Origin of the sequence: Methanovulcanius yangii (assembly GCF_018687785.1) — an archaeon.
In the GTDB taxonomy this organism is placed as follows: Archaea; Halobacteriota; Methanomicrobia; order Methanomicrobiales; family Methanomicrobiaceae; genus Methanovulcanius; species Methanovulcanius yangii.
The window spans coordinates 1,493,345-1,549,743 of the sequence record NZ_LTBL01000001.1 but is presented as its reverse complement, the minus strand read 5'-3'; the positions used below and the strand labels follow the sequence as shown (position 1 = coordinate 1,549,743).

The following is a 56,399-nucleotide window of genomic DNA, read 5'->3' as shown; positions in this document are numbered from 1 at the left end:
GTGGGAAGGCAACTTTGCCGACCCCGGCGCAGCGGGCTTTGGCGTGGGGGCATCATCGGCGATCACGGGCGGCACCATACAGCGTGCCGCAGGAGAATACTGCTACGCCCTCATCTATTCGGATGCCTTTGGGAACTATACCGTGTATCTTCCCTTTGACGCCATCACCTATGCGGAGGGCGGATATGATTTGCCAAAAGTGATCGCCGAGCCGGCCCCCGTCGATTATGTCAAGATATACAGCTCCACCCTGCTCATTTTTGGGTACCAGGGCGTCTATTATACGGCTGACTATTCCTCATCGCCCCCGTACACGCCTCCTGTTATGACGGTTTCGGGAAGTTATTCGCCATATCGTGAGTGGAATAGTGAATGGGGTTGGTATGACTGGTATTGGAATCTCAACTACCATGCAACATATGATGCGAGCCATCTCCCGCCCGGAGTTGTATTGCAAAGAGTTTCATGGTCCATAATCGGCATGTATGATGACTGGCACACCCCTTGGGAAGACAACATACCTCATACCTGTCTGAGCCAATACACGCAACGTACTGACGCATGGCTTGGCTTCCCGGCTATTGAACTCCCCGTGACCAACTCATACTCCATAAATGCCAACTGGGAATCGATAGGGTGTACCACCTGTGCATTGTGCGGTGATGAAGTCTGTCCGGAAGAAGAATGGGATTTAGGACCTCCATTTACAGCCATCATCACCATAACAACCACTGACGGCAACTCGTATACCACGACGGCTACGATGACTGCTGCGTTTTGAAGGGAGCGTTCGACGCCGGTGGCGAAACGGGGAGCGGCCATGCTCCCCGTTCCTTCTTATCCCACATGGGGAATGCCACCTGCGACGGATCCCTCCTCAATAAATAGCCAATTTAGCGAACGTCCCGTCACATTCATACGGCGTGCATTCATCTCTTCCTCCCCGTATGCCGCTCTCCACATCGACTGCATTGCACGCCAATCTTTATTGCCACCGTTCGCCATCTGGGATTCATTTAGCAGGCGGCCTACACACCATGCCGGAACAGCCGCCGGCTGAACCATGAGATGATGAACATGAAACGAACGAGAATTATAGCGATAACCCTCTGCATCCTGCTGCTTGCGGCCGCAGGAGTGGGCGTCGCTGCTGCAAAGCAGGACGAGAACCCTCGTCAGGCGGGAGCGTCGTCGGTCTACTTCTATGACGTCGCGGCGACCGACACGCACGGGTCGGGCAAGCTGATGATCAATCCGGGCCAGAAGAAGTTCACCTTCAACGGGGTGGACTTTGAGCCCGGTACCCGGTATGTTCTACACTACGAAACGGCGGGCGGTGCGGATCTCCGTGTGTTTGCCATGGGGAAGGTTACCCCCTCCGGGAACCTGCATATAGAGGGTAGATGGGATGGGGACTTTGCCGACCCGGACGAAGCGGGCTTTGGCGTGGGGGCATCATTAGCGATGACAGGCACGATACAACGTGTCGCAGGAGAATACTGCTATGCCCTCATATATTCGGACGCCTATGGCGACTACACCGTGTATCTTCCCTTTGACGCCATCACCTATGCGGAGGGTGGATATGATTTGCCGACCGTGATCGCCGAGCCGGCCCCCGTCGACTATGTCAAGATATACAGCGCCACCATGCTCATGTTTGGGTACCAGGGCGTCTATTATACGGCCGACTATTCCTCATCGTGCCCGTACACGCCCCCTGTTATGACGGTTTCAGGAACCTATTCTCCGTATAGGGTTGGGGATGGCTACTTTGAGTCATATAACTGGTACTGGAACCTGCACTACGATTCAACCTGGGATGCGAGCCACCTCCCGCCCGGGGTTGTATTGCAAAGAATTGACTGGTATATCGACGGATCGTGGTGGATGGGGGGAACCTACCAGGCATTACATGTATACGAGGTGCGTTCCCCGGGATACCCAGGCCTCCCACCCCAGGAACTCCCTCTGGTCTCGACGTTCTCATGGGATGACGGGTACTCCTGGATTGGGTGTCATGAGGAGGACCTGGACCTGTGCCCAACCACTGAATGGGCTCGGAGCCCCCCCTTTACGGCCCGCATCATCTTAACAACCATTGACGGCAACACGTATACCACAACGGCTGCGATGACCGCTGTGTAGGAAAGAGGTGTACTCCGATAGAGAACAGGGAGCGTTCATGCTCCCCTTCCTTTTTTTCCTCAACGGGAATGCTACCTGGATGGATTTTGCTGCATGCCTGCATAGGTGAACTGCGAATAATGAATACAAAATTCCAGTTTGTCCAAGATTATAAAAAATATATATTCCGAGAGTCCATCGGACTCTTTTCCCTTCTCGCGAGATAGCTATCAGATTCTGCTCTCAATCAATCCTCGAAATCCGCACCAGTGCATGCACCGGCACCCCGTCCACTTCTTTTACGCCCCGCTTGTCGAAGAGGACACAGATACCCGCCGGGACGGCCCCGTGGCTTCTGAGGTAGTCGACGACTTCGCGGACGGTGTTGCCGGAGGTGATGACGTCGTCGATGATCAGGCAGCGGGCGCCTGCCACCTTCGCAAACGAACCGGAGAGGGAGCCCTTCGGCTTCTCACCCGCGGCGTGCTTTTTGGGGTAGTACATCGTGAAGTTGCAGCCCTCCTCGGCGGCGATGAGGGTTGCAAGGGGGATGCCGGACTGGCCGATGCCCACTACGACGTCGGGGGTGGGCTCGGTCGCGGCCGTCTCCGAGCGGGACTCGTCATGGTAGTACTGGGAGATCATCATGCACGCCGCCGCCTGCAGGAGGTCGGCGTGGCCTGCAATAGCCGTCCAGTCGATATGGACGTCCTTGGGGGCCTCGGTGTCCTTCTGCTGGGTGAGCAGCCAGGTCACCGTCTCCATCGAAAGCGAGAGCTCATCAGCAATCTGCGACGGGCTGTGGCCCTCTGAGTGGAGCATCTTTGCCTTTGCAATCAGTTCGTCGAGGGATGACATAGTACGTAGAGAGTCGGCACAGGAAGGACTAAAACTTTCGTCTGATCTCGGCGCCGCAGACCTCGCATTCGCCCGGGTGGGACCAGTAGCGGCCGCATCCGCTGCACCGGTACTTCCATTTCCGCTTTCGTGCCGCCCGCATCTGGACCGGGACGACCCCGACCGAAAGGCGCATCGCGGTGTTCTGGACGGCATAGTCGTCGGTCATCACGGCGGCCCCCGTCTCGAGGGCGAGGGCGAGCACCTCGACGTCGGTCGGGGAAAGCACGGTCACGTCCCCGGACTTCGCGGCCGCGGCCCGCACCTCCGCACAGCGGAGGGGGGCCGGGGTGAGGACGACGAGCCCCTGCGCCCGGAGCAGCTCGAGACGGGCCTGTGAGGTGACGTCATGCAGTTCGGCGACGACCGAGTGGGTGGTATAGAGTTCCCCGTCCACGGGAATCTGAACAAAAAAGGCGGAGGAGTCGAGGACGAGCCTTCGCGGCGGAGTGTCGGTCATGTATATAGTACGGTTCGTTATCTCAACGCACGGGCGATCGCGTCCGCGGCGGTGTAGGCCGAGGCCGCCGACTCGATGGTGTCGGAGGCCATGACCGCCTCGAGCCCCGCCGCCGCAAGCCGGGCGTAGCCCGCCGAGGCGAAGACCCCGTGGACGCAGGCCGCCCGGACCGAGGCCGCCCCCTGCTCCCGGAGCATCCCGGCGGCGGTCGCAAGCGTGCCGCCCGTGGAGATGATGTCGTCGACAATCACGACGTCGCGGTCCTGCACGGCGACCTCCTTCGGGGCGATCCTGACCTCCTCGCCCGAGAGACGGGTCTTTGTGAGGTGGTCGGCCTCCCATCCGCCGGCGGCGGCGACGTCGCGGGCGAAGGTGGCCGCTCCCCCGTCCGGCCCGAGGATGAGCGGGTTCTCGAGGCCGAGGGTCGCGATGTGGGCCCCTATCTCCGGGGCAAGCGTCACATCCGTCGCCGGCACGGTAAAGTGGCCAAGGACGGTCGACTCGTGGATATTGACGGTGAGGACCCGGGAGACGCCCCGCGAGAGGGCGGCCGCCATGGCACGGGCGCTGACGGGTTCGCCGGGATTGAACTTTTTGTCCTGCCGGGCATAGCCCATGTAGGGCAGGACGAGGGTGACATCCGAGCCCTCGCATGCATCGATGAGAAGCAGCGTCTGCACCAGCGAATCGCTGCCCGCAAAGCCCGCCACAATCACCGTTTCCTCGTCGGGGTCACCATTGCGGAGATATATCTCCCCATCCGGAAAGGATTTGAATTGGGTATGAATTAATGGGATTTCAAGCGCTTTTGCAAGTTTTGAGGCCAAAACCTGCGATTTTTCCGTACATGCGACCTTCATTGCCATTACCTGTTCTGGAAAGTACTTAAAGTATCAGGAGAGAACTACTAAAGCACTACCGGTTAGTGAGGTCACTCTTGTTTATGGACAATACTAACGATACCAGAATATCCGATGATATGATACCCGCAAAAGACGGGGTTCTGCAGGACGATGCCCCAACCGGCACCGATGCTGCCGCCGTACCGGAGGCACCCGCAGACGGCCCCGCACCGACCGACGGACCGGAGACGGACGGGGAGGTGGCAGCAGACGCTGCGGTTCCCGCCCCTGAAGAGGACGCTCCCCTCACCGAGGTGAAGAGCTCGTCCGACATCGAGGTCCCTGAACAGCTCATCGACCAGGTGATAGGGCAGGAGCACGCCGTCGAGGTGGTGCGAAAGGCCGCCATCCAGCGCCGCCACGTCCTCATGATAGGGACGCCCGGTACCGGCAAGTCGATGCTTGCAAAGGCGATGGCGGAACTCCTCCCCAAGGAGGAGATGCAGGACATCCTCATCTACCCCAACTCGGAGGACTCGAACACCCCCATCGTCCGGACCGTCCCCTCGGGACGGGGCAAGGAGATCGTCGGCGCCCACAAGGCCGAGGCCCGCAAGCGTGCCCAGACGAGAAGCACCCTCATCATGCTCCTCATCTTCGGCATCATGGGCTACGCCCTGATTGCCGGCCAGCTCCTCTTCGGCATCATCGCCTCCGCCTTCATCTTCATGGCGCTCCAGTACTCCCGCCCGAAGGACGAGGCGATGGTCCCGAAGCTCCTCGTCTCGACGAAGCCGGACTCCACCGCACCCTTCATCGACGCGACCGGGTCGCACGCAGGTGCGCTCCTCGGCGATGTCCGCCACGACCCGTTCCAGTCCGGCGGCCTCGAGACGCCCGCCCACGACCGTGTCGAGGCGGGGGCCATCCACAAGGCCCACAAGGGGGTCCTCTTCATCGACGAGATCAACACGCTCACCCCGCACTCCCAGCAGAGCCTTCTGACCGCCCTGCAGGAGGGGCAGTTTGCGATCACCGGCCAGTCCGAGCGCTCGTCCGGTGCGATGGTCCGGACCGAGGACGTCCCGTGCCGGTTCGTGATGATCGCGGCAGGAAACATGGACGCCATCCAGGGCATGCACCCGGCGCTCCGGTCCCGTATCCGCGGGTACGGCTACGAGGTCTACATGCAGGAGACGATGCCCGACACCCCGGAGAACCGGAACAAGTTCGTCCGCTTCATCGCACAGGAGATCAAAAACGACGGCAAGATTCCGCCGTTCGACCAGTCCGCCATCGCGGAGATGATCCTCGAGGCCCGGCGGCGGTCGAATCGCAAGGACCACCTCACCCTCAAGCTCCGTGACATGGGCGGTCTCATCCGTGTGGCGGGCGACATGGCCCGACAGGAAGGGGCGGAGATTGCGACATCCCGCCACGTGCTCGCCGCAAAGAGCATGGCCCGCTCCATCGAGGAGCAGGTCTCTGACGAGTACATCACCCGCAGCCGGGACTACGACCTCACGGTCGTCGACGGCTCCCTCGTAGGCAGGGTCAACGGGCTTGCGGTGATGGGCAGCGACTCCGGGTCGGTGCTTCCGATCATGGCCGAGGTGACCCCCACCCAGGGGGCGACCGGCAGCGTGATCGCGACCGGCCTCTTGAAGGAGATTGCACAGGAATCGATCAAGAACGTGAGCGCAATTATCAAGAAGTTCACCGGCAAGGACATCAAAAACATGGACGTCCACGTCCAGTTCATCGGGACCTACAGCGGCGTCGAGGGCGACTCCGCGTCGGTGACGGTCGCAACCGCGGTCATCAGCGCCATAGAAAACATCCCCGTCCGGCAGGACGTCGCGATGACCGGGTCGCTCTCGGTCCGGGGTGACGTCCTCCCCATCGGGGGGGTCACCTACAAGATCGAGGCCGCCGCAAAGGCGGGCATAAAAAAGGTCATCATCCCGCAGTCGAACCTCGACGACGTCGTCATCGAGGACCGGTATGCGAAGATGATCGAGATCATCCCCGTCACGAAGATCGAGGAGGTCCTCGAACACGCGCTCGTGCCCGAAAAGAAGGAAGACTTCCTTGCAAAAATCCGCGACCTCTCCAGCCGGCGACCCAAGTTATTTGGGGATACAGCCGAAATAGCACCGACAGGTGCTTGACTACATGGGGTTTGCAGAACCACGATATTACGATATCCGCGCCCTCGAAGGCTCCGGGACCCATATCGACATCGATAACGGGGTCATCGAGTCCGCGGGAACCGCTTTTTCCGACACCGCCGTCATCCGTGCCCTCGGCGAGAAGGGCTGGGGAACGGTGGTCGTCGACAACTTCTCCGCACTGGGAGATGCCGGCATCCGCCGCAAAGTGGACGAGGCGCTCACCCTCGCCCGTGCGACGGGCGAGGACGTCGCCCTTGCGGACGTGACCTCCTCCATCCTTCCGGTTCCCGGCGTCGCCGAGGACCCGAGAAACGTCTCTTTGGAGGAGAAGACCGAGATCCTCCTCGGCATCGAGCGGGCCGCCGCTCTTACGGGCATCGTCAACACGCGGACCCGCTACGTCGAGACCGCCGCCACGGTGCGGTTCGAAAACTCCGAAGGGGCATCCTACGCCTACGAGATCGTCCGCTCGGGCTACTCCATCCTCGCCGTCGCCGGCAGGGACGGGCAGATGCAGATGGGCCGGGAGAGCGAACACGGCATCACGGGCCTCAACATCCGCCACAAGGAGGCGAAGGGACGCGAGGCCGCCGAACGGGCCCTCTCGCTCCTCGACGCCCGGCCGGCAAAGGGTGGGAAGATGACCGCCATCCTCGACCCCGAACTCGGCGGCGTCTTCGCCCACGAGGCGATCGGGCACGCAAGCGAGGGTGACCTCGTCAAGGAGGGCGCCTCGGTCGTCAAGGACAAACGCGGGGTCGCCATCGCAAGCCCCGTCGTCAACGTGACCGACGATCCCACGATGCCCGAATTCGGGTTCATGCCGGTCGATGACGAGGGCACCGCCGTTCAGCGGACCCCCATCATCCGAAACGGCGTCCTCGAAAACTTCCTCCACGACCGGCAGACGCTTGCGGCCGTCGGCGGCGGCATCGCGGGCCACGCCCGTGCGCAGGGCGGTTCGCCCCCGGTCGTCCGGATGTCGAACACCTTCATCGAAAACGGCGATGCGACGCTGGAGGAGCTGCTGGAGGCGTGCGGCGACGGTATCCTTTTGAAGGGCTCCCGCGGCGGGCAGGTGGACCCGGGGAGAGGCGTCTTCCAGTTCAACGCGGAGTACGGCTACCTCGTCGAGGGCGGGGAGATGACCGCGATGGTCCGCGACGTCTCCCTCTCGGGCGACATCCTCACGACGCTCCACACCATCACGATGGTCGCAGGCGACCGGACGATGAGCCAGGGCTACTGCGGCAAGGCGGGCCAGAGCGTGCCGGTGAGCGACGGGTCGCCCCACATCCTCCTCGAAGACGCCGTCATCGGGGGTGGGCAGGCATGAGCCCAATCATCCCGCCGGAGATCGCCCCCTTCGAGTCCCTCATCGATGACATCCTCCGGGCGGGCGAGAAGATGGCCGACGAGGTGGAGGTCTCCCTCGAGGCGGGACGCTCGCTCTCCCTCGAGCTCAAACAGCGGGTCGTGGGGGAGGCATCCCTCGCAGAGGTCTGGGGCGTCGGCATCCGGGTGATCACGGATGGCCGGATCGGCTCCTCCTCGACGACGTCCCCCGGCCGCTGGGAGGCCTGCCTCGATGCCGCCGTCGCCAGCGCCCGCCTCGCCGACAAACAGGACTGGGGCGGACTTCCCGCACCGGCGCCCCTTTCGGCCTGCGACGAGCCGTGGGACCCGGCAGTCGTCCCCGACGTCGCGCTCGCAGGTGATCTCATCGAACGGACGCTCGCCGCGGCCGAGGGGGCAAAGGCCGTCGTCATCGGCGGGTCGGCCTCGCTTTCGACCGGGTCGGCGGCGATCGCAAACTCCCACGGCGTCTTCTACACCCACCGGGGAAGCCATGCCGGCGTCTCGCTCGAGATGATCAACGGCACCTCCACCGGCTACGAGTATGACAGCAAGGCCCGCCTCGCTGACCTCGACCCGGAGTTCGTCGGGGAGAAGGCGGCCTTCTATGCAGACTTCTGGGCGGGGGCGGGCGATGTGCCCTCGGGAGAGGCGGACGTGGTCTTTGCCCCGACGGCCCTTGCCTCCCTCCTCTCGGCGATCTTCTTCCCGGCCCTCTCGGGGAAGAATGTCCATGCGGGCCGCTCCCACTTTGCGGGCAGACTCGGCGAGGCCTGCCTCGATGCCGCCCTGCAGGTGACGGACGACCCCCTCCACGGCGATCACGCCACCCCGTGGGACGACGACGGCGTCGCAACCCGGCCGCTGGAGCTCGTCCGCGACGGGACGGTGGCGGCCTTTGCCTATGACCTGAAGACCGCCTACCGCTACGGGGCGGTGACGACGGGGAGTGCCGTCCGCGGCGGTGCGGGCGGGGCGCCGGGCATCGGGTTCCACAACCTGACGGTCGAGGGGCCGGCGGGCGGTGCGGACGAGGGTCGTGCCGTCGTCTGCCACGGCCTCATCGGGGCCCACACGGCAAATACGATCACGGGCGACTTCTCGGTGGAGCTCTCGAACGCCGCCTTCGTCGAGGACGGGGAGTATGCAACCCCCATCCGCTCGGCGATGCTCGGCGGAAATCTCTTCGCGATGCTCGCCGATATTGCCGGAACAGGCGAGGATACCCGTACCGTCGGGAGAATCGAGCTTCCGTCAGTAAGATTCAATAATCTGCATATCATTGGTAAGTAGTAGCATGATCGACACCATCATCACCGTCATCATCGCGATCCTCATCGCGGTGGTGATCTGGTTCTTCCTCAAAAACATCACCAATCTCCTCATCAACTCGGTGATAGGCATAGTGCTCCTGCTTGCCTTCAACTTCTTCAATATCCTCGGGATGGGCGATATCCCGCTCAGCATCGGCTCCGTCCTCGTCTGTGCCTTCGGCGGGCTGCCGGGATTCGTCCTCCTCGTCATCCTGAATGCGTTCGGGATCACCATCTGAACCCCACTTTTTTCCCGCTCTCACCGGCGGCGTATTTCCCGTATTCACTCTCGTGGGTCGTTGCATGCGATTCGGATGGCGATCGCCGTCGATGATGGAAAAAAAGGACACCGGACGGGTATGTCCGGTCAGGCGGACGGCTCTTCCATCCCCTTATCGCTCGTCCAGGAATGCCTCGAAGCGGGCAAGCGCTGCGGGCATGTCCGTCCTACCGTAGCCCACCCGGAAGTGGGCGTCGCCGAACTCGTAGACTGCCGAGGGGAGGAGGAGGACGCCCGCCGCCTCGATCGCCTCGCGGCAGAAGGCCTCCGCACCGCCCTCGCGGAGACGGACGAAGCCGGTGGAGGACGCCTTCGGGCGGCTCCAGGCGAAGAGGTCCGCATGGCGGGCGAAGAAGTCGTCGAGGAGGGCGAGGTTCTCCCGGACGATCGCCCGGTTGCGGGCCAGCAGGAGGTCGCGGTGTTCGAGGGCGACGGTCGCGAGGAACTCCGAGGGGGCGCTGTTGCAGATCGTCGTGTAGTCCTTGAAGGCGGCGAGGCGTGCGAGGAAGTCCCGGTCGCGGGCGGCTACCCAGCCGATCCGAAGGCCTGCAAGCCCGAACGCCTTGGACATCACCCCGAGGGAGATGCCCTTGTCGTAACAGTCGGCGACGGCGGGGAGGAGGTCGGCCGGGTCGTGTTCGAGGCCGCGATAGACCTCGTCCGAGAAGAGCCAGAGGTTGCTTTTGCGGGCGATATCGACGATGGCGTCCAGTTCCCCCGTGGTGAAGAGGTGGCCGGTCGGGTTGTGGGGGGAGTTGATGATGATCGCCTTCGTCTCCGGGCGGACGAGCGATGCGAGCTCCTCCGTATCGGCGACCCACTCCCCGGTCGCATCCGACATCTCCCAGAACGTGATGTCGCATCCGAGGGCCCATGCGACGGCGTAGAGCGACTGGTAGGCGGGGAACTGGACGATCACGTGGTCGCCCGGCCGGAGGAGGACGTTCATGCAGGCGAAGATCCCCTCCTGCGCCCCGGTGAAGACGAGGAGGTCCTCCGGGGTGACGGTCTCGTAGAGGGCGGCCACCGCCCGGCGCAGGCGAAGGCTGCCCGGGGCCTCGGTGTACCCGAGCCAGACATCGCCGAACTCCTCCGGCGACACGGAGCAGAGGGCGAGGAGGGCCCTTGCCGTCATCGCCTCGCAGTCGGAGGTGCAGAGGAGATGGGGGGCGGAAAATTCGTGCTGTGCAAGGTAACGCTCCAAAAGAAAGTCATCGGGCTGCATGGTTCATCATTAGTATGAGTGTGATGCCGGTTATCCCTTATGCCGGGGCGGGGGCCTTTTTTGCGACCCCCGGTTTTAATGCCTGACGGGCGCTACCTCTATGCATCAGGCAGAGGTGAGGTGGCGGATGCGAAATCTGTGGGGAGAACGGCGAAGCAGGTCTGACCGGGAGGAAGGGCTCTCGGGTATCGAGGCCGCAATCCTCCTCATCGTGGGGGTCGTCGTCGCATCGTTTCTCTCCTTTGCCGTCCTCTCGATGAGTTACGACACCTCGGAGACCGCCGGGGGTGTGCCGGGACAGATGCCATTCATTTATACCTCTTCAGGTGCTACCACCCTTTGGTGAGAAACCATGTGTTCCGTCGGCGGACCAATGGATGTTGAACTCAACGAACGCGTCAAGGGAAAGAAGTACCGATGTAACGACTGCGGATCTGTCTTCGAGGCGATCGGACGGCACCCCGTCTGCCCCTCCTGCCAGTCGGAGAATGTAACCGAGATATGAACATCCCCCTCGAATCCGGGCTCCTGCTCATACGGGGGACCTCCTCCTTTTTTCTGATCGGACGGGCGATGGAACGGTTCGCCCTCCCCATCGAAACCACCGATGCCGAGGTATTCCAGGGCGTACGGGAAGGGGATCTTATCGTCGTCTCCGCCCCCGAAGGTGGTGACGTCGAACAGGCACGGATGCTTCTCGAACTGGTGCGGACCTACCATGCTCCGCTGGTGGTGCTCCCGAAGGATCATCCCGGCACCCGACGCCTGCGGATGGTCGTCTCGGCGGGCCCCGTCATCCGCCCCCACAGCACCATCGTACGGGGGACGCATCCCGAACAGGACGTGATCTGCTCCTCGCCCGAGTTCGACGGCGTCGTCCTCCGGTCGGCCGGGGACGGGGTTGCGGTCGAGGGACTTGTCAGCCACGCACAGATCATCTCTCTGTGACCGGCGGCAGACGCCCGGCATGCGGGAACGGGAGCGGTTGTTCGTTTCCGTTTCCGGCCACAGCCGGGTGCCGGGAGGCATACTTTTTTGCCGGACTGGAAATGCTTCTTTTTCAGGAGAGCGGGTACGGTGTCCGGCATATGTCGCATTCGGGGGAGAATCAGGGGAAAAGCGTCATTTCCCTGAGTGTCAAATACGTGCAAATCGTATCTGTTTTGGAAAAATACCGATATATTGTATTTGGTTTACCCTGCCGATCCGGATCACGCATCCCCTTCGGCAACCGACGAAATATTACGCTCCGTGCCGGAAATAAGAAGAGTTAATACCGATCCTCTTCATGAGTTATTGTATTGCCGTGAGAAGGAGGACTGGATGAAGACTGAGGTCTTAAAGAGCATCAAACAGACTGAAGAAGAACGGCGTACCATGATCGCCGCGGCATACGATGCGAAGGCAAAGATGATTGCCGACGCCCGTGTGGAAGCAGAGAACATGGTGGCCAAAGAAACAGAAGGTGCGAAAGAGTACAAAGCCAAGCGGATTGCGGATGCCGAGGCGATTGCGGCACAGAAGAGTGCCGAAACCCGTGAAGAGGGCAAACGCCAGGCAGAAGCTGTCAGAGCAGCATCAAACAAAAACCTTGACAAAGCGGTTGCACTGCTCGTTGACCAGTTCAAGGTGAAGCTCAATGTTTAAAACACAGACAATGAGCCGGCTGCTGATTGCAGCGTCCAAAGATCAGCTTGACACTATCGTACGTGAGCTATACCGCCACAATCTCTTCCATATCGAAGATTTTGTGGAATCAGATGAGGAAGGGTATGAAGGGTGCAAGATCGGCATGCCACTTCCCGGTGCAGGCGATGTATCGAGTGATCTCATCAGGATCCGTTCCATTGAGAACACCTTCGGTGTCTCCGCAGCTGAGGTCGAAACCGCCGTCCGGTCGGGGTCGAAGGAACTGACACGCAAGATCGAGTCAGAACTTCCCGCGATCGAGAAGGAGGCAATGGCGCTCATCGAGGAGAAGAACTCGCTTGAGAACACCGTACGGGAATACGAGGCAAAGATTGCCGAGCTGAAGCCGTTTACCGGCTATCCGGGCAATCTTGCGGACCTGAAGGGATTTGACTACTTCGTCGTCCTTGCAGGGTACGTTCCGGCCCATGTCGGAATTGCCGTCCCGAACGAGACGTTCTACACCACTGTCGACAAGACACAATTTCTGATCACTGTCGTCCCGCTGGAAAACGCCGAGGAGGCTGAACGTTCGCTTCTCGATGCCGGATTCCAGGCCGTTGCCATCCCCGATGAAGAGGGTATGGCACAGTCGCGGATCGACTGGTATACTCAGGAGATCTCCCGCCTCAACACTGACATTGAGGGGGTCAAAGGGCGGATTTCCGCTCAGAAAGAAAAACACGCAGCGTTTCTGGTGGCATGCGATGAGCTGCTCACGGCAGAAGTGGAGCGCAAGGAAGCACCGCTTCGATTCGCCACCACTGAAGAGACGTTCGTGGCAGAGGGCTGGGTGCCCGTCGACAAGAAAGACGCGCTCATCTCTGACATTACGTCGGCAACCGACGGAAAGGTGTACATTACCGAAATCGAGTACGATCCCGTCGAGGATGCGGTACCGGTGCAGTACAACAACCCCGATTTCTCCAAGCCGACAGAACTCTTAATCGACATTTATTCCCGTCCCCAGTACACGGAATTTGATCCCACGCTACTGGTGGCAATCGTCTTTCCCATCTTCTTTGGATTTATCCTCGGAGATGTGGGATACGGTCTGATTCTTCTCGCCCTGAGTTTCTATCTTCGAAAGATGCTCAAGGGAGAGGCAGGTCAGCAACTCCTTGACGTGCTGAGAAACGCGTCAGTGTCGAGTATCATCTTTGGTGTGATATTCAGCGAATTCCTCGGATTCGCGTTGCCGTGGGACCCCATCGGTATCAACCGGCACCTGAATATCGGCAGCCATGCAAGCGGCCACGGGCCGGATGCAGTCCTGATGCTCGTCCTTACCGCATGGATAGGAATCCTGCACATCACGCTCGGGCGTTCGCTTCACATCTACAACGCGATGAAGATGCACCACCCCGGCAAGCACCGCAACAAGGTCGTCTTCGGCCAGGCGGGATGGATTCTTACGATGTGGGGTATTCTCTTCGTTCTCTGGTCAATGTTTGCAATACCGCTCATGCCGGACCTGTCCGGACTTGCGCCGGTTGCAGCAGGATTCAATGTCTTTGGCATTCTCGGCGCACTGTTGATCGTCGTCGGTGTCATCGGTGTCGGCCAGGAGAATGCACTCGAGCTCATGGAGCTCCCTACCATCATCAGTCACGTGCTCTCCTATGCACGTCTTGCAGCGGTCGGTCTTTCGTCTGTTGCAATCGCGATGGTGACCAACTACATTGCAATCGAGCTCATCATCGACCCGCAGCTGGAAAGCCTGTCGATCGTCGGTGTCGTGCTCATCATCGTGGGAATCTTCGTGTTCCTGCTCGGCCACACGCTCAACACCGCTCTGGGTGTTCTGGGTGGCGGATTACATTCCATTCGTTTACACTATGTCGAATTCTTCACCAAATTCTACCAGGGTGGAGGCAAAAAATACCAGCCGTTTGGTAAAAAACGAAAATTTACGGAGGATTAGATTATGGCAGTAGAAGTTATGACAGTTGAAGTTGCAGAGGCAACCGCAGTCGGATTTAAAGCAATTGGTGCCGGCCTTGCCGTCGGTCTCGCCGGTATGGGTACCGGTCTCGCACAGCTCGGTATCGGTGGCGCCGCCGTCGGTGCAACCGCAGAGAACAAGGATATGTTCGGTCTCGCACTGCTGTTTACTGTGATTCCCGAGACAGTCGTCATCTTTGGTCTTGTTGTCGCACTCCTGCTCTTATTCTGAGGAACTGACAATGGCACTGGATGCTGTAGTCAGTGAGATCAGGAACAAGGGCATTAAAGAGGCAGAGGCTGTCAAAGCCGAAGGCAAAGCCGAAGCAGACGTAATCCTTGCCGAGGCACAGGAGACCGTCATCGCCATCAAGACCGCAGCGGAGGAGGAGGCAAACCGCCAGGCTGACTATATCGTCAACCAGGAGGTCGCCGCCGCAAACCTTGCGGTCAAGCGCGAAGTCCTCAATGCACAGAAGGCCGTCCTCGACGAGGTCTATGCAGAGGTCGTCGCCGCCATCGCGGCGCTTCCGGCAGACTTCCACAAGAAGGCGGTCCGCGAACTGTGCAAGGCCGCGGCAAAAGAGCTTGGCGAAGGCGTCTTCTACTGCAACGAGCGTGACGTCCCGGCTCTCGAGGATGCACTCTCGAGCCTCAAGACCCTCTCCGGGTTCTCACTGGCAGGAACAAAGGATATCTCCGGCGGCATCATCGCTGAGAGCGGTGACGGGACACTGCAGCTCGACTTCAGTTACCCGACATTCATCGCCGAGGTCTGGGAAACCGGCCTGAAGGATGCATCCGAGGTCCTCTTCGGGTAGGGGGATGGGAGTCAGATGACATCGGTGAGTACAACCGGCCCGGCTCCTTACATCTACGCGAGCACGCGCATGCGTGTGCGCAAATCAAAGCTCCTGGCCCGGGAGGACTACATGAGGCTCCTCAATATGAGCCTTCCCGAGATTACCCGTTTCATCGAGGAGACGGAGTACAAGGCGGAGATCGACGAACTCGCCTCTGCCTTCTCGGGTATCGACCTCATTGAGGTTGGCCTCTCGTGGAATCTTGCAAACGAGTACCAGCGGGTGCTCGGCATCCTCCCCGGAGTGATGAAGAACTTTACCCGGAGCTACCTCAGTCACTGGGACATCTTCAATGTCCTGACAATCCTCAGGGGGAAATCCCAAGGTGTGAAGACGGGAAAGATCAAGGAGATCCTCATCCCGGCAGGCACCCTTGATGTTGCGACCCTGGACCGCCTCCTCGCAGAGGACTCTCCCGAGCGTATCGTCGAAAACCTTGCGGTATGGAAACTCCACCCGGTGCTCGAACGCGAGTTCGCGGCGGCACAGGAGTCCGGAAGCTATGCCGACATGGAAAATGAGCTCTATAAGGCATTTTACCGATACGTGCTCAAACAGACGACCTCGGGGGTCAAAGGCGGCAAACCGTTCCGCGACTACCTCAAGCTCGAAATCGACCTGACCAACATCAAGACGGTCATCCGCCTCTACCAGGGCGGCGTCCGCGAAGATGTGCGGGATCTCATGATCGGTGGCGGCAGCTTCTCGATCGATGAGCTGGCACGCCTCGCGGGGTCGGAGAGCATCGAGGAGATCATGGACGGCGTCAAGAAGTACTATCCCTCCGGTCCGGTCGCAGACCTGCTGGAGGAACGGGGCGGCGAAGGCTTCGCCCTCCATGAGATGGAGAATGCCCTGACGCAGGTAATGCTCGAACAGATGGACAGAATCTCGAAACGCTACCCGTTCTCGATCTGCTCGACGATGGTGTACCTCAAGCGCAAGCGCTACGAGGTGGCAAACCTTCGGGCACTCGCACGCGGGAAGGAATCCGGTCTCTCCGGGGAGCAGATTCAGGGATACCTGGTGATGTGATATGGAGATAGCAGTTATCGGAAACAGTGACTTTATCCTCGGGTTCCGGCTCGCGGGGGTCGAAATGACCATCGCGGCGGATTCCGACGAAAAACTTGCAGAAGCGGTCACCGGGGTCCTGGACGACAGTTCTGTCGGGATACTTGTGTTAAAAGGAAGCGATATGGAACGCCTCCCTGAGCGGATCAGAACGACGCTCTCAGAATCGGTCCAGCCGACGGTCATCACCATCGGCGGCGAAGAGGGCGGCGTCTCGATGCGCGAGAAGATCAAAAGAGCAGTGGGTGTTGATCTGTGGAAGTGAAAGGAGAATCTAAAGGAATACTTAAGCGCATCTCCGGTCCGGTTGTAACAGCAGTCGGCCTCGATGCACACATGTATGATGTGGTGCAGGTCGGAGACGAGCAGCTTATGGGTGAGGTCATCAGGATTGAGGGCGAGAAAACCATCATCCAGGTGTACGAGAACACCTCCGGCATCAGACCGGGCGAACCCGTCTCGAACACCGGCCTCTCCCTTGCTGTCGAACTCGGTCCCGGCCTTCTCACCAGTATCTATGATGGTATCCAGCGCCCGCTCGAGGTGCTCGTCGACAAGATGGGCAACTTCATCGAGCGTGGTGTCTCGGCACCGGGGCTGTCCCACGAGACGAAGTGGGACTTCAAGCCGCTCGTCAAAGCAGGCGATGCGGTGGCACCCGGCGCCATCATAGGTGAGGTACAGGAAACGAACATTGTCACCAAGATCATGGTGCCCCCGAACTTCAAGGGCGGCGTGGTCAAGGAGATCAAGTCCGGCGCATTCACCGTCGACGAGGTCGTCTGTACCCTCGACTCCGGTGAAGACGTGAAGATGATGCAGGTCTGGCCGGTCCGTGTTCCGCGGCCCGTGACCGAGAAGAAGAACCCCGACATCCCCCTCGTCACCGGTCAGCGTATCCTTGACGGTCTCTTCCCGGTGGCAAAGGGCGGAACGGCAGCCATTCCGGGTCCGTTCGGCAGTGGCAAGACGGTTACCCAGCAGGCGCTTGCAAAGTGGTCCGATGCACAGATCGTGGTCTACATCGGCTGCGGTGAGCGCGGCAACGAGATGACCGAGGTTCTGACCGAGTTCCCCGAGCTCGAGGACCCGAAGTCCGGCAAGCCGCTCATGGAGCGTACCGTTCTTATCGCAAACACCTCCAACATGCCGGTCGCGGCACGTGAGGCAAGTGTGTACACCGGTATTACGATCGCCGAGTACTTCCGTGACATGGGCTACGACGTCTCGCTGATGGCGGACTCGACGTCCCGCTGGGCAGAGGCAATGCGTGAAATCTCCTCGCGTCTCGAAGAGATGCCCGGTGAAGAGGGATACCCTGCATATCTTGCAGCCCGTCTCTCCGAGTTCTACGAGCGTGCCGGCCGTGTCGATACCCTCGCAGGCGACTCGGGGTCCGTTACCGTTATCGGTGCGGTCTCCCCGCCCGGTGGTGACTTCTCCGAGCCGGTTACGCAGAACACGCTGCGTATCGTCAAGTGCTTCTGGGCACTGGACGCCAAGCTCTCGCAGCGCCGCCACTTCCCGGCCATCAACTGGCTCAACTCGTACTCGCTCTACCTGGACACCCTGTCCAAGTGGTACGACGAGAACGTCTCCCCCGAGTGGAACGGTCTGCGTACCTGGGCAATGGAAGTCCTCCAGAAGGAAGCCGAACTCCAGGAGATCGTGCAGCTCGTCGGTTCCGACGCACTGCCCGACGAGGAGCAGGTGACCATCGAGGTCGCCCGTATGCTTCGTGAGATCTTCCTCCAGCAGAACGCGTTCGACCCCGTCGATACCTACTGTTCGATGGAGAAGCAGTACGACATCATGCTCTCGATCAAGCTCTACGCCGACCTCGCCTACGCCGCACTGAAGGCAGGCGTCACGCCGGCAAAGATCGTGACCATCACCGCCAAGAACGATCTCCCGCAGATCAAGTTCACGCAGGACTACAAGGCCGACATCGCTGCAATCAACAAGGCGATGGAAGCTGAATTTGCGAAACTCAGGGAGGCGCTCTGATGAAAGAATACCGAACAATCAACCAGATCGCAGGTCCGCTCGTCTTCGTCGAGAAGACCGAGCCCGTCGGATACGAGGAACTGGTGAACATTGTCCAGGCAGACGGCACCGTCAAGCGCGGTCAGGTGCTCGACACCTCCGATGAGATCGTGGTCGTTCAGGTCTTCGAGTCCACCGCCGGTATCGGCCGTGACTCGGGTGTCCGCTTCACCGGCGAGACGATCAAGATGCCGGTGTCCAAGGACATGCTCGGCCGTATCCTCTCCGGCGGCGGTAAGCCCAAGGACGGCGGTCCCGAGATCGTCGCCGAGAAGCGCCTGGACATCGGCGGTGCGGCTATCAACCCGTACGCACGCCAGTCCCCTGCGGACTTCATCCAGACCGGTATCTCGACGATCGACGCAACGAACACCCTCGTCCGTGGACAGAAGCTCCCGATCTTCTCGGGGTCCGGTCTGCCCCACAACGAGATCGCACTCCAGATCGCCCGCCAGGCCAAGGTGCCCGGCTCGACCGAGGAGTTTGCGGTGGTGTTCGCGGCAATGGGTATCACCAAGGAAGAAGAGAACCAGTTCATGGCCGACTTCGAGCGCACGGGTGCTCTCGAACACGCCGTGGTGTTCCTGAACCTGGCAGACGACCCGGCCGTCGAGCGTATCATCACCCCGCGTCTTGCACTTACGACCGCGGAGTACCTGGCATTCGAGCTCGGGTACCACGTGCTCGTTATCCTCACCGATATGACCAACTACTGTGAGGCGCTTCGCCAGATCGGTGCGGCCCGTGAGGAAGTGCCCGGACGTCGTGGATATCCGGGATACATGTACACCGATCTTGCATCGCTCTACGAGCGTGCAGGCCTCATCAAGGGCGAGAAGGGGTCCGTGACCCAGCTCTCCATCCTGACGATGCCCGGTGACGATATCACTCACCCGATCCCCGACCTGTCCGGATACATTACGGAAGGCCAGATCGTGGTCAACCGTGAACTGCACCGCAAGGGTATCTACCCGCCGATCAACGTTCTTCCGTCCCTCTCACGGCTGATGAACGCGGGTATCGGTGAAGGCAAGACCCGTGAGGACCACAAGAAGGTCTCCGACCAGATGTACGCAGGCTATGCGGAAGGAAACGATCTCCGCGGTCTCGTGGCCATCGTCGGAAAAGACGCACTCTCCGAGCGTGATCAGCTCCTGCTCGAGTTCGCCGACCACTTCGAGAACCGCTTCGTCAGGCAGGGCCACGACGAGGACCGGTCCATCGAGGACTCGCTCGATCTCGGTTGGGAACTGCTGTCGACGCTGCCCGAGGAGCTCCTCGTGCGTATCGACCGTGACCTCATCCGCAAGTACCACCCGAAGTACCGCTCGAAGGAGGCATAGACGCCCATGGCGCTGAAAGATGTGAAGCCGACCCGCTCGGAGCTGATCAACCTGAAAAAGAGGATCAAGCTCTCCGAACGCGGCTACAACATTCTGAAAATGAAGCGCGACGGGCTGATCCTTGAGTTCTTCAAGGTGCTCGAGGAGGCAAAGGGCAGCCGGGACGCGATTGGCGACAAGTACGCCCGCGCCCAGGCGATGATCGCCCTTGCCAACACGGTGGAGGGTGCCATCGGCGTGAAGGCGGCCGCAATGTCGGTCCGCGAGAAGCCCGAGCTCACCCTGAAGCAGAAGAACATCATGGGCGTCGTGGTCCCCGAGATCGAGGCGACGAAAGTGAAGAAGGACCTTGCCGAGCGTGGCTATGGCGTGCTCGGCACCACCGCGGTCATTGATGAGACCGCGGCTGCCTTCGAGGAACTGGTCGACGAGATCATCCGGGCAGCAGAAATTGAGACGACGATGAAGAGGCTCCTCGACGAGATCGAGAGCACGAAGCGCCGTGTCAACGCCCTGGAGTTCAAGGTCATCCCCGAACTCAAGGAGGCCTCCGCCTTCATCAAAATGCGGCTTGACGAAATGGAACGGGACGAACTCGTCCGCCTTAAGAAGATTAAGGCGAAGAGTAACGCCTGATTCCTTTTTTTTTATTTAGCAAGGTTTATCGAAGGGTGGGTATTTCATTCTTCAATGACTCACAGAAAATTATTGCTTCTCGTTCTGTCGTTTTTTGTTCTTGGAATTGTCGTTTCAACGAGTTGTGGGTGTAGTGAAACGAGTTCGACGCCAATTCAGAATGAAAATTTAGAATTTGGCCCTCCAGGTATGGAAATAGCAGGGGATGTGTATGGACTGGATGGCAACAATGACGGCACGATATCGACAATTCGCTTCAATGTGTTGATGAATTCGGAAGGACAGTCGATTGATTTCCGTACTGTGGATGTCGAATTTGCTACCGTACATTCGTATGGGACTCTCAGCAAATCATCGCCGCTGCTGGTCTCATCAGACTCAATGATATCTTCAGGAGAATGGGCAATACTCAATTCGACCTCGTCTGCGGATTATTCTCTCACGTCGGGGGAGGTATTTACCATATTTGCAAAACCGTCCAGTCCCCTCGATGCAAATACGCAGTTCAATCTTTTTCTGGAGCCATCGGAAGACTATCGGGTGGCACTCATACGAACAACTCCTCCAACAATTGACAGTGTGAATCTTCTCAGTTAATTCTAACTACAATTTTTTGTTGTTCAACCGCGGCCGCCTTCGGGGAACTGGTCGACGAGATCATCCGGGCCGCCGAGATTGAGACGACGATGAAGCGGCTCCTCGACGAGATCGAGAGCACGAAGCGCCGTGTCAATGCCCTGGAGTTCAAGGTCATCCCCGAACGCGGGGGAGGCCTTTGCTTTCATCAAAATGCGATCACTCAAAATGGGGGGGTGAACTTGTCCGCCTTAAGGAAATTAAGGCGAAGATTTCTTCCTGAATTCTTTTTTTAGAATTTCAGAGATTTCCTTTGACTGATGGTACGGGTAATTAATATCATCGCACAATTATATTTAATTGTATTTTTGTCAAAGGATTTATATCAGATTATGTATAACCTTATCGATGTTAGGGGTTTAGACATGTCGCTCAATCATGAAGAATTAATACAAAAAGGCTTAGCGCAACCTGGAATTAAAGAAATCATGGACATTTTTAAAGAATCGAGTGATATTATTGAATCAGGTCAGACGGATTTGGATCATGTATATTCCTCATTGGTGATTATTTCAAGCAATAATTCTTCGTGAGTGGTAGCGATGCCTTCTTGGAGCGAAATACTGGGTCAATTAAACAGTCAGAAGGAAGAACAAGATGGAAAAGTAATCATTCCTTATGATGGCGTAAGAAGATCATATTTAAAGGAATTATCTGATTATACCGGTAGAAACACAATTTTATACGCAACAAAATGGACTCAACCATCTCCAAATGCTGACCCTGCAAATATTAGCATAAATGAAGAAGATATTCAGGGGTTAATGGCAGTTATTCATGGCCTTGAAAGCAGAGGTTTGGATATAATTCTACACAGCCCAGGTGGTTCTGCTGAGGCTACAGCTGCAATGGTTTCATATTTACGGTCCAAATTCAATGACATTAGAGTTATCATTCCTCATGCTGCTATGTCTGCTGCTACTATGCTAGCTTGTGCTTCAAATAAAATCATGATGGGAAAGCATTCATTTCTAGGTCCAACCGATCCCCAAATGATATTGTTTTCAAATGGGAATTCTAGAGCAGTACCTGCTCAAGCCCTAATGGACGAGTTTGAAAAAGCAAAAACAGAATGTGCTGATCCCTCCAAATTATCCGCTTGGTTACCAATTCTCCAGCAGTATGCACCGGGTATCCTTATTCAATGCGAGGAACACTTAGATTTATCAAAAAAGCTTGTTTGCAGCTGGCTCTCAGAATATATGTTTTCTGAAATCCCCGATAGGCCCGAGGCAATACAAAAGGCTCAGAATGTGGCCAATAATTTATCTGATCATACCAAATTTAAAAGTCATTCTTATCACATAGACAGGAATGAAGCAGAAGAAATTGGTTTAATTATTGAATATTTGGAATCAGATCAGAGATTACAGGATTTGGTTTTATCCATATATCACTCGACAACACATACGTTCTCTGGAACGACAGCAGTAAAAATTATTGAAAATCAAAATGGACGGTCATTTGTTAAGCAAGTAGGGATTAAACCCATCAAAATTGCTCCGAATCCTGCTGAATGAGTTGTTGATATAATATATACATTTTTAGAATAATGCTCGAAAATTATAGAATCATCTTGGCCCAAATACTAAATGCGGTTAATTAAATATTGGATTTTGTATTTAAATCTGATCGATCTCTATGCAACTTTATCAGTGCCATGCCTTTTTCATAGGGTTTCGTACTCTCTCGTGGTAATCCCGTATAATTCTCGAGATTAATTAAACCTCATCTCGAAATTGTCCTGAGGAAGCATTATTTCCCACCAAACCGATACCCGATCAGTATCTTCATCGTACTGACCTCTAACCCTATCAGTTGGATAAGTCCCACCAAGAAGATCCTATATGCGGTGCGTCCCACAGAGAGGAGAGAAAAAATGACCATAACCACCATCTACTATTCCTACTCCGGCGTCACCCGCGGGGTGGCGGAGAAGGTCCATGCCGCCTGCGGCGGCGAGCTCGTCGAGGTCCGGCCCGTTGCGCCGTATTCGCAGCTGTCCGTGTTCCTGTCGGGGGCCAGGCGGGCCCGGAAGGGGAGGGCTGACGTGATCGAGCCTGCAACTATTGATGTCGCGGGGTCGGACGTGATCGTGCTGGGGACGCCGGTCTGGGCCTCGCACCCGGCGCCGCCCGTGAACGCCGCCGTGCAGGCGCTTGCCGGGTGCAGCGGGAAGACCGCGATTCTCTTTGCGACCTGCGTCGGGCAGGCGAGGGATACGCTCCCGATTCTTGCTCGGGCGCTTTCGGCAAAGCAGGTGCGGGTCGCAGGCGAATTCGTCTTCACCAAGAGTAATGTCTCCGACCCGGCGTGGATCGATGCCCTCGTTGCGGCGGTCAGGGCCGCCGACGGGAGCACCTGCTAAATCCCCGCCGTCCCCGGCCGGGAGATGCCCTGCGGAGGAGGGTGACCTCTGCAGGGGCATATTGCCGGGAAGGTCAGCCATTGTATGGTGGTGACGGCCCCTGTTCGTTGTCGAAATAGGGCCGATTTGGGCGTATTTTGGCCGATTTTCGGGTGTATTTCCGGCGCTCAAAAAAGAACCATTCTTATCCCATCTCATGGGAAACGGGCGGTTTTCCAAGGGGTATACCTGCCCGGTACAGGCGGGTGATTTCCCGAGGTGCCAGTGGTCGGGGGCGGGTGTGATCCGCCCGCATTTCGCGTCTGTGTCGATCGGATATATGGCGTTTTTTCAGCAAAAATTGGCATATTTAAGCGTTTCTTATGCGGCCCGCCCGTTTCGAGCCCCCAGTAGTGGACGCTGGAATCATTCGTCTCACCAAACAATCATTTATTCTATCGAATAACTATTTATCTTATCAAACGATAGTTCACTACATCGAATGATATCTGAATTCAGCATCTTTGTCGGCAACCGGGTACTTGCCTGGCTGCTGTCGCATCCCTCGTCTGCACCGGGGATCAATGAACTGGGCCGGGAGGTCGGCGTCTCACCTGCCAGTGCGAAGCAGTATGTGGATATTCTCCTGCGGGACGGCATTGTCCGGAAACAAAAGGCCGGCACCGCCCACCTCATCTCCCTCAATAACGAATATGTGCTCGTCAGGGAGATGAAACGGACCCTCCTCGTTGCCCGCCTGCTGGAGGCCGGAGTGGCAGAGGGCATTGGTGAGCATGATGAAACCGATACAATGACCGAGACCGGCATGATCGACGTGTCCGGTGTATCAGAATGCCCGCATCAGTATCCGTCCTCACGCGGCATTGCGCCGGGGTGCACCTCATTGGCTCTCTATGGGAGCGGAGCCCGTGGGACGTATGATGAACAGAGCGACATTGATCTTCTGGTGATCGGCGAGGAATCGTGCGTGCGCTACGATGCAGTGCAGGCCATTGAAGAGGAACTCGGTTTTGAACTGCAGGTGACCGCCATCCCCTACTATCGCTGGGAACCGATGAAGGAATCGGGGGACGCCTTTGCACGAAGTGTCATGCGGGATCATATCCTGCTTGCGGGTGTGAGCCTCTGATGAAATGGAATGGTGGGGTGGAAAGATCTCAGAATCTGCTCCGGGCACAATGATCCCGATATCATAAAATATCGAGCCCGACCTGCCCTGTATCACCTTCACTCTTCTTGTATTTTTATCAGGCTCCAAAAAGGAAAGTGTATGAACTGCGGGACGTGAAGTACATAGAACGGATACGTGTGGGTGCACCATGGAAACATCAGAGATAACCAGCGCAGACGATTGTATTGCCGAAGGAATGGCGCTTGCAGAACAGGGGAACTACGAGGAGGCGATTGCGGCATATGACCGGGCGATAGCGGCGGACGAACAGAGCGCCGCTGCCTGGTACGGGAAAGGCTGTGCCCAGTATGAACTGCACCAGTACGGGGAGGCCGTCCTGGCCTTTGGCCTCTCACTCGAATGTGACCCGGACAACATCCCCGTATGGGACTCCCTTGGCATCGCTCTCATCAATCTGAACCAGTTTGAAGAGGCAATCGAGGCCATTGACCTGGCCCTCGCCATCGATGCGGAGAATGCCTCCCTCTGGTATCACAAAGGATGGGCCTTCGCGAGAATTCAGGAACACGACGAGGCCGTCCGGGCCTTCTGCCTGTCGCTCGAATATGACCCCGACTCCCTCCCTGCATGGGTCAATCTGGGCACCTCGCTCAATATTCTGGGACGCTTCGAGGAGGCACTCGACGCAGGCGACCTCGCTCTCGCTCTGGATTCAGAGGATGCACACGCCTGGAACATGAAAGGAGACGCCCTGATGGGTATGCTGAGATTCAAGGAGGCGCTTGAGGCGTACAACAAGGCGCTCTCAGTCGATCCCGAACACGCCAGTGCATGGTTCAGCAAAGGAGTTGCGCTGAGAAAGCTTCGTCCGGGCGACACCCCCTAACCCCGACCGGCCCTGCGCCGCCGGTGGAGGTGCAGGTCCCGTGGTTTCGCGGAGCATTTATATCCCGTCAAACAGTACTCCCGTTACCGAATGGTGCGGCCCCGCTCCACTGCGGCAGGTATCCTGCAGAAAAATATGCTTCTGAGAGCCATTTTGCCGGGAACGTGGGAGGAAACGCAAAAAAGGGGATATGAGACCATGACCATAACCACCATCTACTATTCCTATACCGGCGTCACCCGCGGCGTAGCGCAGAAAGTACAGGCTGCCTGTGGCGGGGAGATCATTGAGGTGAAGTCGGTAAAGCCCTACTCGAAGCTGACTGCGTACACGACGGGGTGCTACAGGGCGGCGAGGGGGGAGGCCGACGAAATCGAGCCCGCGACGATCGATGTCGCCGCGTCGGATGTGATCGTCATCGGAACGCCGGTATGGATGCTGCGGGCGGCACCAGCCATCAACGGCGCCGTGGAGGCCCTTGCCGGCTGCGAAGGAAAGACCGCCGTCCTCTTTGCGACCTGCGGCGGGGCCGCGAAGGACACGCTCCCCCACCTCGCAGAAGCTCTCGCGGCAAAGGGTGTGACGACCGCGGCGATGGTCGTTTTGACCACCGAGGATGTGCAGGATGCGGAAAAGATCGACGCACTGATCGAAGCGGTCAAATCCGCCGGGAACTGATCCTCGTTCACGTTCCTGCGTCCCCCTCTCCACCGCTCCGGGGGCTTCCTTCGAGCCGAGGGGGACCATCCAAACATCTATGACGTATGCACATGCAGTCGTGTGTATGCATTCCACCTCGATCCGGATCCGGAAGGAGACCCGCGATCACCTGCAGCGGCTCAAGAAGCATCCCCGTGAATCGTTCGACGATGTCATCTCCCGCCTCATCGACGCAGGCGTCGACACCGAACCTCTCAGTGAAGAGACGCTTGCGACGATCGAGCAGTCGCTGAAGGAATACCGGGAGGGCGTCTACCATACCCATGAGGAGATCCTCGCGGACCTCGGTGTTGCCGAGGAACCGAAAATGGCGTACAGGCCAAAAAAATCCCGTGAAGATACGAAGGATGCCTGATGCGCTACCAGCTCCGGTATTCCTCCGCCGCCCGAGACACCCTGAGAAAAATCCCGCGGGAGATTGCCCTGAAATTTGTCGCCGAATTCGGAGACCTGGCCGACGAACAGGACCCGCGACTCTATGTAAAACGGCTCCGGGGTGCAGGTGAGCCCCCCTTCTATTCCCTTCGCATCGGGCAGTACCGGGCCATCATGTCCATTCTGGACGAGGTGATGGTGATTCATGTGATCGAAGTCGGGCACCGGAGCAGCGGATACAGGAAATTCTAAGGGATGCTATACTGATCGTTCCCCCCAGCACTCTCCCTTCCCATCTTCCCGCCGCACCGATCTATTTTTTCCCTCGCTCCCGCAACATTTCACCATGGACCCCCTCCTCACCCGTATCCGCAGCGAACTCGAAGACCACGCCGACCCCGACATCCGCGAGAGTTCAAAGCGATTCTTCAAAGAAGAGATCCGCTGTTACGGGATGAAGACCGCCACCGCACGGGCCATCGCGAAGGCCTGCCGGACGGAGGTGAAGGGCCGCCCGAAAGAGGAGGTCTTTGCCCTCTGTGAGGAACTCTTCGCCTCCGGCTACCTGGAGGAGTCCTTCATCGCCTCGTACTTCACGGAGCACCTTGCCACCTACGAGAAGGCGGACCTCCTCCTCTTCCGCCACTGGATTGACGCATATATCACCAACTGGGCCGCCTGCGACACCTTCTGCAACCACACCGTGGGGGACTTCATCGACCGGTACCCGGAGTGCACCGCCGAACTGAAGGCGTGGACACAGTCACAGAACCGCTGGATGCGGAGGGCGGCGGCGGTCTCTTTGATCGTCCCCGCCAAGCGCGGCAGATTCCTCGACGATGCACTCGAGATCGCCGCTCTCCTCCTCACCGACACGGATGACATGGTGCAGAAGGGCTACGGGTGGCTGTTAAAAGAAGCGAGCCGGGAACACCCGGAAGAGGTCTTCGACTTCATCATGCAGAACAAAAAAGCCATGCCGAGAACGGCGCTGCGGTACGCCGTCGAAAAGCTGCCGAAGGAGCTGCGCACAGAGGCGATGAAGAAGGACTGGTAGCCCTCGTGAGGGAAAAAGTCCCTCCACTGTCATCGATCTACACGCCGAATCGGTGCCTGACCATCCGTAGCGGCCGATAAAGACCGTGAAGCATATGGGCAACCTATTGGACGGCAGACATCCCAGGCAACAATCAAAATACCATCAGAAGAGATGTAATTTTATGACTTTCGGCGCAGGAATACCCGTCAGGGCAATGTTCGAGCTCATCAGGCTCGACCTCGCCTTTGGTGCGGGGTTCTTCCTGGTTGCCGGGCAGATCCTCGCCATAGGGGGAGTCCCCCCTTTCGAAATGGCACTTGCCGGGTTTATCATGCTCTTTTGCATCTCCGGTTCTGCAAATATCTCCAATGACTACTTTGACCGGGAGGTCGATCGTGTCAACAGGCCGGACCGCCCGCTTCCTTCCGGGAGGATTACCCCACGAGGACTCTGGATGCTGTTTGTTGCATGCACTGTCGTCGGGTTTGCTGCTGCGGCGTTCATCAGCCTCCCTGTGCTGGTCCTCGGCGTGGTCCTCTGGGGCCTTTCGCTCCTCTATAATGTAAAAATCAAGGAGTACGGCCTCGCAGGCAACCTTGTCGTGGCATTCTGTGTTGGCATGACCATTGTGACCGGCGGGATCACGATGGGGATGGTGACCGGCCCTGTTCTGCTCTTCGGTATTCTGGCATTTCTCTTTGACCTGGGGGAGGAGATTGCCGCTGATGCCATGGATGTCACCGGCGATCAGCTTCGTCCCTCGCGAAGCCTGGCGAAGGTAAAAGGCAGGAAGGTTGCGATTACAACCGCAGCCGCGGTGTTTGGGGTTTTCTACATCCTGACGCTGGTTCCGGTGGTCATGGGGTGGTTCGGGTATGAATATCTACTCCTTGCCGCCGTCATCGATCTCTGGATGATCTGGTGTACCATTCAACTGCTCAGGGATCGTTCAATAGAAGAAGGACACCGACAGGTACGGCGGTTGTATCTTGCCTGGGGTGCCTTCGTAATCGTGCTGGTCGTATCCGGCATTCTCCTGCCGATGGTATGAAAAAAGGAATTCGTAGTTCTATTATGGATGTCCCCCCTCATCACCCGTATGAGGTCCATCCTCTCACTGCACCATTCCTCTCTCTTCCCAGAGGGAGATGCTGTCTCGGTTCTCTTCAGTTCTTAAAACTGTGAATCGGTGCGGGAATTCTCCCGCCCCGGTTGATGAAGTCTTCGCAGGAGAAGGTGTTCACCTGCTGGACGGGGGCATACCCGAGAAGCCCGCCGAACTCCACCGTATCGCCGACGTCCCTGCCCACCACCGGAATAAGCCGGACGGCGGTCGTCTTCTGGTTGATCATCCCGATCGCCGCCTCGTCGGCGATGATGCCCGCAATCGTCGCCGCGGACGTCGCACCGGGGATCGCGATCATGTCGAGCCCGACCGAGCAGACGCAGGTCATCGCCTCGAGCTTCTCGATGGAGAGCGCCCCGCGGCACACCGCATCGATCATCCCCTGATCCTCGCTCACCGGGATGAAGGCCCCGGAGAGCCCCCCGACAAACGAGCTTGCCATCACGCCGCCCTTTTTGACCTGGTCGTTCAGGAGTGCGAGCGCCGCCGTCGTCCCCGGCGCCCCGACCGACGCAAGGCCCATCTCCTCCAGAATCTCCGCGACGCTGTCCCCCACGGCGGGGGTCGGTGCGAGCGAGAGGTCCACGATCCCGAACGGCACCCCGAGCTTCTGGGAGGCCTCCTGCGCCACCAGCTGGCCCACACGGGTCACCTTGAACGCGGTCTTCTTCACGGTCTCGCAGAGCACCTCGAAGTTCTCGCCCCGGACCTCCTCGAGGGCGCGCTTCACCACGCCGGGCCCCGAGACGCCCACGTTGATCACCGCATCGGCCTCCGTGACGCCGTGGAAGGCGCCGGCCATGAACGGGTTGTCGTCGGGGGCGTTGCAGAAGACCACGAGTTTTGCACAGCCGAGAGAGCTGTCGTCCCTCGTCGCCTCCGCGGTCTCCTTTACGATCTCCCCCATCAGTTTGACGGCGTCCATGTTGATGCCGGTCCGGGTCGAGCCGATATTGACCGAACTGCAGACCCGCTCGGTCGAGGCGAGCGCCATGGGAATGGAGCGGATGAGGTGCTCGTCCGTCGCGGTCATGCCCTTGGAGACGAGCGCAGAGTAGCCTCCCAGGAAGTTCACTCCCGTCGCCTTCGCGGCCGCGTCCAGTGTCCTCGCGATCGCAACAAAGTCCTCCGGGCATGTGCAGGCCCGTCCGCCGATAAGCGCGACGGGGGTCACCGAGATGCGTTTGTTGACGATCGGAATGCCGTATTCCCGCTCGATCTCCCTTCCCACGGAGACGAGATCCCTCGCCGTTCGGGTGATTTTGTCGTAAATGTTCCGGGTTAAGGTATCGAGGTCGGCATCACAGCAGTCGAGGAGGCTGATGCCCATGGTAATGGTCCGGACATCCAGCTGCTCCTGCTCGATCATCTTGTTTGTTTCATAGACCTCAAAGATATTGATCATCGGAAATTCCTCTCAGATACGGTGCATTCTGGTGAAGATATCTTCATGCTGGCATCTGATCTTCAGACCCATCTCCTCGCCGATCCGTTCCAGGTCTCCTGCCATCTCCCCAAACGGTTTGGACGACCTGCTGGTGTCGACGATCATCATCATGTTGAAGAAGCCCTGAATGATGGTCTGGGAGATATCTTCCACGTTTACGTCGTTGTCCGCGAGGTAGGTGCAGACCTTCGCGATGATGCCGACGGTGTCCTTGCCGACGACGGTAATGATGGTTTTCTTTATGGGCGCGCTCATCTGTTCAGATATTTGGATTCCGGGAGAATTAATCCCCTCCCATGGGGCACCCCGCCCCGGTCACTGAAACGAACGCAATGCCGTCAATGGTTGGGATTCCCCGTGAAGGATGCGGCATTAAAAAACGCGGGGCAGGGGCCGTCAGCCCCCTGATTACAACCCCTCGATCGCTTTGCCGGGAAACGGCCCCCCGTGCCCCGTATAAACCGTCCGGGGCTGCCGCTTTCGTATGAGGGCGATGCTCTCCCTCACCGCCCCGATATCGTCCGCCCAGAAGGGCAGGCAGGGTTTTTCCGCGGGGATGGAGGAAAAGATCAGGTCGCCGACGATGACGTCGCCGCCCGCAAGGATGACCGAGACCGACCCCGGGGTATGCCCCGGCGTCGGGACCACCGTCCCGTCGACGCCGTAGGGGCGCAGGTCGAACGACTCCCCCATGACGATCTCCGGGTCGAGCGGTGGGTAGCGGGCCTTCTTCCCGCCAAACAGCGGCCCCAATATCCTCCCCGTCAGGCAGGCGGGCCGCAGTTTCCCCTGGTTGCCGTAGCGAAGCTTCTCCGCATCATCGCGGTGGACGGCGACCGGTGCCCCGGTCCGCTCCCGGAGCCCCCGCGCCGATCCCGCATGGTCGCCATGGCCGTGGGTGAGGAGGATCAGCCGGACATCCTTCGGACGAATGCCCCGCCCCTTCGCCGCGTCGAGGATCGCCTCCTCGTTTCCCGGGTCGCCGGTATCGACGATGATTGCGCCCTCCTGACGGACGATGTAGGCGTTTGCGATACCGAGTTTGACCGGGTGGACCTCGATTGCTGTCATCATCTGCTCCTGTGGGGAGAGAGGTCTGCCATCATTAAATACATGCTGGTGGCCGGCCTTGCCACTGCCAACCCGAAGTCCTCTCGCAGGCCATGAGGAGCTGCCCATCTCCCCCGATGTACATCCGGGCCACAACTAATCGTTGAGGAATGGTGTTTTTTCGCAACACTGCTCCGTATGGCGAACCGGTCACCTGTTCCGGGGATCAGGGTGGGGAATTCAATCAGGGCAGGTACCAATATTTCCCTGATACGATCCGAAGAGGCAATTTATTCCAAAAATATGTGTCAAATAGTGGCGAATCCAACATCGCGATGAATATGGCGTGCAAAATAAAAATTTATATCCCCAGTCCTGTTGTTTTTTTATATTATTATTATTCTGAGTGATATCGTGAAGACACTTCTACGGATTTCAGTATACACTGTTCTTCTCCTGCTCGTCCTCGTACTGCCGGTATCGGCGGCCTATGTCTGGGAGAACAGTATCGTCGAAGAAGGAAATTCTGCCTTCTATGAAACCTCGCTTGCATTCGATGGCGACGGGAACCCTGCGATCAGTTCCCCCCGATCCAATGCACAGGAACTGAAGTATTTCGAGTGGAACGGAGAAGCATGGACCAGCGCCGTCGCTGCAACGGGCGGCATGGGGACGTACAGCTCACTCGGGTTCAATGCCGACGGCAACCCTGCGATCAGCTATTACGACAATTCCGTGTATGACGTCAGGTATGTTTGGAAGGACGGGGATGGCGTCTGGCGGAATACCACCGTCGATGCAGCAGGAGATGTTGGTCAATCCCCCTCCCTTGCGTTCAACGGGACCGGCAATCCTGCCATCAGCTACTACGACTTAACCAACCGCCACCTGAAGTATGCATGGATGGCTGGAGACGTATGGGAGAACACCACCGTCGATGCCGTACCGGGAGTTGGGGACTCATCTTCGCTCGCGTTCGATGCCTCAGGCAACCCCGGGATCAGCTACCTGGGCGTTGATAACCTGAAGTATGCGTGGAAGGTCGGGGATGGCGCGTGGCAGACCACCATCGTTGACGCCACGGGGACCGTCGGCGAGTTCAACTCGCTCGCCTTCGATGGCGACGGCAACCCCGCTATCAGCTACTACGATTACACCAACAGAGCCCTGAAGTATGCATGGCATGACGGGGACGTCTGGCAGAAAACCACCATCGATGGTGCGGATGCAACAGATGTCGGCAGATATACCTCCCTCGCGTTCGATGCCGCCGGCAACCCTGCGATCAGCTACTTCGACAACACCAACGCCGATCTGAAGTTCGCATGGAGGGACGGGAATGGTGACTGGCAGAACACCACCGTGAATGCTGAAGGATACGTCGGAACGCACACCTCGCTCGCCTTCGACGCCTCTGGCAACCCTGCGATCAGCTATTACCGATCCATGAATACCATCATGTATGCATCCGGGACGCCGACCGGCACCATCAACGTCACCTCCGCCCCTGCGGGTGCGGCAATTTACCTCGATGGTGCGTCAACCGGAAGCACGACACCGGCGAATCTCCTGAATGTCGCTGCCGGCACCCATAACGTCACTGTGCTTCTGGACGATTATCAGCCCGGTATCAATGAGTCCGTGCAGGTCACCTCAGGCGCGACAACCAGCGTTCACTTCGCGCTCTCACCCATGTCCGGCAACCTCACCGTCACCTCCGTACCGGCTGCGGCATGGATCTGGATTGACGGCGTGAACACGACCGGGCAGACGAATACGACGCTCACCGGCATCACCCCCGGCACCTACAATGTGACGGTAACAAAACAGGGGTATGCGACCCCGGCAAACGAGACCGTGACGGTGACAGGCGGTGCGACCGGGAGCGTCACATTCAGCCTCGATATGCTCCCGCCGGTTGCAGGCTTCAGTGCGGTCCCCGTATCGGGCAGGACTCCTCTCACCGTGCAGTTCACCGATGCGACTTCCGGAGTCGTGGACACATGGGCATGGAACTTCGGCGACGGTGCGACCTCCACCGGGCAGCACCCAAGCCATACCTACACCACCGCCGGCACCTACACCGTGACGCTCACGGTGGAAAACGCTGCCGGGGATGATACCGTCGCACGGTCCGGGTACATCACGGTAACCAATGCCGTGTCTTCCGGCGGCCGCGGAGCCAATGCAGCGGAATTCGACTTTATCGGCACGGGCGCGCTCCTCACCTCCTCCGGGGGGATGGTACTGCGAGAGACTACATTCACTGCAGAAGACGGAATTGCGGCCCTGATCATCCCGCAGGGCGCGGTCGCCCTCGGCGGCGACGGCAAACCGGTGGACGAGATCACGATCGAGAAGATCAATGCATCCGCGGTCAACACGGTACCTGACGGGGCTACGTTCAGCTTTGCGGGATACGCCTACGAATGCAGCCCGGCAGGTGCGACATTCGCACCGTCCATCACGCTCGCCTTCACCCTCTCCGCGGAGGAATGGGAGGCACTCGACGGTGATCTGAGCGTTAGGTTCTATGACGACGAGGCCGGGGAATGGGTGGAGATCCCGGTGACCGTCGACGAAGATGCCCGCACTGTCACGGCGGAAGCTTCGCATTTCTCTATCTTCGCCCTCTTCGCCGAAGCCGTGGGAACGACCGCACCACCGTCCGATGTGACCCCCGCATCCACTGACGCCGCCACACCGGCACCAGCCACCCCGGCTGTTGATGTGACCGGCGGGGAGGAGGAAGCCGGGCCACAACCCACTCCCGCCTCACCGCTCGTCCTCGTGCCGGTCGCGGCCTTCGGGGCATTCTCCTTCCTGAGAAAGAAGCGGTAAGTGAACCGGGAACAACCCCTTTTTTTTGAGATTAAAATCCATTTCTGCGCCCATGCTCCCCTGATAGAGCAAAAATCGTCATTGTTCAGTCCTTCACGCGGTGGAGCGGGAGTATTCCTGCATCAGGGAAGGGCGGAGGTGTGCCGGAATCGTGCCCCTTCTTCGGGGACACCGTCACCTTCCGTTCATTCCGTCCGCGTCTCCCCCCGCACGAGCGCCCCTGCGCCCGCCGCAATCGCAAGGACCGGCCCCACGAGAAGTCCCGCCCACGCGACGAGCCCGACGATGCCCACGACGATCATCGAAAGCCCGGCGTTTCGCGTCCCCCAGCCGTCCCGGCCCGTGCGGTGCAGGCCGTTTCGAAGCGCCACCGAACCCAGCAGGACGGCGACGAGGAGGTAGATTCCGGGGAGGGCGGCCGCTGCGGTGGGCCCCGACTTTGCCAGTGCCACGGCCGTCTGGACGAGGAGCATCGCCCCGGTCCCGAGATAGAGGAGGCCCGCAGTCACCGCGAGCCACCCGAAGGGCCCGCGGTTGGGCGCCGCCCTCTCGCCCGTCGGCCCCACCCGGCGTCCCCGCCGGAGGATCAGCCCGAACCCCACCACGAGGGTGAGGACGAGCGGCCCGAAGAGAAGCGCCCATGACTGCCCCTCCCAGCGGTGGATGGCGAGGACCGAGAACGGGACGAGAAGCCACTCGGAGAAGGTGAACTCCTCCCGGTACCCGACGGCAAGACCGAAGTTCCCGCCCGCAGGAGAGCCGTCCGGGGCGTAGACTGCGACATAGTACGTGCCTGCCTCCGTCACCACCTGCGAATACTCCGCCGAGGGGTAGAGGGCCGACGGAGTGAAGGGCTCGAACTCCGCCTCGCCGACCGTCCCTTCGATCACCACCGCCCCGTACTCCTCAGCCCCGGTCCCATCGCCGGGGTGTGCGTCGTCGTGCTCCTCGTCATGGACCCCCGCATGGTCATGGGGCATCTCCACGAACGGCGGGAGCGTCCCCGAGGGTGCGAGGCCCGGCCCCGTCACGACGATCCCCGGCACGAATGCTGTCGACCCATCCGGCGTAAAGAGGCTCAGTCGAAGCTCATCGCCCGTCGCCATCGCCATGCTATAATACCGGACATCGCCCGCCCCGTCCAGGTCCCCATAGACCACCCACGACTTCGTCGGGTCGGCGAGGACGAAGGCATCGTCGATGTGGTGGTTTCCCTCCGGTGTGAGCGGCACATGGGCGACGGCAGGGGTGATGAGAAAAGCACAGAGAATCAGGAGCCCTCCGAGCATGAGGACGGCGATGGCAAATGGGGACATCCCCGTCTCACCGTCTGCCTGTTCACGACTCCGTCCGTATGTACGATTCTCCCTTCGTCTCATGGAACTCCCCCTGTATGAACCGTTCAATCCGTTTCAAGGAGATAAACATTCCGCATGGCAGCATGCCGGGAGCGGATATCAGGGAGCGGGAAAAAAAGGTACCGGCGGTCTGCGGCCCTACGGCCGCCGGACCAGCCGGTCACCCAAGGCATACGCCCGCTCGCAGTCGGCCGGGAATACCTCCCTGCGCCGTCTCGCCTTCGCCTCCGCGTCGAAGATGTCCGTCTCGTACTTCGCGTAGTCGTCGAACTGGAGTGTGTCATAGCTCATCAAAGACTCCGTCCGGCCGAAGACGCTGTGGAAGATCTCCTCGTTGAGGGCCACGCGGGCGTCGAAGAAGGTGTCCCCCGCCTGATCCTCGTGCATGTTCATCGTATAGATGAGCGCCACCGGCATCTCCCGGGGAAAGAGGTTCGGGGCGTTCGAGTAGGTGAGATACGGAAAGAGGAGGCGTTCCATGAGGTTTCGCATCATCCCCGTCTCGGCCATGAAGTAGATCGGCGTTCCGAGGATGACGGCATCCGCCGACTCCTCCACCCGCTCGAGGACGGGGGTGAGGTCGTCCTCAACGCTGCAGGTACCGTAGCTCTTTCCGCCAAGCCGCTTGCAGGCAAAACAGCTCGTACACCCGGAATAATCAAGGTCGCAGAGGTGCACGAGCTCGGTCCGTGCCCCCCGGGACGCCGCTCCCTCGAGGGCATGTTCGAGCATCGTTGCCGTATTCCATTTCTTTCGGGGGCTCCCGTTGAAGGCCATCACCAGCATTGTCCATCTCTCTTTCGCCCGGCACCGGGCATGGGTGCTGATTGTCCGGCGGGGTTATGAGCCTTTCTGTGGCGGTGCAGGAGAACTGCGACGGTACTGTCCGGGGGATGGGCTGGTGCCCGAAAGACCGGGCGGGAAAAAAAGGGTTAGTCTCTCCGGGTGAGCAGGACCGCACCGATGGCAGCAAGGCCTGCAAGCCCGGCCAGCGGGAATGGACTCTGCGTCGGCTCGGTCGTCGGCTGGGTGACCGGGATCATCATCAGGTCGGCCTGCAGCTCGACGGTCTCGCCCTTCGCGGGGTACCCGGTGATGTCTGCGGTGAATGTCTCGTAGCCCTCCTTTGCCACGGAGTAGGTGGTGTACGGCGTGCCGGTCACGTAGACCTCGACCGTGAGGGTGCCGTCTGCGCCGGTGACACCCTTGTCGTCGTCATTGAAGGAGACCTCTGCACCGGGGACGTTGGTGACGACCTCGTAATAGCCGATGTCACCGCCGACCGTCAGCGGGGAGAGCTCTGCCTCGAGCTGGACGGTCTCGCCCTTTGCCGGGTACCGGGTGATCTCGCCGTTGAATGTCTCGTAGCCTTCCTTTGCCACGGAGTAGGTGGTATAGGGCGTGCCGGTCACATAGACCTCGACCGTGAGAGTGCCGTCCTCCCCGGTGACACCTTTGTAATCATCGTTGAAGGAGACCTCTGCCCCCGCGACATTGGCATTGACCTGGTAATAGCCGATATCACCGCCAATCGTGGCGCCTTCCGCCGCTGCCGCCGTTGCGACGATACATGCGACGAAAAGAAGAACCGTTACTGCTTTTCGGATCATAGGAAGTGATATTCCCTCGCTTTCATTTATGTATGACGGTCACCCTGCGGTTTGTTCTCCCGTTTTCGGTATCAAAAAAAAATTAAAAATCAATTCTGCCCGGATGTCCTCCTGATGCGGAAAAATCGTCGCATCTGGCACCCGGTAAGGGACGTGGATGCGCCCCGGAGAAGAAAAATCATTTCCGGCCTGACTGGCCGCCTCTTTCCTCACTCTTCTCCTGCACCGGATACTGGATCTAGGTGAGGCGGTCGTCTTCCGGCGTCTCCGTCGGGTCGTTGAGGTAGCTGGAAGAATTCAGCAGATCGCACTCTGGCGCTGCATCCTGCAGATGACGGCAAACGAGCCCGCGGTGAGGGCGATGTACATGATACCGATGATCCCCATACGCAGGAGAAAGAGCCACGGGGACGGTCCCTCGACAAGCGAGGCGATGTACATTGATGGATAGGCGAGCTGGAGCACGTTCCCGGTGGCGGCGCCGAGGAAGAGGGCACCGAAGATGGCCGGATACCCTGTGCAGGCCCGGTACCGCTCCTGTGCGGAGAGGACGAGGAGCGGGGCGGCGATCAGGAGGGGGGTGGTGAGCATGAGCGTGATGGCGCCCAACGCATAGCCCATCTGTGAACTTGCGAATGCAAATGCCACCAGAAGAACGGCGGCCCCTCCGAGCGCCACTGCCGCCTGTCCCGGTGCCGGGACCGGCAGGCGCGTTAGGAGGGCATAGAGGACGATGGCGACGATGGCGTGGGTGAGTCCCTGGATGAGGAAGAGGAACACCACGATGAAAAAGATGGTCTGGGCAGAGAGCATGATCCGAATCTTGGGGTGTGGACGCCAAAGCCTTTCTCCCGTTTTGCCTCGTACCCCCGTTTCCGGAACAATACCGGTACTAGATCTTCTTTTCACCGGCAAACGGGTCCGAAAAGACGAGCGCCCCCTCGACCGGGCATACCTCCGTGCACCGGCCGCAGAGATAGCACTCGGCGTTTCTCGTATCGGGTGCCGCCTCCCCCGTCGGGCAGACCTTCTCGCACTTCCGGCACCCGATGCAGGCGTCGGTGCGGACGATACCGGTCGTCCCGACCGCCGCACAGGCCGAAAAGACCGCGCCGAAGGGGCAGAGGAACCGGCAGAGGGGCCGGTACACGACGATCGAGACCACGAGGATCGCCGCAAAGACGAGGGTTCCTGCCGTAAGGGCGAGCGAGAAGAACGACTCCACCCCCGTGGCGGCGAGGAGGTTCACCGATACGAAAACCCCGGCGACGGCCGCCGCGAGCACCACGAGCCGGACCGCCTGCGGAACGATGCGGTTGTTCACCCGGAATTTCCTGCCGGGAAGCCGCGAGGCAAGCTCCTGTAGAGTCCCGACCGGACAGATGTGGGCGCAGAATGCCCGCCCGGTAAAGAAGGTCAGCAGCACGAGGAGGAGGATGGCTGCCATGCCCAGTCCCAGTACCTGGATGCCTGTGAGCGTCGCCACGAAGCCGTAGAAATACACCGGCATGAGCGGAGCTGCGAAGACGAAACCGAAGGCGGTCGTCGCCCCCAGCAGGAGAAGTGTCGTTTTCTTCGTCATCAGCCCCCGCGTCCAGACAACGGCGGCAAGCACGGTCCCCGCGAGCATGTACACGATCGCCCCCGTCGACCCGAGCATCACGTCGCCGGAGAGAAGGAGAGCGAGGCACCCGGAGACCGGGAGGGCGACAAGGGAGGTGAGGGCGACGGTGCCGACGTCCAGGTTCGCCGGAAGGCCCGTCCGGCCCGACCGGACTGCCCAGAGAAGGGCGATATTGATGATGACAAAGAGCACCGCCCAGAGAAGGGCGGGGCTTGCAAGGATGATATCGGCCGCCCCCGTACTGCCGGCGTCCGGGGAGGACGATGAGAGGCCGTCGAGGGTCGTGCCGGCCGCGGAGGTGCCGTCCCCTGCGGAGGCGGCGACCTCGCCTGCGGGGCTTCCGGCGTCCGTTGCCGTGAAATCACAGAGCCGGTTGCCGTCTGCATCGGTGTACATCAGGCACCTCCCCGGATACGGGCAGTTGCCGATACCTTTCGGGCAGACGGCCGCACAGGCGGGGGCGGCAAGCATCGCCGTCCCGGCCGCCCCTGCGGGGAGGATTCGTCGAAGGGAGGAGGTGTTCATTGCTGGTTCCGGAAGAGTGTATGATCTGAATATGTGGCCCGGATAATAAAAAAGTGTAGAATATACGTGGTTACATTGATGTCGTATCGATGCATGTCACGCCCTTCCGTCGATATCGCCCGTATGGTTGGGGGGCATCGGCGCCGGTGAGAAAAAAATGGGGGAACTGCCGGGAAATCAGACGTGGCGTCCCAAAAAGTAGACGCCGACGCAGATGACACAGATGGAGATGGCCATCCAGAGCATGTCGAGGGAGGTGGTGAAAGTCATCGAGAGGATGCGCTGGAAGAAACTGACGATGAGCACCATGATGATCACCTTGACGATCTTGTTCTTCAGGTCGTCCAGGTTTGTCACCTCGAGAATGTTCCCGAAATCGCCTGCCATGCGGGCGATGTCCAGTTCCGAGATGAAGAGTTCGTATATCCCGAAGGAGAAGATCAGCAGCACCAGCGCAATCAGATAGAAATCGATTGCGCCGATGATGGCGATGAGGATCTCCTCATGCCCGATATGCGATTCCGCTGCAAAGAGAAACTCGCTGAGCACGTTATAGATCTCAAGGGAGCCCGCGATAAAGAGGGCGACTGCACTGATTGCCCCGAAGATGACCCCGAGGATCACGATATAGCGGGTGCTCCAGAGTCCCATCTCAAAGATTCGTTCGACCATGTGCTGGTCCTCCGGCGGACCTGCCCTTCCGGTGGTATCTGTTGTTTTCATCCTGTTGCCTCTTGCTACGAGGAGGGGGGATGGGGAGTGGCGCCCCCCTGGGGCGGTGCGCCATCTCCCCTTCTCCTCTGTCGGATGTACTTGGTCAGTATTGTTCAAAAATCCTCTCAGGGGGGCGTGGTGCGCCTGCGGATAAAAATGGGATAATCTGCGTTTGATATCAATTTCAAGGCGATATTTCCTCTAAAATTCGGTTTGAGGTGAGTTGATCCACTTCCGGTTGATTTGGGAGTGATGCGAAGCTCTATTATCTCATACAACATGTATCTTTCTGAGTTTATCTCATGAACGACAGAAACAATTACCGTGGCGGTAGCCGTGGGAACAGTAGTGGTAGGGGACGATCCGGCGATGATTACCGCGGCGAAGGCAGCGGACAGCGGCGTTCCTACGGCGGTCCCCGTGGTGCCAGTGGCGGCCAGCGTGGCGGCTCCTACGGCGGCCCCCGTGGCGGCGGTGGACAGAGACGCTCGTTTGACGGTCCCCGCGAGATGCATAAGGCAACCTGTTCAGATTGCGGAAAGGAATGTGAAGTTCCGTTCAGGCCTGCTGAAGGAAGACCTGTGTACTGCAACGATTGCTTCCCGAAGCACAGAAAACCCAGATACTAATTCTCATTAGTACCCCAATTTTTCGTTTTTTTAATCTCCGTCCCGTGAGCCGCGGCCTCGCCGGTCGGGGCAGGGTTCGTGGATGTGCCCCTTCGTCGTCGCGGAGACCGGGGCGCCTGAGAAACAGGAGAAGTTCGGCCCGGTGCAAATGAGAGGTTCCGGTGCCACGTCCGGCCCTGACGGCGCTCTTGTGCCAGAGAATGAAGGGGCCTGCCCCTCTTGTCTGCAGCTCCCGTCCCCGGCCCTGAAGAAACCAATATCTCATTCCAGCTCAAAAGGTACCTCAGAAGAGAGCCGTTCGACCTCTCTGGTGTTTACCGGTGGAAGCGATGAAGTTTGGAACCCTCAACGATGCTGATATTCATGGAAAGACGGTGCTTCTCCGTGTCGATTTCAACTCGCCCATTGACCCGGCATCGAACCTGATTCTGGATGACAAACGGTTCCGCGAACATGTGCCGACGGTGCGGGCATGCGAGGACGCCCGGTGTGTCATCCTCACCCACCAGTCCCGGCCGGGAAAGAAGGACTTCACGACCCTCGAGGGCCATGCGGCAAAACTCGACCAGATGATCCCCCAGCCGGTCACCTATGTGGACGACATCTTCGGCCGGAGCGCCCGGGAGACGGTCGCCGCGATGGAACCCGGTGAGGTCGTCATGCTCGAAAACGTCCGCTTCAACGCGGAGGAGAACCTGAAGATGCCCGCTGCGGAGGCGAAGAACACCCATCTCGTCCGAAGGCTCGCCGCGATGGGCGACCTCTACGTCAACGACGCCTTCGGGACCGCCCACCGGTCCCAGCCGACGATCGTTGGCCTTCCCCTTGCCCTCCGCTCGGTGGCAGGACTCCTGATGGAGAAGGAGGTGTCCACCCTCGGCAGGGTCTTCTCCGGCGCCCCGGACCCGGTGACCTTCGTTCTCGGGGGGACGAAGGTGGACGACTCCCTCGATGTCGCCGCCAACGTCCTCGAAAAGGGGATTGCAGATACAGTCCTTGCGGTCGGCGTCGTCGCAAATGTCTTTTTTATGGCACAGGGCATCGATGTCGGCACGCCCGCCCGCGATCTCATCACCCAGCTGGGCTACACCGGCGAGGTGGCAAAGGCGAAGGAGATCCTCGCCCGCCACGGCGACCGCGTGGTGCTCCCGGAGACCGTTGCGGTCCGCGACGGTGATGCCCGCCGTGATGTGCCGGTGGAGGCCATCGGCAACCTCCCCGTCCTCGACCTCGGCCTCGAGTCCGTAGGCCCCATCACCGACCTGATCCGCTCGTCGGGGACGGTGGTCCTCAACGGCCCGGCGGGCGTCTTCGAAGACCCGCTCTTTGCCACCGGGACGAACGAAATTCTCCGCGCCTCCGCCGCGGCGGAGTTCTCGGTCGTCGGCGGCGGCCACACGGCGGCGGTCATCGAGTCGATGGGCATCGCATCCGGCTTCTCCCACATCTCCACCGGCGGCGGGGCCTGCATCGAGTTTCTGACGGGAAAGACGCTTCCTGCCGTTGCGGCCCTGGAAGAGTCCCGGACCATCTTCGGCTGAAATCCGGCGATTTTCCCTCCGGTCCCTGCAGCCCTCCGTCGCTTACAGGAAAAGGATGCGTGTGGCCGGCGGGCACCTGATCACACATATTCGTACATATTACCATTTTTTAGAGTTACTTGTCTATATCAGGCCCCAATGGCGTTATTTTCGATGAACACGGGTTGGAATCCGCCTTGGTATCCGTAAACCACGTACCCCGGGGTATCCGGGTCATCCGGCAAAAGAAAAGAGAATGTGATGGTGATGGTGGTCAGGGTCGGGTTATGCCGTGACGCCTGCACTGTCATAGATGATTGCAACATAGCGGGCATACCAGATGCCGATGAAGGGAACCGCGATGATGGCGAGGAGCCACCCGATGATGGGGATGATGGCGAGGATGACATAGACAATGACAGCGACAATCTCGAAGATGAGGATGGCGAGGAAGTAGTTCAGCCAGCCGATGGATTTGATTGTCTCGAGGATGGCGCTGAAGGCAAAGGCCTCGCCGAACTTCCCCGTCCGTGCATAGCGGATGATCCCGATGATCGCAACGAGCGAGAAGATGATGAAGACGAGTGCGGTCACCGCAGCGCCGATACCCAGTCCGACCAGGGCGCCCGCAAGCGCCGCTGCGTTGGAGGATACGTCAAACAGGGTTCCGCTGATGATCGCCCCTCCGATGAGGATCATCCCGACGATCATCGCCGGCAGGAACCAGATGAAGCCGATGATGAAGGCGATAAGACCGGTGACGAAGAGATCGACATAGTCTTCCAGTTCCGGTGCGGGAGTGATACCCTTCATCACGCGCAGGGTGTACCCCGTGAAGATGAAATTGATGATGGGAATGGCACTGATGATGATGAGCAGAATCCAGCGCACCCATTGTCCGAACAGTCCCTCCTTCGCGTACTCGAAGGAGCTTCCGAGTGTTTCTCCGATTGCAATGCCCATAAGAACACCTCTTAGGTATGTCCTCCTCTTTTTTTTATAATATAAAAATTTTCTTCAGGGAAACGTCAGGAAATACCGGGATTTCCCGGAATATTTCTTTCAAATTCGTCGGAAGTGGCGGAAAAAAAGATGGGGATGAAATTATTATTTACCAGTTATCCGCAGGTGCCCCGCTCTCGTAGATCAGCGTGATGTAGCGGGCCGACCAGACAGCGATGAAGGGCAGGGCGATGAGGTAGAGGATGAAGCCGATGAACGGGATGAACTGAAGGGCCATCATGATCACGGTCGTGATGATGCCGAAGACGAGCACGGCGATGAAGTAGTGCAGCCAGCCGACCTTCGAGATGACCGCAAGGATCGCCTTCAGGTTGAATGCCTCGCCGAACTTTCCTTCGCGGGCGAACCGGATGAGGGCAAAGTTCGATATGAGGCTGATGATCAGGGCGAGGATGAGGGTAACGAGTATGCCCACGATCATGCCGCCCATTCCTGCGGCGGATTCGGGGTTTGCAATGAGTGCGAAGATGGACGCACCCATGAGAACCATCGCCACGATGATCACGGGGATGGCGTAGATGAACCCAATCACGATCATCAGGATGCCGTCCACGAACATCTTCACCCAGTCATCGGGGTCCGGTGCCGGTACGGCGCCCCGGTAGATCCTGAGGAGATATCCGTACAGGAACGGGAATATGATCGTCGAGATGAGCAGGAGCGCCCATCGCTTCCATTCGCCGATAAGTCCTTCCTTTGCATATGTAAAGGAGGATCCAAGCATTTCACCAATATCCATAGAATTACCTGTAAGCATATGGATATTTATTGTGTGCTTATAAAATTAATCCAATACATCCCCCCGAAATGGCCGATTCATCCCCGTCGGGACAAAAATTCTCTTAAAAGCGCAGAATATCACCGCTCTTGGTAACATTTTTCTAATAGACAGGACATATTGCGGTTGTTTATCCTATGCGGCGTGGGAAGCGCTGCAAGGGGTCAGGAATGGCAGGTGAGGTTGTAGTGTTTCGAGTGCTGATGGTGGATGAAGAAGAGGACGTGCTCAAGGCAGGCAGACTCTTTCTGGAAAAGGACGGCGATATTCAGGTGGATACGGCCACGTCCGGGAAAGGGGCCCTTGAAAAGCTCGCGGTATCGGAATATGACGCCATCGTCTCGGATTATCACATGCCGGGGATGAACGGGGTCGAGTTTCTCCGGGAGGTCCGGGCACGGTACGACGACATTCCCTTCTTCATCCTCACGGGCAAGTCGGAAGAGGAGGTGGTCATCGAGGCCCTCAATGCAGGAGCCACAGGATACCAGCGCAAGGGCATCGCGGTCAGGGAGATCTTCACCGACATCACGAACCAGCTGAGAATTGCCGTTCAGAAACGGCAGATGGAACAAAAACTCGCCCAGAGCGAGATCCGGTTCTTCGATCTCGTCGAACACGCAAATGACCTGATCGAATCGGTCCGTCCGGACGGGACGATCATCCATGTGAACCGTGCCTGGCGGGAGACGCTCGGCTATACGGAAGAGGAGATCAACTCGATGACGATCTTCGACGTCGTCGCCCCCGAATCCCTCGACGAGTACATGCACCTCTTCGCAGGACTGATGAACTGTGCCGAGCACTCGCGGTTCCGTACCACCTATCTCACACGCGACGGGAGAAGGGTCTACCTGGAGGGGAGCGTCAACTGCCGGTGCGACAACGGCAACCCCCTCTCGACCCGGGGCATCTTCCGGGATGTCTCCGAACTCAGGCGGGGGCAGGGGGAGCTCAGGCTTCTCCACGCCCTCATCGAAAGCCTCCCCTGCGCCATCTTTGTCCTCACGCCGCAAGGAGAGATCCTCTCCACCAGCGGCAGTACGACGGCGATCTTCGGGGAGGCCGGGACGGCGGCGGTCGGTATGGCCTTCGGCGACTTCATCGGCGACCATGACGCCGTACGGGCCATCATCGGCGATGCGATGCAGACCGGCACCGGCTATGGTCATGCCGTCACCGGCAGGGACGGCGCCGTCCACCTGCGCATCCGGGCGGTGCGGGTCTCCGGAGAGGGGGAGGAGCCGGAGCGTCTGGTGGTCAGCTGTCTCGACGACCGCTGGATGCACATGGTACGCGAATCGTTCCGGCTCCTCGCGGAAGGGGTGGGCGTCCCGGTCGCCGTTCTCGGTGAAAAGGGGGAGATCGTCTTTGCCAACCATCCGATGGCCGCCCTTGCCGGCATCCCCGACCCCGGACGCCTCCGCGGCATCTCATTTGCCACCCTCTTCTTCGGGGGCACGCTCCCGGAACCCTCCCTCGCGGAGAGCGAACCCGCCCCCTGGGCCGCCTGCGCAGGAAAGGTCAGCGCCCGTGTCCGGGTGCTTCCGATTGTCTATGAAGGCGAAGACGGTCGTCTCCTGATATTCAGCGACGCACGGCGTGAAGAGGCGGCATCAAAATAAGGGGTATGTCCCGGTTTCCTGCCGGTCAGTCAAAATCGGACGTGGGGGAGGTGGCAGGGCCCGTCTTTTCTGCCGGAGGTTCCGGTTCGGCGAGGGTGGCGAAGGCCTCCGCCGCCTCTTCATATCTGCCCAGGCAGGCAAGCGACGCCCCCATTCTCGTTGCGGCCGCGGTGAAGGCCGGATTCCGGGCGATCACCTTTTTGAATGCCTCCACGGCCATTTCGTGCCTGCCGATGTCGGCGAGGGCGATGCCCTTTCCGTAGAGGGCGGTGATATTTTCGGGGTCTGTTTCGAGGACCGTCTCGAAGGCCTTGCCCGCCTCCTGGTAGCGTCCCACTGCATCGAGAAGGAGGCCATAGGCACACCAGAACGCCGGGTTCTTCCGGTCGAGCTCGATGGAGCTTCGGTAATCCTCTGCCGCGTCATCGAAGAGGCCGAGCCGCTCGTTGATGCGGGCCGACAGGAAGGGGGGAACCGGGGACCGTGGCGAGAGCCCGCGGATCTCCCGGACGACCCGGAGGGCGTCTTTGTACTGCCCGGAGGCAAGAAGCGCCTCGGCCATCAGGTACCGGGCCTCGGCGTTTTCCGGTTCTGCCGCAACGACCGCGGCATATGCCTCTGCGGCCTCCGCATAATTCGCCGACTTGAGGAGGGCTCCTGCCAGCCGTGAGCGGGCAAGGGTGTCGCCCTCGTCAAAGGAGATCAGCTTGCGGCACGCGGCGATGGCTTCCTGGTAGCGCCCGAGGCGCTCCAGTGCGGCTGCGCGGAACTCCCAGGCCGCCCGGCTTGCAGGGTCCTCTTCGGTCACCGCGGCCGCAACATCGGCGACCTCCCCGTACCGGCCCTCGTGCATGAAGGCCCCTGCGAGGCGCAGCCATGTGTCCGTGTCCTTCGGGTTTGCCTCCAGCGCCTCGCGGTACCGGGCAATCGCTTCTTCGTAGTTGCCGTTCTGTTCCTCAGCATGCCCGAGAAGGATGCGGGCGGAGGTGTCGTCCGGGACGAGGGCGAGGTACCCGGTGAGCCCTTTTGCCGCCTCATCCGGCCTGCCGCTTTCAAGGAGGGCATTTGCCCGCTCCCGAAGTGAGGGGGCGTGGTCGGGGTTGCGGGCGAGCGCCTCGTCGAAGGCGGCGATCGCCTCGGGGTACATCCGCATCTTTGCGAGAATCCATCCGTGCTCGAACCGGATCACCGGGTCGTCCGGGCGAAGGGCTTCGGCCTTCTCCATGCACCGGTGGGCATGGGCGGGATCGCCCTTTCTCAGATAGGCGTTCCCGAGCGCAATCCATGCATCCGGGTCCTCCTTGTTGCGCTCGAGCGAGCGCTGGTAGAAGTAGATCGCCTCATCGAACTTCCCCAGGCACTTGAGCGATTCCCCGAACCGGAGGGTGGCCCCGGCTCGTCCCGGTTCCTCCTCGACGACACGGGTATAGTACTCGGCCGCGGCCTCGAGTTCGCCGGCCTTCTCGAGAAGTCCCGCCTTCTGGGAGAAGAGGCTGATGTCCCGCGGAGCAATCGCGAGCGCCTGATCAATCATCGCAAGGGCGTCGGGATACATGCCGAGATGTTCGAAGGCCGTCGCCATCGACCGGAGCACGGTCAGGTCGCGGGCGTGCTTGCCCCCGACCGCCTCGTAGGCCGCAAGGGCCTCGTGGTACTGGCCGAGTTCGAGGAGGGATGCCGCCTTGAGGACCTGGGTGCCGGCATCGGCGGGGTGGACGGCGAGGACTTCATCGAAGAGGGCAAGCGCCTCTTCGTGGCGCCCGCTGTTCTGGTACATCTCCCCGAGCCTGCGCACCGTGCCGATATCTCCGTGTCCCGCCCCGACCACCTTGTGGTAGACCTCCTCTGCCTTTGCGGGATTCCCCGTCTTCATCCAGGCGTCGCCGAGCATCGTCAGGGCCGGCCAGTCCGTGGGGTAGGCCGTCGTCACCTTCGTAAGCGCCTCGGCGGCCCGCTCGTAGTCGCCCATATTCATGAGCGCCTCTGCCTTGTTGCGCCATGCGTCGACATTGTTGCGGTCGGCGTCGAGAAGCCGCGTATAGACGGTGAGCGCCTCGCGGTACTTCCTCAGGTGCATATATGCATCCGCCTGCCGTTCAAGGAGGGCATTTTCCCGGACGTCGATGTCCATCGTCCGGGCCACCGCCTGCCGCTTCGATGTCTCCTGGCCGAAGAGGTTGAGGTCCGCCTCGGTGTTGATCCAGGACATTGCACTGTCACCTCCGCCGCCGGTCATCACCTTCTCGAAGCTGTAGAGGGCGTCTTCGTAGCGGCCGGTGTTGATCATGGCGATGCCGCGATGGTACCAGGCAAGGCTGTTCTCCTGGTCGATCTTGAGCATCGCATCGAAAGACTCCCCGGCGCGGGCGAATTCGCCCGTCGCCTCGAACGCCGCCCCCATGATGTACCATGCATTCACGTCCTCCGGGTTCTTCTTCGTCACGATCTCAAGAGCCCGGGTGCACTCGCGGTAATCGCCCCGGAAGAAGAGGCACGCGGCCCGGGAGAAACCCAGCGGTCGGGTTGTCCGGGTCGGCGAGCTGCACCTTCCGGTAGGCCTCCGCGGCATCGCTGTGACGGCCGAGCATGTCATAGAGGAGGGCAAGGCGCATCGTGGTGCCCCGGTCCTCCGGTTCGGCGGCAATCGCCCGGCGGTAGAGATCGGCGGCCGCCTCGTTGTCCCCCTTCTTCTGGGCGGCCTCAGCCGCCGAGGCGAGGAGATGGGCGTCATCGGGCCTGAACTTCAGGACGGCGGCAAAATGGGACGACGCGTCGGCGAAGTTCCCGGCGATGAGGGCCAGCCGTCCCGCCTCCTCGCGAAATGCCATGTCGTCCGGCTGGAGGGCCGCCACGTCCTCCATCAGCGATGCCGCCCGGGCGTAGCTTCCCAGGTGTTCGAGGCAGCGCACCTTCTGGAGGGAGGTATGCAGGTCCGCCTTCTTCGCTGCGAGCACGCGGTCGTGGCACTCGATCGCCCCTTCGTAGTTCCCCTCGCGCATCAGTGCCGCACCGAGCGCCTCCCATGAGGGGATGTCGTCCGGTACCATGGCCACGCATCTCCTAAAGGACGCCTCCGCTCCCCGCATGTCCCCCAGATTGAAGAGTGCCTGGCCGCGCAGATAGTGGATGCCCGGGTTGTTGTCGTTGAGTTCAAGGGCCTTGTCGAAGTGCCTGCGCGCCTCCTCGTACTTCCCCTGTCCGAAGCTTGCCTTCCCCTTCTCGATCCAGGGGTCCGGGCCGCTTCCCTGCCCGAAGATATTATCAAAAATCGCCATAGGCCAACATCACTCCCGCGGAGGTCGTGAGGAAATGTGGTTCTTCTATGGCATTAATTTCTCTTATGTTCAGGAGCATACCGCCGGCATCGGCGTTGACACTCCGTTGCGCCGGGATGTCCGGCCATCCTGTCAAGGGTAAAGACGGGTTTTACCGGCATAATTGAATGATGGGAAAACGGTGACAAGAGGTGGGGTGTGCCGGAAGGGGGATTATATGCGGAGCACAGGGATGTTGGGGGTACCCGTATGCATCCGGTCCTGTTAGGCGGCAGACGACGATGCCCGTACCGGATAATATGTCCGGTACCCTTCCGGCGTGCCCGGGAATGAGAATGGGAATATCTCCTCAATGTAACATTTGGGGGGTGTTTGTTGAAGAGGTGAACAACATGATTCGATAGAGGCTTTGGCCACCTGTTTGGGGATCAGGCGGCAGCGTCAGGAATTACCGAGGTTGTCCTAGTGTTTGGATGGATCTTCTTCACTCATTTCCGGGGAGTATCAGTACATAATGTACCGGCATGACTCTGCCATATTTTTATAGGATGTTTCAGTTATTTATGGTTTCCTTAATCTGATATGCAATAACGATAGGCAAAATGGGCGGCTGGTTCGCCCATTCGCACAGGGGGATGCATTAATGTGCGGGAACGGCCACATTCTACCCCCGGTATGGTCGGTGGTGATTGGGGCTGATTTTTGCCGACAGACCGGCAGGGAGCGGATTATGACAGACGGAACAACAAACCCCGGCGAACCGGAGATGGGGGCGATGAACCTGGAAACGATCCTCATCATGACCGGTGAGATGGACCACCTTGCCGCCCTGCTTCGGCACCGGGCGCAGGATATGGAAGGGGTACGGGCCGCGGATATGGTACAGGATGTGATCCATCCTCTCCTCGACGAGCTCGAGGAAGAGGTTCGAAAAAAGGCACCGGAGAATCCCGGAAGGGAGGATCTCAGGGCGATCATCGCCGCATGGATCGACAGGAAGATGGATGATCCTGCGGGAAGCTGAGGCGTATTTTTCGTGATCTCCGTCTGAAACAGCACGGATATCTGATCTATCCCCGATTTGTGTGTTGATCAATAAAATTAAACCATATTAACTTTTATATTGGAAATTTTACGATTATTAGTAGTTTTGTGGCACTATAGATAGCCTTATCTGGTGCCACACAATAAGGGGCATCACCGCTATGTGAGGTGGTATGTATGGAAAAACTCTACAAGAAGATGATTGACGAGGCGATGGGCGCCCAGCGAGCCGACGTCAACATCCTGAAAGCAAAGCGCGGCGGGCCGTTCAAGGTGGCCGACGGGCAGGGATACGTCGATGCCGTCAATAAAATGAAGGCGGAAGGCGACCAGTCCAAGGCGGTTATCGACCTGCATGTACAGTCGGTGAATGCCCACTTCGACACCCTGAAGGGGCTGACGGACTTCGTCAAGCCGGAGGATGACCCGTTCGTCGAACATTACCAGACGCCGGTCGTCCTGGAGATCCTCTGTGACGAGGACGAAGCCTTCAAGAAGAGCCTCGATACCTTCATTGCACAGATTAAGAAGTCCGAAGCCCTCATCGGTCTTGAATCCGCCCGCAGGTATGCGGGATTCTACGGCCCGACCTGTGTGGTGGACTTCGCCCTTATTCCGGGGTCGACCTCCAACGTGGTCAACCAGATTCTCCAGAAGACGGACATCCCCGCCGACCACAAGAAGGCGATTCTTGCGGCAAAATCATGGGGGATGAACACCTCCTACGGTGTGGGGGAGGTCTTTGCCCATGCCGTCGAAGCAGGCGATACCCTCGCCGCTGCCGTAGACAAGGAGATTGCTCAGCTTCAGGCGATCTACGAGACACCGGTCGAGGCTCAGGCAAAGCTCATGGATGGCGCCGGTGTCGACTCCTTCGATGTCCGCAAGTACATGGCGACCTACCGGGACCGGATGCTCCCCTATGTCAAGGCGGCAGTCGATGACGATGTTCACTATGCAAACATCGTCACTGTTCCCGCCTACTGTGTGGGAGATATCGCCCACCACATCGCCCAGTCCACGTACAACATGTGCAAGGACGATATGGTAATGGCAATCATCGAGAGCGTTACCGAAGTGATGGAGACATCGCTGCGTGCGGCCCTCCCGAAGTTCACCAACCCCGGGCAGGTGCTCTCGCTTGCAACCGGTTCCGGGGCGGCAGCGGCCGAGTATCTCCTCGAGATGGACGGCTTCAACGGCCTGACGGTCGTCGAGCTCCTCACCCGCCGCTTCCACAACTATGTGCAGCTCTATCCGACCCGTGGTGCGGCAGCCGAACTGCACAACTGTGACTTCATGGACATGGTCTACCGCGGATGGAACATCATGGACCGTGCCCGCAGGGTGAAGAATGGCAGCGGAGGAGACATGAGGCCCAACGTCAGCGGTCTCCCCATCGACCTTTCGCCCCTGACGAAGAACGAGGTCATCATGAACCCGCAGCGTTATGTCTATCCGGCCTGTGCCATCACCGTCCGGTTCGCAGCGCTCATGAGCCTTGCCGATTACCCGTGCCTGCTCACGTCGGAGCCGGTGACGGCGACGATGATGACGAACGTCATCGCCCTCGACAAGGCGAAGGCGGCGGCACCGGTGCGTGCCTGCAAGAGCTGTGCCTCGGCATCATGTGTTGACTTCCGGCACGAATACTGCCAGTACCGTGAGGCGGTCTGAGGGGCTCCCCCTCACACCGCCACGCCGTCCCCGGGCCACTCCCGGAAACGGAGGTAGTGAGAATGAAATGCTATGTATGTGCCAAGGGAGGAAAGGACACCGAGGCGGTCGCCATCTGCATCGTCTGCGGCATGGGGCTGTGCATGGACCATGCGATCCGTGAGGAGATGCCTATGTGGGAAGGTGGCTATCCCTTCCCGATGAAAAAGGAGAAGAAGACGCTGCCAAGGATTCTCTGCGGCGACTGCCATGCGGCCCTGCACGAGAAAGGAGGGACATAGGACATGGCATCGCTGATGCGCCGTTCGGTTGCCGAACTGGTGGGCACCATGATCCTGGTCTTCTTCGGCTGTGGGTCGGCGGTGATGACGCTCATCATTGCAGACACCAATTCCGGGCTCTTCGGCGGGGGGTCGATCGGCACACTCGGCGGTCTCGCTGACTGGCTGGCCATTGGTCTCGGGTTCGGCCTCGCCATTGCCGCAGCCATCTATGCGATGGGCCGGATCTCCGGTGCCCACATCAATCCGGCCGTGACGATCGCCCTCTGGGCGACGCGGCGGTTCGGGACAAAAGACACCGTCGCGTATATCATTGCGCAGCTCATCGGGGCGGCAATCGCAAGTATCCTCTTCGCACTGATCATCGGCCCACCCGCCTACGAGATCGGCGGGCTGGGGGCGACGGCACCGGCGGCGGGGATTACCTATGCAATGGCGATCCTCGCAGAGATCGTCGGCACGTTCCTCCTGATGCTCGTCATCATGGGTGTGGCCGTCGACGAGAAGGCGCCGCCCGGGTTTGCGGGGCTCATCATCGGGCTGACCGTCGCCGGCATCATCACCGTCGTGGGAGGCATTACGGGGTCGTCCCTCAATCCCGCCCGCAGTTTCGGGCCTGCCCTCGGAGATACCCTCTTCGGCGGTCCGGATGTCTGGTCGGTGTTTCCCATCTACATCATCGGACCGATAGTGGGTGCCCTCATCGCGGTCTTCTTCTACGACTGGCTCGTGGCAGAGGACTAAACAATCAAAATTTTTCTTCTTTTTCCCGGAGTTCGGCGATATAGCGGATGAGCCACGGCACTCCCTCGGAGGAGGGGTGCACCTCCAGAAAGGATTCCAGTGCATCCGCGTTTACCCCCTCGCTGATGCACCAGGCAAGGTATCCCGCCGCGGTCGATGACGTCGGCGACGCCTCGTAGAATCCGGTCAGGTGCCCTGTCGTCCGGTCGGCCTCGAGGACGGCGCGGCCGGTCCGGCGCGAAGGTACCGACCAGAAGGACCCCGGACCTGCGGGTGAGGGGATGGCGAGCGGGTCCTGCTCCCGGCCCGGCAGGAAGGCGAAGGAATGCTCGTTTCGAAGCTTGATTGCCTGGGGTACGGCGGCGGGGATGGGTGGGGGCGTCCGGCCGAGGATGGCATCCGCAGCGGCCCGTCCCTCCCGGCGGGCGACCGGCGTCAGGTAGGGCGGACCGGTCACGTCGCCCGCCGCATAGACCCCCTCCACCGATGTCTCGTAGCGATCGTTCACGAGGATCTCCCCCGCAGGGCCGAGGGCGATGCCATTGATATCCTCCGTCCGGGGCACGAGGCCCGCGGCGATGAGCACCGCATCGCAGGGGATGGTCGCCTCCCCCCCGGTCTCCGTACGGATGCGGACGCCCGTCGCCGTCTCAACGCCCTCGATGGCACAGGGGTCCGAGTGCTCCAGAATGGTCACCGCATCGAGATCGCGGCGTACCTCTGCCCTGAGATGCGGATACAACGAGCGGAGAAGCTCACTTCTGACCACCATGGTGACAGCGGTCCCGTAGGCGGCAAACGCATAGGCATACTCGCAGGCAACCACGCCGCCGCCGATGATCACCATCCGTTCGGGAAGGCGGCGAAGGTGATGCAGGGTATGGGCGCTGTAGACGCCGGGAAGGCCGGTTCCGGGAATGTCGGGGACGGACGGCCGTGACCCCGTTGCAATCAGGATGGCTTCGGAGGGCGTCTGCCGTTTGCCATCGAGGAAGACCTCCTTTCCCCTGACGGTGGCATGGGCCCGGATGACCTCCACGCCCGCCTCGATGGTCTCCTTATGGATGACGGCGGCGATGGTCTCCTGGATACCTGCCATCTCCGTCTTCAGGGCATCGTAGGAGAGAAGAGGGGTGTCATCGAGGATGCCGAGTCCTGCGAGCGTGCGGGCGGCGTCGACGGCCTTTGCCGCATCATTATGGGCATTGATGACCATGCACCCGTGGTGGAGGCACTGCCCGCCGAGGCCCTCCGGGCGCCCGTCGATGAGACGGACCTCCCGGCCGAACCCGGCAAGACGCAGGGCGGCAAGCCGTCCCGCGGGCCCTCCTCCGATGACCGTGATCATGACGTCTCCTCCTAGAGGACTTCCACCCCGTCGTCCATCGGCACCTCGAGGATGTCGCCGGTGTAGGCGTTCACCTCGACGATCCGGTTGCCGCGGATCTGCCAGACCGGGACATAGACGAGGGAGAGGTCGACGGTGATGTCGGAGCGCTCGGGGCGGAATTCACGGTCTTCGTAACAGATGGTGTCCCCCTGCGGCTGGCTGACCCGGACGGTCTTCGAGAGTTCCTTGATGAGCTCGGCAATCAGCTGCTCGGCCGCCTCTGTCTTCGAAAATTTCGGCGTCAGTATCTGGGCGGAGGCGGGAACGGGAGTATTATCGATGATATCGGCGGTAAAGTCCCCGGGAAGTCCGTTAATTGCACTGATGGTGCCCACCTTCTTCTTATCAAAGGAGATGACATGACTCTTGTAGACGATCTCGCCCGTGCTCTCCAGTTCGAAGACCCAGTAGGGTATAAACCGGCACTCTGCAGCCCCCCTGATGCCTGCAATCTTCACTGCCTTCTCCTGGCTGATGGTGACGGGCAGATGCGGGATGTCGACGGTCTCCTCTTCCTCGGCGACGGTGTTGATCACCCTTCGGGTCACCGGCGCATCGAAGGTCAGGACCGGTCGTTCCCCCTGAACGTAGCTGAGCGTGGCCTTTGCCGCCTGCCGGGCGAGATCCTCCTCATTCCAGACGGTGCAGTTGCCCGTATCCACGCCTGCGGCACCCGTCACCAGCAGTTTCCTGCATTCCTCAGGGCCGCTGTCGCTGCTGATCCGATATTTCAGCCATGCAAATTCCTCAATCCGGTTCCTCTCGTCGGAACAGAGGATGACGACACATTCCCTGTCGTTGAACGCCGACAGGTCATGACGGCCGTCCCCTTCATCGACGTCATACCCTGCTGCATTCAGTATCCACTGCACGATTTCCTGCGCTCTTCCGGGGATCATTAAGAGTAATGTGGCTCTTTCCTGTAAAACATATTTGGTTGGATTCCCCGCCGGGAAGGGGGGATCAGGCGAAGATATTGGAGATGATGTGATTCCAGTAATTCAGGAACAGCTGGAGAAATGCGGGGGATTCGGAGTAGAGGGCACTTGGTGTTGTATCGGCGCCGTTCATGCGCAGGAGGACACGTTCACGGTCCGTAATGAAGACGCCGGCCATATGATCGCCCTGCAGGAGGCCGCTTTCAATGAGATGTTCGATATTCCGTACGCGGACATGGCCGGAAAGTTCCCCCGGGGCAAAGGTGCCGTTGGTGGCAATATCGATATCGACGGCCGAAGGGATATCCCGGATAAATTCCATGATCCGCGGGGTGAACAGTTCACGGTCCCCATAGATGATCACCGAGGAGGTGGCATTGCCGAACATGTCGCTTATCCTGCTTTCGATGGTCTCGCTTCCGGAGAGCGTCCATATCATCTCCTGTTTCTTCTCCTCCCGGTCCCCGCGCGACTCAAATATCGCCACAAGACCTGCCCGTGCGGCCTCGGCGTCGCGTTCGATCTGCCGGAGGAGGTGTTCCACCCCCTCTTCGGGCGGCGTTGCGGTGAAGCGCTTGGGTGTTGAGTGCGAGACGCTCACGAGCCCTTTTCGCATCAGTTTGTCCAGGACAGGGTACACCGATGCCCGCGGGACGCCCGATATTTCATGAATTTCCGTTGCTGAGGCACTCTCCACCCTGAGGAGGGCAATATAGACGAGGGCCTCGTATTTGGTCAGTCCCAGTGACTTCAGGTGCTCCTTTACCGGACCGATATCTTTGGTACTCTTCGCCATTGGCATAGGAATATATACCGAGAAGCCTATTAAATGTTGTCACAACAAAGACGACAGGTAATATTATGAATGCAAAACGCCTTGGAATCGTTTCAATTGTGCTAATACTTATGATATGCGCCCCGGCTATGGCGGCGGAGAAGATCTCCACCGGCCCTCCCGAGATGCGTGTCAGCGTCGCCGGGAGCGATGAGTATTATCCTGATGATTATACCACCATCACCATACAAATAGAGAATACCGCCACCCTTGACTTCCAGTCACAGGACCCCTCCGCGCCCGCGAAGGAGGACCGGCCCAACACCGCAAAGAACGTCCTTGTCTCGCTGGGGAGTGACGGCGCACCGGTGGAGATAAAGACCAGCGGCCAGCTGGTCGGTGATATCACCGCAGGGAAGTCCGCCGCCGCGACCTTTGAGATTCGCACCGCACAGGACGCCGCTGCCGGGACCTTCACCCTTCCAGTGACCCTCGAGTACACCTACCTCTACTACGCAGAGGATCTGGGGGACAGTGCCGTCCGGTATTACTACAAGGACAAGACCGAGACCCTCCCCCTCGAGATTGTCATCCGCCCCGATGTCCGCATCGAAGTGATCTCCCTTGAGGTGCAGGACCTGAATGTGGGCACGGAAGGCTACATCGTTGCAACCGTGAAGAATGTCGGGCACGAGACCGGCGAAGAAGCCACGCTGATGATACAGCGTGTCTCCGGAAGCCCGATCATCCCGACCGACGCCAGCTACTTCATCGGCGAGTTCGCGCCCGGTGAGACGGTGACCGCCACCTTCAAGGCCTCGGCATCGATCGACGCGGAACAGTCCACCTACCCCCTCAGCATCCTCCTCAGTTACGAGAACCAGGACGGGGACAAACTGACCACTTCTCCCATCACGAACGGCATCACCACCGGTGCGAAGATCGAGTTCGAGATCGAGTCGCCCGCCACCCAGCTGCGT

Annotated in this window: 58 protein-coding genes and 2 pseudogenes (2 of these 60 running past the window's edge); 39 read left to right on the top strand and 21 right to left on the bottom strand. The window is 59.5% G+C overall.

Going from position 1 to position 56,399, the window contains the following annotated elements; all coding sequences use genetic code 11:
* A protein-coding gene (locus AZH53_RS07835; RefSeq protein WP_319642956.1) for a hypothetical protein crosses the window boundary here: on the top strand, positions 1-781 show its 3' portion. Its footprint begins 326 nt before the window's first position; the window shows 781 of its 1,107 coding nt (coding positions 327-1,107); its start codon lies beyond the left edge, outside the window; it ends in the stop codon at positions 779-781.
* A 296-nt stretch (positions 782-1,077) separates the two neighbouring features.
* Positions 1,078-2,148 (top strand): hypothetical protein, encoded by a 1,071-nt coding sequence (locus AZH53_RS07830; RefSeq protein ID WP_319642955.1) that lies wholly within the window; start codon positions 1,078-1,080, stop codon positions 2,146-2,148.
* A 222-nt stretch (positions 2,149-2,370) separates the two neighbouring features.
* On the opposite strand, the gene AZH53_RS07825 is transcribed toward AZH53_RS07830, so the two are convergent.
* From AZH53_RS07825 to AZH53_RS07815, 3 genes are read right to left on the bottom strand one after another with little or no spacing between them, the layout of a single operon-like run.
* Positions 2,371-2,985, bottom strand: a complete 615-nt coding sequence (locus AZH53_RS07825; protein WP_319642954.1) for an orotate phosphoribosyltransferase-like protein — start codon at positions 2,983-2,985, stop codon at positions 2,371-2,373.
* Between the two features lie 28 nt (positions 2,986-3,013).
* On the bottom strand, positions 3,014-3,484 hold the full coding sequence (locus AZH53_RS07820; RefSeq protein WP_319642953.1) for an NOB1 family endonuclease: 471 nt from the start codon (positions 3,482-3,484) through the stop codon (positions 3,014-3,016).
* Positions 3,485-3,501: 17 nt separating this feature from the next.
* Positions 3,502-4,344, bottom strand: a complete 843-nt coding sequence (locus AZH53_RS07815; RefSeq protein ID WP_319642952.1) for a ribose-phosphate diphosphokinase — start codon at positions 4,342-4,344, stop codon at positions 3,502-3,504.
* Between the two features lie 119 nt (positions 4,345-4,463).
* Here AZH53_RS07815 and lonB point away from each other — a divergent pair, with 119 nt between their 5' ends.
* The 4 genes from lonB to AZH53_RS07795 are packed head-to-tail and all read left to right on the top strand — an operon-like array spanning position 4,464 to position 9,408.
* A complete protein-coding gene (gene lonB, locus AZH53_RS07810; RefSeq protein ID WP_319642951.1) occupies positions 4,464-6,497 on the top strand; it encodes an ATP-dependent protease LonB in 2,034 nt (677 codons plus the stop codon).
* Positions 6,498-6,501: 4 nt separating this feature from the next.
* Positions 6,502-7,836 (top strand): TldD/PmbA family protein, encoded by a 1,335-nt coding sequence (locus AZH53_RS07805; RefSeq protein WP_319643663.1) that lies wholly within the window; start codon positions 6,502-6,504, stop codon positions 7,834-7,836.
* On the top strand, positions 7,833-9,149 hold the full coding sequence (locus tag AZH53_RS07800; RefSeq protein WP_319642950.1) for a TldD/PmbA family protein: 1,317 nt from the start codon (positions 7,833-7,835) through the stop codon (positions 9,147-9,149). Before AZH53_RS07805 ends, AZH53_RS07800 begins: the two co-directional genes overlap by 4 nt.
* 4 nt (positions 9,150-9,153) lie before the next feature.
* Positions 9,154-9,408, top strand: coding sequence for a pro-sigmaK processing inhibitor BofA family protein (locus AZH53_RS07795; RefSeq protein ID WP_319642949.1), 255 nt, complete (start codon positions 9,154-9,156; stop codon positions 9,406-9,408).
* A 153-nt stretch (positions 9,409-9,561) separates the two neighbouring features.
* Here AZH53_RS07795 and AZH53_RS07790 read toward each other — a convergent pair whose 3' ends face one another.
* A complete protein-coding gene (locus AZH53_RS07790) occupies positions 9,562-10,674 on the bottom strand; it encodes an aminotransferase class I/II-fold pyridoxal phosphate-dependent enzyme (protein ID WP_319642948.1) in 1,113 nt (370 codons plus the stop codon).
* Between the two features lie 127 nt (positions 10,675-10,801).
* Here AZH53_RS07790 and AZH53_RS07785 point away from each other — a divergent pair, with 127 nt between their 5' ends.
* The 24 genes and pseudogenes from AZH53_RS07785 (at position 10,802) to AZH53_RS07670 (ending at position 28,476) form a co-directional block, all read left to right on the top strand.
* Complete coding sequence (locus AZH53_RS07785; RefSeq protein WP_319642947.1) at positions 10,802-11,020, top strand: archaellin/type IV pilin N-terminal domain-containing protein; 219 nt, start codon at positions 10,802-10,804, stop codon at positions 11,018-11,020.
* Between the two features lie 6 nt (positions 11,021-11,026).
* Positions 11,027-11,179, top strand: a complete 153-nt coding sequence (locus AZH53_RS07780; RefSeq protein ID WP_319642946.1) for a hypothetical protein — start codon at positions 11,027-11,029, stop codon at positions 11,177-11,179.
* A complete protein-coding gene (locus AZH53_RS07775; RefSeq protein WP_319642945.1) occupies positions 11,176-11,622 on the top strand; it encodes a hypothetical protein in 447 nt (148 codons plus the stop codon). Before AZH53_RS07780 ends, AZH53_RS07775 begins: the two co-directional genes overlap by 4 nt.
* A gap of 375 nt (positions 11,623-11,997) precedes the next feature.
* Positions 11,998-12,321 carry an ATPase gene (locus tag AZH53_RS07770; RefSeq protein WP_319642944.1) on the top strand — a complete coding sequence of 108 codons (324 nt, stop codon included), beginning with the start codon at positions 11,998-12,000 and terminating at the stop codon, positions 12,319-12,321.
* Positions 12,314-14,287, top strand: a complete 1,974-nt coding sequence (locus AZH53_RS07765; RefSeq protein ID WP_319642943.1) for a V-type ATP synthase subunit I — start codon at positions 12,314-12,316, stop codon at positions 14,285-14,287. The genes AZH53_RS07770 and AZH53_RS07765 overlap by 8 nt, the downstream gene beginning before the upstream one ends.
* 3 nt (positions 14,288-14,290) lie before the next feature.
* Complete coding sequence (locus tag AZH53_RS07760) at positions 14,291-14,539, top strand: ATPase (protein WP_319642942.1); 249 nt, start codon at positions 14,291-14,293, stop codon at positions 14,537-14,539.
* A 10-nt stretch (positions 14,540-14,549) separates the two neighbouring features.
* Positions 14,550-15,128 carry a V-type ATP synthase subunit E family protein gene (locus AZH53_RS07755; protein WP_319642941.1) on the top strand — a complete coding sequence of 193 codons (579 nt, stop codon included), beginning with the start codon at positions 14,550-14,552 and terminating at the stop codon, positions 15,126-15,128.
* A gap of 15 nt (positions 15,129-15,143) precedes the next feature.
* Positions 15,144-16,205, top strand: coding sequence for a V-type ATP synthase subunit C (locus AZH53_RS07750; RefSeq protein ID WP_319642940.1), 1,062 nt, complete (start codon positions 15,144-15,146; stop codon positions 16,203-16,205).
* A 1-nt stretch (position 16,206) separates the two neighbouring features.
* A complete protein-coding gene (locus AZH53_RS07745) occupies positions 16,207-16,509 on the top strand; it encodes a V-type ATP synthase subunit F (protein ID WP_319642939.1) in 303 nt (100 codons plus the stop codon).
* Positions 16,500-18,251: an ATP synthase subunit A gene (locus AZH53_RS07740; RefSeq protein ID WP_319642938.1), complete on the top strand. Its 1,752-nt coding sequence runs from the start codon at positions 16,500-16,502 to the stop codon at positions 18,249-18,251. The genes AZH53_RS07745 and AZH53_RS07740 overlap by 10 nt, the downstream gene beginning before the upstream one ends.
* Complete coding sequence (locus AZH53_RS07735) at positions 18,251-19,633, top strand: V-type ATP synthase subunit B (protein WP_319642937.1); 1,383 nt, start codon at positions 18,251-18,253, stop codon at positions 19,631-19,633. The genes AZH53_RS07740 and AZH53_RS07735 overlap by 1 nt, the downstream gene beginning before the upstream one ends.
* Before the next feature lie 6 nt (positions 19,634-19,639).
* Positions 19,640-20,269 carry a V-type ATP synthase subunit D gene (locus AZH53_RS07730; protein ID WP_319642936.1) on the top strand — a complete coding sequence of 210 codons (630 nt, stop codon included), beginning with the start codon at positions 19,640-19,642 and terminating at the stop codon, positions 20,267-20,269.
* Positions 20,270-20,323: 54 nt separating this feature from the next.
* On the top strand, positions 20,324-20,866 hold the full coding sequence (locus AZH53_RS07725) for a hypothetical protein (RefSeq protein ID WP_319642935.1): 543 nt from the start codon (positions 20,324-20,326) through the stop codon (positions 20,864-20,866).
* Positions 20,867-20,892: 26 nt separating this feature from the next.
* A pseudogene (locus AZH53_RS07720) lies at positions 20,893-21,128 on the top strand (V-type ATP synthase subunit D); the annotation flags it as partial.
* A 37-nt stretch (positions 21,129-21,165) separates the two neighbouring features.
* On the top strand, positions 21,166-21,438 hold the full coding sequence (locus AZH53_RS07715) for a hypothetical protein (RefSeq protein WP_319642934.1): 273 nt from the start codon (positions 21,166-21,168) through the stop codon (positions 21,436-21,438).
* Positions 21,439-21,447: 9 nt separating this feature from the next.
* On the top strand, positions 21,448-22,425 hold the full coding sequence (locus AZH53_RS07710; protein WP_319643662.1) for an SDH family Clp fold serine proteinase: 978 nt from the start codon (positions 21,448-21,450) through the stop codon (positions 22,423-22,425).
* Between the two features lie 359 nt (positions 22,426-22,784).
* Positions 22,785-23,273 carry a flavodoxin family protein gene (locus tag AZH53_RS07705; protein WP_319642933.1) on the top strand — a complete coding sequence of 163 codons (489 nt, stop codon included), beginning with the start codon at positions 22,785-22,787 and terminating at the stop codon, positions 23,271-23,273.
* Positions 23,274-23,754: 481 nt separating this feature from the next.
* Positions 23,755-24,402 (top strand): nucleotidyltransferase domain-containing protein, encoded by a 648-nt coding sequence (locus AZH53_RS07700; RefSeq protein WP_319642932.1) that lies wholly within the window; start codon positions 23,755-23,757, stop codon positions 24,400-24,402.
* A gap of 190 nt (positions 24,403-24,592) precedes the next feature.
* Complete coding sequence (locus tag AZH53_RS07695) at positions 24,593-25,291, top strand: tetratricopeptide repeat protein (protein WP_319642931.1); 699 nt, start codon at positions 24,593-24,595, stop codon at positions 25,289-25,291.
* 198 nt (positions 25,292-25,489) lie between these two features.
* Positions 25,490-25,969: a flavodoxin family protein gene (locus AZH53_RS07690; RefSeq protein WP_319642930.1), complete on the top strand. Its 480-nt coding sequence runs from the start codon at positions 25,490-25,492 to the stop codon at positions 25,967-25,969.
* Positions 25,970-26,075: 106 nt separating this feature from the next.
* Positions 26,076-26,366 (top strand): DUF7557 family protein, encoded by a 291-nt coding sequence (locus AZH53_RS07685; RefSeq protein ID WP_319642929.1) that lies wholly within the window; start codon positions 26,076-26,078, stop codon positions 26,364-26,366.
* A complete protein-coding gene (locus AZH53_RS07680; protein ID WP_319642928.1) occupies positions 26,366-26,638 on the top strand; it encodes a type II toxin-antitoxin system RelE family toxin in 273 nt (90 codons plus the stop codon). The genes AZH53_RS07685 and AZH53_RS07680 overlap by 1 nt, the downstream gene beginning before the upstream one ends.
* Positions 26,639-26,732: 94 nt before the next feature.
* A complete protein-coding gene (locus AZH53_RS07675; protein ID WP_319642927.1) occupies positions 26,733-27,443 on the top strand; it encodes a DNA alkylation repair protein in 711 nt (236 codons plus the stop codon).
* Positions 27,444-27,606: 163 nt separating this feature from the next.
* A complete protein-coding gene (locus AZH53_RS07670) occupies positions 27,607-28,476 on the top strand; it encodes a UbiA family prenyltransferase (RefSeq protein ID WP_319642926.1) in 870 nt (289 codons plus the stop codon).
* A 115-nt stretch (positions 28,477-28,591) separates the two neighbouring features.
* Here the strand turns inward: AZH53_RS07670 and AZH53_RS07665 are convergent, their stop codons facing one another.
* The 3 genes from AZH53_RS07665 to AZH53_RS07655 all read right to left on the bottom strand — a co-directional run bounded on the left by AZH53_RS07665 (position 28,592) and on the right by AZH53_RS07655 (position 31,072).
* On the bottom strand, positions 28,592-29,956 hold the full coding sequence (locus tag AZH53_RS07665) for a PFL family protein (RefSeq protein WP_319642925.1): 1,365 nt from the start codon (positions 29,954-29,956) through the stop codon (positions 28,592-28,594).
* Positions 29,957-29,968: 12 nt separating this feature from the next.
* Positions 29,969-30,253 (bottom strand): ACT domain-containing protein, encoded by a 285-nt coding sequence (locus AZH53_RS07660; protein ID WP_319642924.1) that lies wholly within the window; start codon positions 30,251-30,253, stop codon positions 29,969-29,971.
* A gap of 153 nt (positions 30,254-30,406) precedes the next feature.
* A complete protein-coding gene (locus AZH53_RS07655; RefSeq protein WP_319642923.1) occupies positions 30,407-31,072 on the bottom strand; it encodes an MBL fold metallo-hydrolase in 666 nt (221 codons plus the stop codon).
* 390 nt (positions 31,073-31,462) lie between these two features.
* Between AZH53_RS07655 and AZH53_RS07650 the strand changes: the two genes are divergently transcribed.
* Complete coding sequence (locus tag AZH53_RS07650; RefSeq protein ID WP_319642922.1) at positions 31,463-33,889, top strand: PEGA domain-containing protein; 2,427 nt, start codon at positions 31,463-31,465, stop codon at positions 33,887-33,889.
* Between the two features lie 185 nt (positions 33,890-34,074).
* Here the strand turns inward: AZH53_RS07650 and AZH53_RS07645 are convergent, their stop codons facing one another.
* The 7 genes from AZH53_RS07645 to AZH53_RS07615 all read right to left on the bottom strand — a co-directional run bounded on the left by AZH53_RS07645 (position 34,075) and on the right by AZH53_RS07615 (position 39,729).
* Positions 34,075-35,268 (bottom strand): hypothetical protein, encoded by a 1,194-nt coding sequence (locus AZH53_RS07645; RefSeq protein WP_319642921.1) that lies wholly within the window; start codon positions 35,266-35,268, stop codon positions 34,075-34,077.
* Positions 35,269-35,385: 117 nt separating this feature from the next.
* On the bottom strand, positions 35,386-36,033 hold the full coding sequence (locus AZH53_RS07640; protein ID WP_319642920.1) for a flavodoxin family protein: 648 nt from the start codon (positions 36,031-36,033) through the stop codon (positions 35,386-35,388).
* Between the two features lie 146 nt (positions 36,034-36,179).
* Positions 36,180-36,857, bottom strand: a complete 678-nt coding sequence (locus AZH53_RS07635; RefSeq protein ID WP_319642919.1) for a hypothetical protein — start codon at positions 36,855-36,857, stop codon at positions 36,180-36,182.
* A 39-nt stretch (positions 36,858-36,896) separates the two neighbouring features.
* Positions 36,897-37,070: a hypothetical protein gene (locus AZH53_RS07630; RefSeq protein ID WP_319642918.1), complete on the bottom strand. Its 174-nt coding sequence runs from the start codon at positions 37,068-37,070 to the stop codon at positions 36,897-36,899.
* Positions 37,071-37,154: 84 nt separating this feature from the next.
* Entirely contained in the window at positions 37,155-37,670 is a 516-nt protein-coding gene (locus tag AZH53_RS07625; protein WP_319642917.1) for a hypothetical protein, read from the bottom strand.
* A 79-nt stretch (positions 37,671-37,749) separates the two neighbouring features.
* Positions 37,750-39,006: a 4Fe-4S binding protein gene (locus AZH53_RS07620; RefSeq protein WP_319642916.1), complete on the bottom strand. Its 1,257-nt coding sequence runs from the start codon at positions 39,004-39,006 to the stop codon at positions 37,750-37,752.
* 177 nt (positions 39,007-39,183) lie between these two features.
* On the bottom strand, positions 39,184-39,729 hold the full coding sequence (locus AZH53_RS07615) for a YqhA family protein (RefSeq protein ID WP_319642915.1): 546 nt from the start codon (positions 39,727-39,729) through the stop codon (positions 39,184-39,186).
* Positions 39,730-40,184: 455 nt separating this feature from the next.
* Here AZH53_RS07615 and AZH53_RS07610 point away from each other — a divergent pair.
* Both AZH53_RS07610 and AZH53_RS07605 read left to right on the top strand, forming a co-directional pair.
* Positions 40,185-40,349: pseudogene (locus tag AZH53_RS07610) on the top strand (CxxC-x17-CxxC domain-containing protein); the annotation flags it as partial.
* Positions 40,350-40,678: 329 nt separating this feature from the next.
* Complete coding sequence (locus AZH53_RS07605) at positions 40,679-41,890, top strand: phosphoglycerate kinase (protein WP_319642914.1); 1,212 nt, start codon at positions 40,679-40,681, stop codon at positions 41,888-41,890.
* Between the two features lie 264 nt (positions 41,891-42,154).
* Here AZH53_RS07605 and AZH53_RS07600 read toward each other — a convergent pair whose 3' ends face one another.
* Complete coding sequence (locus AZH53_RS07600; RefSeq protein ID WP_319642913.1) at positions 42,155-42,832, bottom strand: DUF4013 domain-containing protein; 678 nt, start codon at positions 42,830-42,832, stop codon at positions 42,155-42,157.
* A 148-nt stretch (positions 42,833-42,980) separates the two neighbouring features.
* Positions 42,981-43,631: a DUF4013 domain-containing protein gene (locus AZH53_RS07595; protein WP_319642912.1), complete on the bottom strand. Its 651-nt coding sequence runs from the start codon at positions 43,629-43,631 to the stop codon at positions 42,981-42,983.
* Positions 43,632-43,840: 209 nt separating this feature from the next.
* Here AZH53_RS07595 and AZH53_RS07590 point away from each other — a divergent pair, with 209 nt between their 5' ends.
* Positions 43,841-45,295, top strand: a complete 1,455-nt coding sequence (locus tag AZH53_RS07590; RefSeq protein WP_319642911.1) for a hybrid sensor histidine kinase/response regulator — start codon at positions 43,841-43,843, stop codon at positions 45,293-45,295.
* Positions 45,296-45,320: 25 nt separating this feature from the next.
* Here the strand turns inward: AZH53_RS07590 and AZH53_RS07585 are convergent, their stop codons facing one another.
* Together AZH53_RS07585 and AZH53_RS07580 are read right to left on the bottom strand one after the other, a co-directional pair.
* A complete protein-coding gene (locus AZH53_RS07585; RefSeq protein WP_319642910.1) occupies positions 45,321-47,738 on the bottom strand; it encodes a tetratricopeptide repeat protein in 2,418 nt (805 codons plus the stop codon).
* Positions 47,739-47,742: 4 nt separating this feature from the next.
* Positions 47,743-48,570 carry a tetratricopeptide repeat protein gene (locus tag AZH53_RS07580; protein WP_319642909.1) on the bottom strand — a complete coding sequence of 276 codons (828 nt, stop codon included), beginning with the start codon at positions 48,568-48,570 and terminating at the stop codon, positions 47,743-47,745.
* A gap of 730 nt (positions 48,571-49,300) precedes the next feature.
* Between AZH53_RS07580 and AZH53_RS07575 the strand changes: the two genes are divergently transcribed.
* From AZH53_RS07575 to AZH53_RS07560, 4 genes are all read left to right on the top strand, one after another.
* On the top strand, positions 49,301-49,594 hold the full coding sequence (locus AZH53_RS07575; RefSeq protein ID WP_319642908.1) for a hypothetical protein: 294 nt from the start codon (positions 49,301-49,303) through the stop codon (positions 49,592-49,594).
* A 197-nt stretch (positions 49,595-49,791) separates the two neighbouring features.
* Positions 49,792-51,291 carry a DUF2193 domain-containing protein gene (locus AZH53_RS07570; RefSeq protein WP_319642907.1) on the top strand — a complete coding sequence of 500 codons (1,500 nt, stop codon included), beginning with the start codon at positions 49,792-49,794 and terminating at the stop codon, positions 51,289-51,291.
* Positions 51,292-51,353: 62 nt separating this feature from the next.
* The gene (locus tag AZH53_RS07565; protein ID WP_319642906.1) at positions 51,354-51,572 is read left to right on the top strand and encodes a DUF2180 family protein; all 219 of its coding nucleotides are present in this window, start codon (positions 51,354-51,356) and stop codon (positions 51,570-51,572) included.
* A gap of 3 nt (positions 51,573-51,575) precedes the next feature.
* Positions 51,576-52,316 carry an MIP/aquaporin family protein gene (locus AZH53_RS07560; protein ID WP_319642905.1) on the top strand — a complete coding sequence of 247 codons (741 nt, stop codon included), beginning with the start codon at positions 51,576-51,578 and terminating at the stop codon, positions 52,314-52,316.
* 4 nt (positions 52,317-52,320) lie between these two features.
* On the opposite strand, the gene AZH53_RS07555 is transcribed toward AZH53_RS07560, so the two are convergent.
* The 3 genes from AZH53_RS07555 to AZH53_RS07545 all read right to left on the bottom strand — a co-directional run bounded on the left by AZH53_RS07555 (position 52,321) and on the right by AZH53_RS07545 (position 55,440).
* Positions 52,321-53,664, bottom strand: a complete 1,344-nt coding sequence (locus AZH53_RS07555) for an NAD(P)/FAD-dependent oxidoreductase (protein WP_319642904.1) — start codon at positions 53,662-53,664, stop codon at positions 52,321-52,323.
* A gap of 11 nt (positions 53,665-53,675) precedes the next feature.
* Entirely contained in the window at positions 53,676-54,605 is a 930-nt protein-coding gene (locus tag AZH53_RS07550) for a hypothetical protein (protein ID WP_319642903.1), read from the bottom strand.
* 64 nt (positions 54,606-54,669) lie between these two features.
* Entirely contained in the window at positions 54,670-55,440 is a 771-nt protein-coding gene (locus AZH53_RS07545) for a TrmB family transcriptional regulator (RefSeq protein WP_319642902.1), read from the bottom strand.
* A gap of 128 nt (positions 55,441-55,568) precedes the next feature.
* Between AZH53_RS07545 and AZH53_RS07540 the strand changes: the two genes are divergently transcribed.
* A protein-coding gene (locus tag AZH53_RS07540) for a COG1361 S-layer family protein (protein ID WP_319642901.1) crosses the window boundary here: on the top strand, positions 55,569-56,399 show its 5' portion. 399 nt of this gene lie beyond the right edge of the window; the window shows 831 of its 1,230 coding nt (coding positions 1-831); it begins with the start codon at positions 55,569-55,571; the stop codon falls past the right edge of the window.

Bases quoted from the DNA above. Each gene is read 5' to 3' on its own strand.
- AZH53_RS07830 (WP_319642955.1), top strand. From the start codon at position 1,078: ATGAAACGAACGAGAATTATAGCGATAACCCTCTGCATCCTGCTGCTT.
- AZH53_RS07825 (WP_319642954.1), bottom strand. From the start codon at position 2,985: ATGTCATCCCTCGACGAACTGATTGCAAAGGCAAAGATGCTCCACTCA.
- AZH53_RS07820 (WP_319642953.1), bottom strand. From the start codon at position 3,484: ATGACCGACACTCCGCCGCGAAGGCTCGTCCTCGACTCCTCCGCCTTT.
- AZH53_RS07815 (WP_319642952.1), bottom strand. From the start codon at position 4,344: ATGAAGGTCGCATGTACGGAAAAATCGCAGGTTTTGGCCTCAAAACTT.
- lonB (WP_319642951.1), top strand. From the start codon at position 4,464: ATGATACCCGCAAAAGACGGGGTTCTGCAGGACGATGCCCCAACCGGC.
- AZH53_RS07805 (WP_319643663.1), top strand. From the start codon at position 6,502: ATGGGGTTTGCAGAACCACGATATTACGATATCCGCGCCCTCGAAGGC.
- AZH53_RS07800 (WP_319642950.1), top strand. From the start codon at position 7,833: ATGAGCCCAATCATCCCGCCGGAGATCGCCCCCTTCGAGTCCCTCATC.
- AZH53_RS07795 (WP_319642949.1), top strand. From the start codon at position 9,154: ATGATCGACACCATCATCACCGTCATCATCGCGATCCTCATCGCGGTG.
- AZH53_RS07790 (WP_319642948.1), bottom strand. From the start codon at position 10,674: ATGCAGCCCGATGACTTTCTTTTGGAGCGTTACCTTGCACAGCACGAA.
- AZH53_RS07785 (WP_319642947.1), top strand. From the start codon at position 10,802: ATGCGAAATCTGTGGGGAGAACGGCGAAGCAGGTCTGACCGGGAGGAA.
- AZH53_RS07780 (WP_319642946.1), top strand. From the start codon at position 11,027: ATGTGTTCCGTCGGCGGACCAATGGATGTTGAACTCAACGAACGCGTC.
- AZH53_RS07775 (WP_319642945.1), top strand. From the start codon at position 11,176: ATGAACATCCCCCTCGAATCCGGGCTCCTGCTCATACGGGGGACCTCC.
- AZH53_RS07770 (WP_319642944.1), top strand. From the start codon at position 11,998: ATGAAGACTGAGGTCTTAAAGAGCATCAAACAGACTGAAGAAGAACGG.
- AZH53_RS07765 (WP_319642943.1), top strand. From the start codon at position 12,314: ATGTTTAAAACACAGACAATGAGCCGGCTGCTGATTGCAGCGTCCAAA.
- AZH53_RS07760 (WP_319642942.1), top strand. From the start codon at position 14,291: ATGGCAGTAGAAGTTATGACAGTTGAAGTTGCAGAGGCAACCGCAGTC.
- AZH53_RS07755 (WP_319642941.1), top strand. From the start codon at position 14,550: ATGGCACTGGATGCTGTAGTCAGTGAGATCAGGAACAAGGGCATTAAA.
- AZH53_RS07750 (WP_319642940.1), top strand. From the start codon at position 15,144: ATGACATCGGTGAGTACAACCGGCCCGGCTCCTTACATCTACGCGAGC.
- AZH53_RS07745 (WP_319642939.1), top strand. From the start codon at position 16,207: ATGGAGATAGCAGTTATCGGAAACAGTGACTTTATCCTCGGGTTCCGG.
- AZH53_RS07735 (WP_319642937.1), top strand. From the start codon at position 18,251: ATGAAAGAATACCGAACAATCAACCAGATCGCAGGTCCGCTCGTCTTC.
- AZH53_RS07730 (WP_319642936.1), top strand. From the start codon at position 19,640: ATGGCGCTGAAAGATGTGAAGCCGACCCGCTCGGAGCTGATCAACCTG.
- AZH53_RS07725 (WP_319642935.1), top strand. From the start codon at position 20,324: ATGACTCACAGAAAATTATTGCTTCTCGTTCTGTCGTTTTTTGTTCTT.
- AZH53_RS07715 (WP_319642934.1), top strand. From the start codon at position 21,166: ATGGTACGGGTAATTAATATCATCGCACAATTATATTTAATTGTATTT.
- AZH53_RS07710 (WP_319643662.1), top strand. From the start codon at position 21,448: ATGCCTTCTTGGAGCGAAATACTGGGTCAATTAAACAGTCAGAAGGAA.
- AZH53_RS07705 (WP_319642933.1), top strand. From the start codon at position 22,785: ATGACCATAACCACCATCTACTATTCCTACTCCGGCGTCACCCGCGGG.
- AZH53_RS07700 (WP_319642932.1), top strand. From the start codon at position 23,755: ATGATATCTGAATTCAGCATCTTTGTCGGCAACCGGGTACTTGCCTGG.
- AZH53_RS07695 (WP_319642931.1), top strand. From the start codon at position 24,593: ATGGAAACATCAGAGATAACCAGCGCAGACGATTGTATTGCCGAAGGA.
- AZH53_RS07690 (WP_319642930.1), top strand. From the start codon at position 25,490: ATGACCATAACCACCATCTACTATTCCTATACCGGCGTCACCCGCGGC.
- AZH53_RS07685 (WP_319642929.1), top strand. From the start codon at position 26,076: ATGCATTCCACCTCGATCCGGATCCGGAAGGAGACCCGCGATCACCTG.
- AZH53_RS07680 (WP_319642928.1), top strand. From the start codon at position 26,366: ATGCGCTACCAGCTCCGGTATTCCTCCGCCGCCCGAGACACCCTGAGA.
- AZH53_RS07675 (WP_319642927.1), top strand. From the start codon at position 26,733: ATGGACCCCCTCCTCACCCGTATCCGCAGCGAACTCGAAGACCACGCC.
- AZH53_RS07670 (WP_319642926.1), top strand. From the start codon at position 27,607: ATGACTTTCGGCGCAGGAATACCCGTCAGGGCAATGTTCGAGCTCATC.
- AZH53_RS07665 (WP_319642925.1), bottom strand. From the start codon at position 29,956: ATGATCAATATCTTTGAGGTCTATGAAACAAACAAGATGATCGAGCAG.
- AZH53_RS07660 (WP_319642924.1), bottom strand. From the start codon at position 30,253: ATGAGCGCGCCCATAAAGAAAACCATCATTACCGTCGTCGGCAAGGAC.
- AZH53_RS07655 (WP_319642923.1), bottom strand. From the start codon at position 31,072: ATGATGACAGCAATCGAGGTCCACCCGGTCAAACTCGGTATCGCAAAC.
- AZH53_RS07645 (WP_319642921.1), bottom strand. From the start codon at position 35,268: ATGAGACGAAGGGAGAATCGTACATACGGACGGAGTCGTGAACAGGCA.
- AZH53_RS07640 (WP_319642920.1), bottom strand. From the start codon at position 36,033: ATGCTGGTGATGGCCTTCAACGGGAGCCCCCGAAAGAAATGGAATACG.
- AZH53_RS07635 (WP_319642919.1), bottom strand. From the start codon at position 36,857: ATGATCCGAAAAGCAGTAACGGTTCTTCTTTTCGTCGCATGTATCGTC.
- AZH53_RS07625 (WP_319642917.1), bottom strand. From the start codon at position 37,670: ATGCTCTCTGCCCAGACCATCTTTTTCATCGTGGTGTTCCTCTTCCTC.
- AZH53_RS07620 (WP_319642916.1), bottom strand. From the start codon at position 39,006: ATGAACACCTCCTCCCTTCGACGAATCCTCCCCGCAGGGGCGGCCGGG.
- AZH53_RS07615 (WP_319642915.1), bottom strand. From the start codon at position 39,729: ATGAAAACAACAGATACCACCGGAAGGGCAGGTCCGCCGGAGGACCAG.
- AZH53_RS07605 (WP_319642914.1), top strand. From the start codon at position 40,679: ATGAAGTTTGGAACCCTCAACGATGCTGATATTCATGGAAAGACGGTG.
- AZH53_RS07600 (WP_319642913.1), bottom strand. From the start codon at position 42,832: ATGGGCATTGCAATCGGAGAAACACTCGGAAGCTCCTTCGAGTACGCG.
- AZH53_RS07595 (WP_319642912.1), bottom strand. From the start codon at position 43,631: ATGGATATTGGTGAAATGCTTGGATCCTCCTTTACATATGCAAAGGAA.
- AZH53_RS07590 (WP_319642911.1), top strand. From the start codon at position 43,841: ATGGCAGGTGAGGTTGTAGTGTTTCGAGTGCTGATGGTGGATGAAGAA.
- AZH53_RS07580 (WP_319642909.1), bottom strand. From the start codon at position 48,570: ATGGCGATTTTTGATAATATCTTCGGGCAGGGAAGCGGCCCGGACCCC.
- AZH53_RS07575 (WP_319642908.1), top strand. From the start codon at position 49,301: ATGACAGACGGAACAACAAACCCCGGCGAACCGGAGATGGGGGCGATG.
- AZH53_RS07570 (WP_319642907.1), top strand. From the start codon at position 49,792: ATGGAAAAACTCTACAAGAAGATGATTGACGAGGCGATGGGCGCCCAG.
- AZH53_RS07565 (WP_319642906.1), top strand. From the start codon at position 51,354: ATGAAATGCTATGTATGTGCCAAGGGAGGAAAGGACACCGAGGCGGTC.
- AZH53_RS07560 (WP_319642905.1), top strand. From the start codon at position 51,576: ATGGCATCGCTGATGCGCCGTTCGGTTGCCGAACTGGTGGGCACCATG.
- AZH53_RS07555 (WP_319642904.1), bottom strand. From the start codon at position 53,664: ATGATCACGGTCATCGGAGGAGGGCCCGCGGGACGGCTTGCCGCCCTG.
- AZH53_RS07550 (WP_319642903.1), bottom strand. From the start codon at position 54,605: ATGATCCCCGGAAGAGCGCAGGAAATCGTGCAGTGGATACTGAATGCA.
- AZH53_RS07545 (WP_319642902.1), bottom strand. From the start codon at position 55,440: ATGGCGAAGAGTACCAAAGATATCGGTCCGGTAAAGGAGCACCTGAAG.